This window comes from uncultured Campylobacter sp. (genome assembly GCF_938045205.1).
In the GTDB taxonomy this organism is placed as follows: domain Bacteria; phylum Campylobacterota; class Campylobacteria; order Campylobacterales; family Campylobacteraceae; genus Campylobacter_B.
In genome coordinates, this window is record NZ_CALIMY010000138.1 from 1 (window position 1) to 57,671 (window position 57,671).

Consider the following 57,671-nt stretch of genomic DNA (forward strand, 5'->3'; position numbering starts at 1 on the left):
TGTGTTGGCAGTTGCCGTTGCGCCGGTTGGAGGCGTGGGAAGAGCGGTTAAAATTTCTTCAAATTTAACGATGTCGTCCGCAACCTTGATCGGCTCCCAAGAGCCGGCGCCGTGATAGGCAAAATACACCGGCGAGGCGTCCCCAAGAGCAAAATCTACGAAAAACGGATCGTCCATGCCGTTACGCGCGATGACCCGCCAGCTCTTGCGCCACTGGCCTGGCGTATCGTCTGCTAGCTCCTCGCCCGTTTTGCGGCTAGCAAGCCTATATCCGTCCTGAAAACTCTCAAACCCGCCCTCCTCTGGATAGTAAAACGGCAGCAAAACGGACTCTGAAACGATGCGTTTGCGGATAAAATTTCGGATCAAATTCGGAATTTGCACGGCGCAACCTTTGGGTTAAAATTGAGCGAATTTTAGCAGAATTTTAAATCCGCGCAAAATTTACGCCCAAATTTGTTGAATTGCAAATTTGAGCACAAAAAGACAAGCGGAAGTAATCGCGAGATAATTTTGAGAGTTGTGCAGAAATTTTAAGTCAAGGCTAGACAAGTAGTCTGCCGCAGACTTAAAATTTCAAATCTCTCTCAAAAGCACTCGCGAGACGACGCGTTAAATTCTACAAAGATTGTAGGATTTTAGGTTTTGAAAACGCTGTTATGGGTTTAATCTCTCCCTTAAATTTCTCAATCTGCGCTAGCACGGTGTGAGCCGAGTTGCTCTGCGCGAGACTTGACGTGCCTTTATCAAACGTAAGCACGTTTACGCAGCCGTGCTGGCAGAGGCTCTTCTCGCCCCAAACCTCGGGATCGTACCAAGCGCCCTCGCAGATCGCTGCGACGCGCTCGGGCACGATATCGGTAACGAGTACGCCTGCCAAAATTTCGCCGCGGTCATTGAAAACGCGCACGATGTCGCCGTTCGCAAGCCCGCGCGCTTCGGCGTCTTTTGGATTTATCAGCACCGGCTCTCTGCCGCTAACTTCGGCAAAATTCCTGATGATCGAGTTGTTTAGCTGGCTGTGCAGGCGGTAGCGAGAGTGCGGGCTTACGACGTGAATCGGATACTTCGCCGTCTTTTTCGCGTCCCCCAGCCACTCTTTTGGCTCGATCCAAGTAGGCATCGGCGGGCAGTCGGCATAGCCCATCTTAGCAATGGTCGGCGAGTAAAGCTCGATCTTGCCAGACGGCGTGCCGAGGCGGTTTTTGGCGGGATTTTCGCGAAATGCCGCAAGGCGCGTATATAGCGCGCTACTCTCGTCGTCCTTTTCAAAGCGCACGAAGCCTTTATCGTAAAATTCCTCGAAGCTAGGCATCGTTATATTTAGACCTTTGGCTTGCTCTACGGCATCGGCGTAGAATTCTTTCATCCAGCCTAACTCGTCCTTGCCCTCGCTAAAGACCTCGCCGTATCCCCAGCGCTTGCAGATCTGCTCGCAGATCCAAAAGTCGCTCTTACTCTCGCCCATCGGCTCGATTGCAGGTCTGTAAGCAACTATATATTCGCCCGTAGCGCCCGTTTGGTTGATGTCGTTGCGTTCGATCTCGATCGCGACGGGAAGCACGATGTCGCTAAGCTTCGCCGTGCTCGTCCAGTAAGGCTCGGCGGTGATAACGGTATCAAATTTACGCCACTGCCTCACAATATTATTCACGTCTTGGTGACGCGTAAACATCGACCCGCACGCCATATATGCGACTCTCATATGCGGAAGCTTGATCTTGGTACCGTCGTAGTCGATCTGCTTGCCCGGATGCTCCAGCGCCTCGATGCTGCGAGAGGACGGGATGGTGATGTTTTTCGCGTTTTTCCAAGGCGCAGAACCCGTGTTTTCGTATTTTTCATCTATGCGCGTGCTAAGCCCCTTTAAAATCGGAGCCACTTTATTCGTAGCGCCCGCAGAGCCGTAGCCCAGGCTAAATTCAAAGCCGAGACCCTCCTTACCGATATATCCCAGCATCGCATTGAGCGCCACTAGCGCCCAGAAAGGCTGCTCGCCGTGATCTGCGCGCTGCAAACCGCGACCGATCAGGATCGTGGTCGGCTCCTTTGCGAGTGCCGTAGCAAATTTCGCAATAGCATCCTCGCTAAGCCCGCAAATTTTGCTCGCCCAAGCGGCGTCCTTTACGATTTTATCGCTCTCGCCTAGAAAATACGCTTTAAATTTATTAAATCCGACGGTGTATTTTTTGATAAATTCCTCGTCGTAGAGGTTGTTCGTAAACAGATAATGGCACATGCCGATGATGAGCGCGGTGTCGGTATTTGGGCGCACGATGATATCTTCGCTGCCGAAGTAGCGCGCGGTGTCGTTTCTCATTACGTTTACGCTATAAGTTTTGATGCCCGATTTCTTAAGCTCTTGCATGCCGATATAACCGTCGTGCGTAGGCGGAATGGATGAAATTTGATTGGTTACCGCAGGATCGGTGCCCCAAAATACGACGTTTTTGGCGTTTTTGACGATCGCTTTCCACGTAGTAGGCGCGTCGTAAACGGCGCTTGAGCCAAGCACGTGAGGCATGATGACGAGCCCTGCGCCGGTGGAGTAGTCGCCACTTTCCTCTACGTAGCCGCCTAAAATTTTAAGCATTCGGTGCGCTACGGTGCGTCCCCAGCCTATCTTGCCGCTGCCGCCCCACCAGTAGCACTCGCCGTAGATCGCCTCGGCGCCGTATTTGTCGAAATTTTCTTTCAAAGCTTTCGCCGCTAGATCAAGCGCGATGTCCCAGCTAACGCGCACGAACTCCTCTTTGCCGCGCAGTTCGCTCTTTGCCGCGCCTTTTGCCTTTAGATAGCTTTTGCGCACCATCGGATAGAGCACGCGGTTTTCGTTCTGTACGGAATCGGGCAAGCTGTAATTCATCGTATTTGGAAATTTATCGCCCTCAAATTCACTTACCGAAACGATCTGCGACGAGTTTAAATTTAGCCAAAAGGTGCCGAATCTGTTCGCGCCGAATACCTTTTTGTTATCAAAAATCGTCTGCGTAACACCCTCGATCCTGCTAGCGCTTGCCGCGCTTGCGCCTAAAATCCCTGCCTTTAAAAAGTCTCGCCTTTTCATCTGATCTCCTTTATTATTCAGGTTTTTTTGCGTTGTGTTGTAGGTATTTTATAATCAAATTTAGCTCGTCGCCCTCGAGCGCTACGTAGTTTGCATTGATCATCTCTTGTAAATTTGCAGGCCACTGATTTGCCGTGAAGCTCTTTGGCTCATGCAGGCGGTGACACGCTGAGCAGATCTGTTCGTAGTTCGTCTTTGCCTCCGCATAAAGCGACTTAGCGTCCTTAGCTACGGCATCCGAGCCGATTTCGTAAATCCCCTCGGCTTCGTACCAGATCTCGCCGTAATCGTCCTCTAGCTTTTTGCCCTTTTTAAAATTTGCTTCGGCTTCATTCGTAAAAATCGCGTAAATTTCAGCCTCTTTCATATTTTTTTGGATCTGAAGCTGATAATTTTCGCTCACGACGCCTTTAATTTTAATCTTGGTAACGTTACCCTCGCTGGATATCACCTCGATCGGCGTTAAAATTTCAGCCTCACCGATTGCTTTGCCGTCTTGCGAGATCGTAGCGGTTTTGGAGATTACCTCGCCGCCGAAAAGCGAACACGCACAGATAAATGAGATAAAAATTTTCCTCATAAAGTATCCTTTCTAGGTTGTCTTTAACGCGAATTATAAATCAAAGATAAATTTAAATTTGTCGCGATTGCGACGAATTTATCCTTTTTATGTAAAATTTACGTGAAATTTTATGCAAAGAGCTGCTATGATAGATAGACTAAATAACGATTACAGCGAGAAATTCGACTTTTTAAGCAGGGAGCGGATTGCTAAATTTAGGCGCGAAAGCTACGCTCGCGGCGACGTGATCTACGCGCAGAAGTTTAAATTTATCATTCTGCTGCGTGGCAGGGCGAAGCTAAACTGCTACGAAAACGGCAAGGAATTTATCTTTAGCTTCGTAAAAAGCGGCGCCTACGTCTGCTTGGATAAAAACACGAGCCTTGAAATTTTAAGCGACTGCGAGACGCTGCAGATCAACATCTCGGAGCTTTTCGAGCTGCTAGGAGATGAGTTTGCAAGCTCGATCATAAACGCGCTTATTAAAAACCTCCACTCGCAGCGGATTTTAATAAAAGAGATCGTCTTTGCGAAAATCCAGACGCGGATTTTAAATTTTCTAAATCGCATCGCAAACGCCGATAAGATTGCGGAGCTTCCCTTTAATATAATGACGCTGGCAAGCCTACTCGGCGCGCCTCGCCAAAACGTCTCTCAGGCGATTACGAAGCTAGTAAATGACAAAAAGATCGTGAAATTAAAGGGCAATAGGATTAAAATTTTATAGTCTGAATCTGCGCAGGGGATCTAAATTTAGACGAAAAGGATTATTTTAAGCGGAACCGCCTCATAAGACAAAGGGCTAAAACCAAAATGGGATTAGCCCTAAATTTAGCTTATTTGCAAAGCTTATGTGTGCTACAAAGCTACGTTTAAAAAATCGAGCCTCTGCTTGCGGGTCGCAACGGATCGTCTCCAAAGCGGTTGCCTCCGTTAGTGCCTTGCTGGATAAAAAATACGATCAATACTATCGAGCCTATTATCGGGACAAAAATTAACAGATAAAACCAGCCGCTTCTATCTGTGTCGTGCAGACGCCTTACCGCCACGGCGATAGAAGGTAAAAGTATTGCCAATAAAAAGATTGAGTTAATGAAACCGATCATTCTACCGGAACTCGTAACGGCATAGGTGCCTAAAAAGCCATCCAATACTAACGTTACGATTCCTAAAAGTGCCGCAAATAATGCAAACCACCAGTACTCTGAACGTGGTGCACGCCCCTCAAAATTGCAATAATTCTCTTTGAGACAAGTGCGAACAGACTCTATAAAAGTCATCTCAAACTCCTTTTTAAAAATAAGATAAATTATATAATAATGGCACTTAAATTTGTCCTTTATATTGATTAAATTTTAAAATTTACCTTCGCAGCCGCGCTGTCTGGTAAATACATTAAAATTTATCTCGAATGAACTTAATAGCGAGCTGTTTGATAAGCGGAGGAGGGTAGGTTAGGCGGAAGAAATTTTGCTTTTTCGCTCGCGCTAAATAACAAAGTAGGGCGGCTGCGACTAGCACAATTATAATAGCGATTTTATCTGCTTTGCCATGCCATAGCCGTATAAATTTTAAAATTTAGCCCTTTTGACGGCTTAAAATTTTAGAAATTTTTGCGGCGTCGTAAGTTTTCGCCTGCGCTTTTAGAAACTCGCAAAGCTCTTTCTGCTTGCAAAGGCCGTGAACGAGCAAAAACTCCACCGTGTCTGTATCATCCAGTACTGCGGCTAGCTTAATCAAGCCCGTTAGCTCATTTTGCGGTAGCTCGCGCAAGCTTTGAAATTTTAAAATTTCCTCTACATAGCGTAGCCTTCCGTCGCGGAATTTTTTAAATCTCGCGCTATTTATGAACTCACGAGCGCTTGGGTCAGGCAGATTTTTATATGCCGAAACGATAAAACCTGCATCTCGTAAAAATAGCAGCTCTCCGCCTGCAACCGAGCTTACCACGCCGCTAATATCTGTAGCGCCCAGCTCAAGAAGTAATGAAAACGTCTCAAAATCTCCGCACGATGTGGCTAGATGTAACGACCCGCGTGCATGTATATTTGCACCGTGCTCTACCAAAAATCGCACTAATCGCAACACATCCGCATTTTTTAAAATTGTGCGACGTCCTAACTTTTCGCTTGAAGTTATCAAATTCTTTTCGTCTGCACCCAAATTAGCGCTGCTTGGCGCATCAATACCCGCACCAAAATCAAGCGGACAGCCGTAAGAAATCGTAGTTTGCAACGGCGAGCCGATATATCCTTCATTGTAGTTCAAATCAGGCTTAAACGCAAGTATTCGAGTAATTCGTGTAAAATCAAGCTTTCCGCTTCGCATTAGTTTCATATTTGCAATAAATGGCGTAAAAATTCTATCTTTAAACTCCCCGAAATCCTCGTCGATCCTGCCCCTGTTTTGCGCCGCGAATTCCAAAAGCGCGTCCAAGCCCGCATCTATCTGCGCATCGCTAGCATTTTCATCGTAAAAAATTTCAAAATTTGGCTGCGATAAATTTGACTCTGCTTGCTGTGAAGCAGAAACTCTCGGGTCATCCTTATCGGCGCCGAAAGCGCAGCCCGCAAGTAAAAGCCACAAAAAGATAAAATTTTTCATATCGCCCTTCCCATAAATTTTGCCCGATTATATCAAATCTAAGGCTAAATTTAACGGCGCCTTGAAATTTCATAAAAAGCAAACGGCAAATAAATTTAGCCTAAAAAAGCGCCTTTTGATTTTAATTTCGCTAGAATTAGTCATAAATAACCTAAACAAAGGAGCAGCAAATGAAACTACTTTTTACTTTGATCTTGCTTTGTGCGGGGCTTTTTGCAAACACGCTGCAAGAGATCAGAAATAGCGGCGTCATTAGAGTAGGCGTCAGAGACGGCAGACCGCCTTTTAGCGAGATTAGCGGTGGTAAATTTGAAGGCTTTGAGATCGAGCTTGCCAATGCGATCGCAAAGGCGATTTTCGGTGCCAAACAAGGCGAAGTGCAGTTCGTCTCTCTAAGCGCCGCCGATCGCGTCTCGTATCTAGTCAATAATAAAGTTGATATGGTCGCAGCTACCTTCGTCATCGATTCGGCGCGCAAAAATCATGTAGACTTCTCGATGCCGTATTTTTCGACCAATCTCGGCGTGCTAACTCGCAAAGCGGACGCCATCAAAGATATATCGCGTTTGCGCGATATGAGGCTCATAACCGAAGAGGGCACGACCGTAGATAATTACCTCAAAAAAGAGAAATTTAGCAACGTAAGCTACTGCAAAAGCACTAGCGAATGCTACGCGATGATCCGTGACGGCAAAGCCGATGGATACATCAACCTTAATATCACGGTGCTAGCCTACGCCGTCGTGGACGATACGCTCGAAGTGCCGTTTCAAAACTTCGGCAAGCCCGATTTCATCGGTATTGGCGTGCAAAAAGGGAATAAGGAGCTACTTGATTTTATCAACGCAGAGCTTGTAAAACTAAGCAAAGAGGGCTTTTTCAAAAAGGCTTATCAGGACACTTTCGAGCCTTTTTACCGCGGCACGGCGGATAAAAAATACTTCCTTTTAGATGGAATTTATGATTTGCTATAAAAGCGAGCTAGGAATCAAAATATAAAATTTATCGCAGGTAGCTTGTATAACTAAAATCTTGGGATTTAAAATTTTTCAAATTCATTAAATTTTTAAATCCCCACTTCGCCCCTAAATTTCAAACTTGCATACGCGCGGTGATTGAATTTTAAACCGCTTGCATTTATTTTCTCTAAAATATATAGTGCTATAATTATTCCAAAAACTAAAAAGTAGGGGGCTTTTTATGAGATTACTTTTTATTTTAGCCTTATTTTGCGCTAGCATTTTTGCAAATACACTAGATGAAATCAGGCAGGCAGGTGTTATCAGAGTGGGCGTGCGCGAAGGTCGTCCGCCACTAAGCGAGTCTAATAATGGCAAGTTTGAGGGTTTTGAAATCGAGCTTGCTAGCTCGATCGCCAAAGACATTTTCGGCGATAAAAAGGGCGAAGTGCAGTTCGTAGCCGTAACCGCAGGCGATAGAATCCCGTTTTTGAAAAATAACAAGGTCGATATGGTCATCGGCACCTTTATGATTACGCAAGAGCGTAAGAAGCAGGTGGATTTCTCACTTCCGTATCTATCGGTAAATTTTGGCATCGTAACGCGTAAAGAGGATCAAGTGAAGGACTTCGCACAGGTTCGTGATATGAGAATTTCAATCGAAAAAAATCCCAACGGCTCGATGACCGAGCGCTATCTACGCAAAGAGAAATTTAGCAATTTAGTTTACTGCAAAAATACCTCCGAGTGCTATGCGATGATAAAGGACGGCAGAGCCGACGGTTACGCCAATGACAACATCATCGTCCTAGCCTATGCTGTCGTGGACGATACGCTCGAAGTGCCGTTTAAAAACCTAGGCGCGGCGGAATTCTTAGGCGTCGGCGTGCAAAAAGGCAATCAAAGCCTGCTTGATTTCATCAATGCCGATCTAATCAAGCTAAGCAAAGAGGGCTTTTTCAAAAAGGCTTATGAGGACACTTTCGAGCCGTTTTATCGCGGCACGGCGGATAAAAAATACTTCCTGCTAGACGGAATTTATAATATGCTTTAGACCTTAGAATTCTAAGGCGCGGGATTTTTAAATTTTAAAATTCCGCTTCGCACGCGGCGAGTGGAATTCCGCGATCTGCAAATTTTGGAATTTTAGTAAGCGAGAAATTCCGCAAAATTTCAAAATTTAAAATTTTATCTCACGCTCGGTTTAAAAACATCTATTCCATTCGGAGCAAAATTTCACGCTATGATAGAATTTTAAAATTTTATGCATGACGGAATTTTAGAATTTTACCCGCACCGAGAATTTTAAAATCCCATTCTGCAACATAATTTCGTAGTTCAGGGCTTTTGCACTGCGATAAAATATAAAAATTTATCATGCGGTGTAATTCCACAGATAAGCGCGATAAATTTAAAAGGATAAAATTCTGCGTGAGCTAAATTATGACTCACGGCAAAAGCGCAGTCGCCGCAGATGCTATTTTAAGCTTTCAGCGTTAAATTTTACTCAAACGCCTTGTAGTGCGCCTCGTCGGCGAATTCTAACATCTCGCGATCGCCCCTGCTGTCGCCGTAAGCGATGACACGATCGAAAGCCTGCACGTCGTATGCTGCGCGCACGCGAGCGACCTTTTGCGCGCCGTAGCAGTTCTGCCCCTCGATCTCGCCCGTGATGATGCCTCCTTTGCGCCGTATTTTGGTGCCTAAAAGCTCCAAGCCCTGCGCATCGCACCACGGACGCAGCCAGTCTTCGAGCGAGGCGGTGACGATGACAACCCTATCGCCCGCGGCTTTATAGCTTGCGATCTTATCCATCGCGCTTTGTTTTAGGATATCTTCGATGTGAGTGGTGGAGTATTTTTTGCAAATTTTATCGAATTTATCGGCGCTCATACCCGCAAAAAAGTAGCCTAGAAGCTTTCTGCGCGTAAAATTATTGCTCGCAAGGCCTAGCTTATATGCCGCTAAAATGGGCGATAGCACCAAAATCCCGCGAAAAAATTTCTTAAATCCGACTACGTAGGCGACGAACTCGAGCAGGGAATCATCGCGCGTGATCGTGCCGTCAAAGTCGAATAAAACAAGATTCATTACCTCTCCTAGCAAAATTTTAGAAGCGTAAATTTTAAAATTTGCCTATAAAAAAGGCGTGAAATTTAAAGCTAAATTTCACGCCGAATTTTAAAATTTCATTTTGAAATTCTATTTTTTAGCCATTCGTCTGCGCGTCGTAGGGTCCAGGTATCGCTTGCGCACGCGGATATTTACTGGCGTAACCTCCACAAGCTCGTCCTCCTCGATCCACTCCAGCGCACGCTCTAAATTTAGCGCACGAGGCGGCACGAGCTTGATCGCATCGTCGCTACCGCTCGCGCGGACGTTGGTTAAATTTTTACCCTTGATTGGATTGACGTCCAGATCGTTCGGACGGCTGTGCTCGCCGATGATCATACCCAGATAAACCTTTGCCTGCGGAGCGATAAAAAGCACGCCGCGATCTTGCAGGTTCCACAGGCTGTATCCTAGCGCCACTCCGTTTTCCATACTCACGAGCGCGCCGTTTTGTCGCTTCTCGACCGCGCCGATGAAAGGGCGGAATTCCAAAAAGCTATGGTTCATCACCCCTTCGCCTCGAGTATCGGTCAAAAACTGCGAGCGAAAGCCGATAAGACCGCGCGCCGGGATCTCAAACTCCATACGCGTCTGCCCGTCGCCGGTAGGGTTCATCACCTTCATCTCGGCCTTTTTGCGACCGAGCTTTTCGATGACGGTACCGGTGCAATCATCGGGCGCGTCGATAACTAGATGCTCGAAAGGTTCGCATTTGATGCCGTCGATCTCTTTAATGATGACTTCCGGGCGCCCGAGGCAAAACTCAAAACCCTCGCGGCGCATATTTTCAGCCAAAATCGTGATCTGCAGCTCGCCGCGGCCGCTTACTTTAAATTTACCCTCGCCCGCGTTTTCATAGCGCATCGCGATGTTAGTTTTCATCTCCGCTTCCAAGCGCTCGTCGATCTTGTTTGAGGTTACAAATTTACCCTCTGTGCCAGCTAGCGGTCCGTCATTTACGCTGAAAATTACGCTAAGGGTGGGCTCTTCGATATGTAGCGCATCAAGCGGAATCGGATTATTGGGATCGACGATGCTGTCGCCTACGTCAAGTGCGTCAAAGCCCGCAATCGCCACGATGTCGCCCGTGCCCGCCGCATCAATGTCAGCGCGCTCAAGCCCGCTAAAGCCGATGAGTTTTGAAATTCTACCGTTGATGTGCGTGCCGTCGGCTTTAGCTAGCATAACGCTTTGGTTTTTGTTTATCGTACCGTTAAAAATTCTAGCGATACCGATTTTGCCTACGTAGTTGTCGTAATCGAGCGTGAAAACCTGCAGCTGCAGCGGATTGTCGTCGCTACCGCTCGGAGTAGGGACGTGAGAGATGATCGTCTCAAAAAGCGGCTTCATATCGGCGCTTTCGTCGCTTAGATCGTATTTTGCGTAGCCGTTTTTAGCGGCGGCGTAGATGACGGGGAACTCAAGCTGCTCGTCGTTTGCATCAAGCGCTACGAAAAGATCGAAAATTTCATTTACCACGCGGTCCGGATCGGCTGCGGGCTTGTCGATTTTATTTACGACTACGATAGGTCTGAGCCCTAAAGATAGTGCCTTTTTTACGACAAATTTTGTCTGCGGCATGACGCCTTCTTGCGCATCGACGAGTAAAAGCACGCCGTCTACCATCTTTAGCACGCGCTCGACCTCGCCGCCGAAATCGGCGTGGCCCGGAGTGTCAATTATGTTGATTTTAACGCCGCCGTAGTGGATGGCGGTATTTTTGGATAGTATCGTAATGCCTCGCTCACGCTCGATGTCGTTGCTATCCATCACGCGCTCGCCGACTTCTTGGTGATTACCAAACGTGCCGGACTGTTTTAAAAGCTCATCTACGATAGTGGTCTTGCCGTGATCGACGTGCGCGATAACCGCAATATTTCTGATATTTTCCAAATTTTTCTCCGTTTGCTATTTTAAAGGCTGACGATTATACTAAAAAAATTCTTAAGATAAAAATTTACGAATACTCTTTGACTTCGCAGACAAAAAACTCATAAACGCGCTGTTGGATTAGTGCATCCTCGTCATCATCTCCGATCAGACGGCGCAGATGCGAAAAATCGATCTTTTTGATATATTTTTTGTTGTTTTTGATATCTCTGTCGATCTCTTTTAAAAGCGAGTCTAAATTTAGGCCTTTATAGGTCTTCGCCTTTAAGATATACTCTTTTACAATGGAAACTAGCACGCCGATGCGCTGTTCATCGCCCGGATAAATTTCGCCCGCTATATCTTTGATCACGTCGTAGTCCTCGTCGGTCTGCTTCTTTTTGGCAAGTAGCATCGCGGCAAAAATTTTAGCTCTGAACTCGATAGAGCGATGATGAGGGATAAAAACCTCGCGAAATACGGATAAAAGATGATTTTTAAAATTCATTTATAACCTTACTTTAAGAAACATTTCCATATAATCCCGTTTGCCCTTTCTTAGACCTGTGCAATGCTTTTTTTAGGCACCGCTTCAGGGTAGGAATACAGCAGAGCACTTAGATCTCGCATGTGCCGCAGCCATCTGGGAAGGGGTTTTACAAATCGATCCTATTAAGTCCGAAATGCTCTTTGAAATCCTCGCAAACACTCTGAAAATCGACGCCTTCAATTTTCGGCTTAGCTTTGAAAAACTCTAACATCGAATTATACCCGCTAAGTAGCTCCTTGCTCTTTACGCCGTAGCTTATTGAAATTCCGGCCTCAAAAAACGCCGCGAGTTTGTCGCAATACTTAAGCGCCTTGCCGTCGATTGCGCGAAATTTGTCTTCATTAAACATCTTTAGGCTGCCTTCTGCAAATTTAGGCTCCTTGCCTAGCTCGAAGGTGCGGTTTTCAAACTCGTCTTTTATAAATTTACTGCCCTCTTTACGGATACCCAAAATATAACTAAAATCATCTCGCATATGTTCCGGCACAAAGGGTAAAATTTTATCGTCTATTAGCCGCATCTCATATTCGCTGATGATGTCGCTAAGGCCCTTGACGCCGTATTTTACGGGGCTAATAATGTCGCGAGTGAGGCTTTCGGGTAGATCGTGAAATAACGCGCAGAAAAAATTATACGCCGTGCGCGAGCGGCACGCACCAACTTCAAGCGAGAAAAAGTAGCTTAAAATCGCGACTACCAGCATATGTCCCAGCACCGATGTCTCAGGAATGCGCGGCGTCTGAGCCCAGCGTTTTTGAAAACGAAGTCTGCCACTAAGATCAACTATGCGGGCAAGTTTTTTATTCATCACGATCTTTCGCACGCCGATTAGCTCATAATAATCCTCGAGCTCCTCCTCGACCTTGGATTTTAGCTCCTCGATATCGTTTAAAAACTGGCTAGTTTGATATACGATATTAAATTCCCACCGCGTAGAAAGGTAGCTTGCCGCCTTTAAGATCACCGCTTCTTTCTTATGATCCTTGGAATTTAGATATTTTTTAAATCGCTCGAAAAAGGCGCCGTTTTGAATAGGCAAAAGATCTCTTTCTAGGACGCTTAAGACCCATTCGTTGATCTTTTTTTTCTTGGTTTTTTGTATCTGATGAAAAACGTCCGGACGGATGTCGGTCACGACGATGCGCGCTAAAAACTCGAAAATCCCCGCTTCGATGACGTAGTTGATATCCACGTCGCGCTCAAAGCTAGCGATAAAATAAGCGATAATAAATTTATGCGCCTGCTTGTCGAGCTCGACTAAACTCACCATCTTTGGGTAATCATTCCAGCGACTAATGCTTGCGGATTTAAAAATTTGTTCGACTAAATTTGAGCTTATCATCGGTAAATTTGATCCGAGTTTATTTCGATTACGGTGTGGACGTTGCCGCGCGGATTAAAATCGCCCCTGATTTTCATAAATTTAGGCTTTAACTTACTTTGCAGCGCGCCGTAAATTTCATTTATGCTATCTTCGTGGCTGATGTAGCGGTTCATAAAGGAATTTATGTAAAGTTTGATAGCTTTAAGTTCGACTACTAGCTTATCGGGGATATATTCCAAATAGATCGTCGCAAAGTCCGGATAGCCAGAGCGTGGGCAGCGGCAGCAAAACTCGGGCAGGGTAATTTTTATCAGATAATCGCGCTTCTGTTTATTGGGCCAAACTTCTAAATTTTCAATGTTAAAATTTTTTATCTCCTCTTCGCCGTATCTCACTGCACTCTCCTTAAATTAGATATATCATTCGGTTTTTCGACGCAAAATCCCTGAATATAATCGATACCCATTTTATAAAGTTGCATTTGAAATTCCTCTTTGTCGATGAAACGCATCACGGTTTCAACGCCCGATTTCGCGCAAGCTTCGTTAATGCCTATAAAGATATTTTTAATCTTTTCATCGTCTAAATTTTTATTAAATTCTATATCATAAACTATAAAATCGACGTTTAGAAACTTTAAATACTCAAAGCTAGCGTTTGAGCCGCCAAACTGCGACAGCGCGAAGCTAAATCCGAGTTCGCGGAATTTAATTAAAATTTCGTCAAAGCGCTTGATCTCCGGGTAGATGAGCTTTTCGTTAAACTCAAACACAATCTTTTTCGGATCAATTAGATTATTATCAATGAGTTTTAAAATTTCATTGCGAAACTCGTTATTTCGCAGGGTCTGAGGCATGATCTCGATAAAAATTTTAGCGTCAATATCCTTAAAATAGATGATTCTAGAAATTTGCCTCATCATTGAAATATCGTATTTAATATCGTAATGATTTAGAAGCAAAATATCTAAAATTCTACTTTTCGTGATCTTTTCACCGCTCCGCAGATCAAGCTTCGGGATCAAATTTATATGAAATTTTACTCCGTTTTTATCTGCAACGCGCTGATATTTAAAGCTGAAATTTTCGCTATCGATCGCTTCCATAACGTCGGCGGAAAATACGTCGATTAATACCTTTTCTACGTCAATAGCCTTCTCGCCGTGCTCTTCGTCGTCCAGGTGATTTATCTTATAAAATAGCGCATTTACGATATTATGCAGATTGCGATCATAAGAGCTTGGAAGCATCGTAAATTCGCTTTTTATCTCTACATTTTTGATCGTTTGACTTGAAATTTTATGCTCAAACATCCGCAAAATATGGCTTAAATTTGTAGCTTTTGATTCCACTCCGAATACGAAGTAGCCGTTTATAAAGCGACCGATCGGAAGGTCTTTAAAACCTTGCTCCGCCATAAAATTTGAAAGTTCCTTACAATACTCGTATAAAATTTCATCGCCGTTTTTATAACCGTACCGATCATTTATGTCGATGATATTTTTAATTCGCAAAAGAACGATATTTATTTGACGATTTTTAGCTAAATCGTTACTTAAAATTTTCTCGATCTCCTCTCGCACAAATACGTGAGTAACGGGATCGATCAGAGTCTTTTGAAAGCCAAAGTAAATTTGATAGATGACATAATAAACATAGCAGATTAAAAGTATTAAAAATAAAATTACGTCGTCAAATTTAAACTCGCCGTTTCGAAACAAAATAATTCCAAAAACAATCAAAACGCAGGTAAACGGCACCGAAATTTTAAGCGCCGTTATGAAGCGGTTTTCGCGCTCTTTGGTCTCACTAAATAGAACAGACATTATATATCCAAGTGTTTAACGTCTTTGGCATGGTCTTGAATGTAATTCCTACGCGGTTCAACCTCGTCGCCCATGAAGAGATTAAAGGTATCGCTAGCACTTTGTGCGTCTGCAATGCTAATTTTTAAAAGCCTTCTATTTTCAGGGCTCATAGTGGTTTCCCAAAGCTGCTCCGGATTCATCTCTCCAAGACCTTTATAGCGCTGAATATAAGCGCCTTTTTTCGAGCTTTTTTCGATTTCGTCTAAAATTTCAATAAAATCCTTGCCAAAGCTTACATCCCGCTCTTTGATCTTTGAATAAATTCTGATCGCCTCTTCAAAGATATAATTGCCGAATAAATTCTCATCTATCACAAGCTGTTCTAAGCCGCTTGGCGTCTGGACGTAAATTCTAATCCCTTCATCATTTACGTAGGAATTCAAAATATTAAATCCTTCACTTTCTAGGCGCGGTTTTAAAATTTTAAATAGCTCCTCGTAGCCTAGGCTTCGCGCTTCGTCGTTTTCTATCAAAAATCTGATCGCGCTAAGCACGCTGAAGCGCTTTTTAAGCTCATTAAGAAGCGAGCGGTAGTTTGAGACGATTTTTAGATAATCAATCAGATCCTCGTTGCCGATGCCTTCAAACTCGCCCATATCGATGCCCGTTTCGATCAAAAACTCGCTCAGCGCCTTTTCGTCTTTTAGATAAATTTCTTTTTTGCCCTTTTTATACCTAAAAAGCGGCGGCTGTGCCAGATAAACATAGCCGTTTTCGACAACAGGGCGCAAAAATCTAAAGAAAAAGGTTAGAAGCAGCGTCTGAATGTGGCTGCCGTCAACGTCCGCATCGGTCATAATGATGATTTTGTGATAGCGGAGTTTTTCTTCGTTAAATTCCTCGCCGATGCCGCAGCCAAAGGCCGTGATCATATTTTTAATCTCTTCGGATTGTAAAATTCTATCCAGGCGCGCCTTTTCTACGTTTAAAATTTTACCTCTAAGCGGCAGGATCGCTTGAAACAAGCGGTCTCTTCCCTGCTTCGCCGAACCGCCCGCGCTATCGCCCTCAACCAGATAAATTTCGCTGATGCTTGCATCCTTACTCTGACAATCGGCTAGCTTTCCGGGAAGGGTACCGACGGAATTTATATTATCTTTTTTGCGCGTTAGATCGCGCGCCTTTTTTGCCGCTTCGCGACCGCGCGCGGCTAAAAGAGCCTTATTCATAATGGCGCGCGCTTCGATCGGATTTTCTTCAAAATACTTGCTAAGCACCTCAAACGCCATCTTTTGCACGATCGGCTTAACGTAGCTGGAGCCCAGCTTTCCTTTAGTCTGTCCTTCAAACTGCGGCTCGGGAACTTTTACGCTAATTACCGCGATAAGTCCCTCGCGAACGTCGTCGCCGGTGATCTTCGTATCTTTTTCACGCGCAGCCGCATTTGCCGCGACGTAATTTGTTATCGCGCGCGTAAGACCCGCTCTAAAACCAGCCTCGTGAGTACCGCCGTCCGGAGTTTTGATATTATTTACGAAGCTTAATAAATTTTCGCTATATGTTTCGTTATACATCAGCGCAAAATCCACCATAACATCTTCCGCGCCGTCACTAAACGATACAGCTTTGGATATGGCAGGCGCTTTATTCATATCGTTTACGAAGCTCTCCAAACCGCCTTCAAAGTGAAAGTGCTCGTCCCTGCCCGTGCGATTATCTTTAAAATTTATCGTAATTTTTGGATTTAGATACGCTAGCTCGCGAAATCTTTTTGATAAAATTTCATCGTCAAATTCTAAAATTTCAAAAATTTCGCCGTCGGGCCAAAACTCGATCGTCGTGCCCGTGCGGTTAGTAGTTTTTATCTTTTCAAGCTCTGTAGTAGGAATTCCTTTGGCAAATTCTTGTCTATAAATATTTCCGTCACGTTTGATTGTAGCAACGAGCTTTTTTGAGAGCGCATTTACGACGCTAACGCCTACGCCGTGCAGACCGCCGGAGACTTTATAAGTGTCTTTGTCAAATTTACCGCCTGCGTGAAGCACCGTAAGAACCACCGTCGCGGCAGGAATTTTTTCAGTCGGATGTATATCGACGGGAATCCCACGACCATTATCGCTAACGATACAGCTTCCTTCGCTAGTGATCTCAACATCGATTGTGTCGCAGTAACCTGCCATCGCCTCGTCGATCGAGTTATCCACTACCTCGTAAATCATATGGTGAAGTCCGCCGATATTGGTATCTCCAATATACATTCCGGGGCGCTTTCTAACAGCCTCAAGACCTTTTAAAACTTTAATATTACTAGCGCCGTAATTTTGCTTCATAATTTTCCTTTAAATATTATTTATCGGCATGACGACCGTTTTTAAGCCATCCACGCTAAGCACAAACGCCGTATCGGAGCTGTTAAAATCAAGCTCAAAAATTTCACTCTCGATATTACTTAAAAAATCAAGCAGAAAGCGATTTTTAACGCCAAAAACTATTTCTCCATTTATATCGATTGGCGCTTCGATTTCGGTCTTTGCCTCAGAATTATCCTCATTAATGCTCTCAAAAATCATTCCGTCCTTTTTAATGGTAACCTTCATCTCCTCGCACATCGCGTTTATCGCTCGCACGCCGCTTACCATCTTATCGCGTGGGATTAAAATTTTATACGCCGTATCGCTTGGGATCACGCGCTCGTAGTTTGGAAATTTGCCGTTTATAAGTTTTGTAAAAAACTCAAAATTTTCACTAACTGCTAGCAACACGTTTTCGTCGTAGTAAATTTTAATTTTATCAGAAAATAACTTTTGAATTTCGCCTATTGCCTTTTTAGGGATTAAAATTTTAGTATCTAGCTCGCCCGCTTTTGATTGAGTTATTAGCTTATAAATGCTAAGTCGCTTCGTATCGGTTCCGACTAAATTTATAAAGCCCTCTTTTACGTCGATTAAAGCGCCATTAAGCTCATATTTTGGATTGTTCGTATCAATCGATGGATATATTTTTTTAAGGCTTCTGCCTAAAATTCCTGCATTTACGTCAAAGCTGTTTTTACCATCTATCGTAGGGAAGCTTGGAAAATCCCTCGTCTCAAACATTGGAAGCTTGTACTTAGATTTTTTTTGCTTTACGAATAGCGCTCCGTTGACAGTTTCTAAAGTAACGCTATCGTCGCTTAGACCTTTAATAACGCTAAGGAGCTTGCCTCCATTTGCTGTAGCTTCTCCATCTGTTTCTATTGAGATATTTTGTAGGTTATAGCTTAGTCCTATTTCATGATCGGTAGCTTTTATACTAAAAATTCCATCTTTTGCACTCATTAAAAGATGCGAAGTTATCGAGCTTAGATCTTTTTTATCAAGATAGGAGCTAGTATTTGAAACTATCTCTTCTAGAAGTTTTTTAGTGATTAACACTTTCATATTTTTATCCTTTTAAATTTTTATCGTTGTAGTAGTTGGCAAGTGGTTTTTGTGAAAAACTTATCCTAAAGCTTGTCTTTAGGTAGTTTATCCAGTGAGTAGGTAACCTTGTTTTATTCACTTTCATTCACCCTTTTTGCTTTATTTTCATAAAGTCTAAATTTCATTCTTATCCTTTTTGGTTATTTTGTTTTTTAGTTCTTCGATCTTTATCTTTAACATCTCGTCGGTTTGAATGAGTTCGTTGATTTTTTTGATATTTTTGCTGATGGCGCTGTGATCTTTTAGATTAAAAAATGCGGCGATTTTAGGCATTGAGTTTTGAGTTAACTGTTTGGTTAAATATATGCAAATTTGGCGCGCTTCGACGACGTTTTTAGCTCGCGTTTTGCTTTTTAGCTCGCTAGGTTTTACGTTTAGCTCTTTTGAAATGACTTCGATGACGTGCTCTAGGCTCACGCTTGAATATTTTTGATGGATCTGATCTTGAAGCGTACTTTTGGTAAATTCCAGCGTGATCTTTGTGCGAAGTATTGAGGAGTAGGCGTTTAGTTTGTTTATTGCGCCTTCGATTTCGCGGATATTGTCACCCATATTTGCAGCGATATATTCTACGACATCGTGTGAAATTCTAACGCGATTTTCCTCGCTCTTTTTATTGATAATGGCAATTTTAGTTTCGAGATCTGGCGGGGTAATGTTTGCTATTATGCCGCTTTCAAATCGCGTTGTGAGGCGACTTTCAAAGCCTTTTAGAAATTTTGGCGGCAGGTCGTTGGTTAGCACGATTTGGCAGTTTTTGTCTTTCAGCTCGTTAAACGTATAAAAAAGCTCCTCTTGAGCTTTATCGCGTCCGATTAAAAACTGAATGTCGTCGATAAGCAAAACGTCGCAGTTGCGGTATTTTTGTTTAAATTTATCGATTGAGTTGTTTTTGAGATTAAAGACGAAATCATTAGCAAACTGCTCGCTGGTAACGCAAATGACGGTCTTTCCCTTTTTGATGCAGTAATTTCCGATCGATTGAAGCAGGTGAGTTTTTCCTAGCCCGCTAGGCCCGTAGATAAAGAGCGGATTAAAGCGAATTCCGGGCTCTTTTGCGACGGATATCGAACATTCGAAGGCAAATTTATTTGAATCGCCGATGATAAAATTTTCGAAGTTATAATTTTCGCTTAAAATCGTGCTCTTTGGCTTTTCCGAGATGATTTTTACCTTTTCTTTCGGCGAAATTTTAGCCTTTGAGGTGATTTTAACGATCACGTCATTAAGCCCGAACTGTTTTTTGATAAGCTCTTTTATTTTAGTGCCGTATTTTGTCTGAGCGTATTTAGCGATAAACTCGTTAGTTGCGTTGTATATGAAAAATTCTGGTGTCGAGTTTTTATCGTTAAATTTCAAATTTTTAATGTATCTAGAGTATTCGGTAGGCAAAATTTCCTTCTCTAGGTTTGATAAAATTTCTTGTGCTTGTGACGTCGCCATTGAATTCCCTTATAAATTAAGCCGCTATTTTAGCTAAATTTCACTAAATTTGCGGTAAATTTCAGTTTATTCACCGGTGATTAAGCCGTGAATAAGTGTGAAAGGTGGCTATGAAAATTTTAGGAATTGATCCAGGAACTAGAAATTTAGGCTATGCGATTTTGGAAAAAGATGTGAATAAAATCACTCTCATAGAGGCAGGACTTGTGAAAATGAAGGCCGAAAACGTGCAATTTCAAATGACGCAGATGAGTGAGGCGATCGATCAAATTTTTAGCGCTCATAAGATTGATGAGGTCGCGATAGAATCGATGTTTTACGCCTATAATCCGCAGTCTGTTTTAAAGCTCGCTCAGTTTCGCGGCGCGCTGGCTCTTAAAATTTTACAAATTTTTGGAAATTTTGCCGAATATACGCCGCTTCAGGTAAAAAAATCGGTCACGGGCAAAGCAAAGGCAGCGAAGGAACAGGTCGCCTTCATGGTAAAGCGAATTTTGGGGATTAATAAGGAGATTAAGCCGCTTGATATCACCGATGCCATAGCTATTGCGCTTACGCATGCAAATGTAATGCGGCTAGCGCCTAAATAGGAGGGTTTTATGAAAATTGCTATTTTGCAAATGGACGCGAAAATAGCTCAAAATTTCGCAGATTGTGAGCAAAATTTTATTCGCGCACGTGAGCTGATAGATCGTGCGTTAAAGCGCGGTGCGGACGTAGCGGTGCTGCCCGAGGCATTTAATATCAGCTTTAATACGGCTAAATTTAAAGAGCTTGCCGATACGAACGCTGCTTATACGAAAAAATTTTTAAGCGAAATTTCGCAAAACTGCGGCGCTGTTTTAATAGGCGGATCGATAAGCTCCGAGCGAGATAAAATTTACAATTCCGCTTTTATCTATCAAAACGGAGCCGAAATTTTACGCTACGACAAGATCCACGCTTTCTCACTCGCTCGCGAAAACGAGATCGTAAGCGGCGGCGATAGGTTGGGCCTTTGTGAGATTAAATTTAAAAATCGCGCAGTTAAAATCGGCGTCGCGGTCTGTTATGATCTGCGCTTTTGTGAAATTTTTCGCGCCTTGGCGCTTCGCGGCGCGCAGGTGGTTTTTGTAATCGCGCAGTTCGCGCAAAGCCGCATAGAACATTTTATCACGCTTGCGAAAGCCCGCGCGATCGAAAATCAAATTTTTATCTGCGCGGTAAATGGCTGCGGCGATACGGGGCAGAGCGAGAGTTTCGGCGGAAATTCCATGCTGATTAGTCCCGGCGGCGAGATCGTCGCGCGCCTAGGCAAAAAAGAGGCCGTAAAGATTGCTCGGGCGGATTTAGATGAAATTTTAAAATTTCGCGCTAAAATGGATATTCTAAAAGATATGAAACCTGAAATTTATAAGGAGTTTTGATGAAAACTTTGGTGTTTGTGATCGATATGGTAAACGGCTTCGTAAAATTCGGCGCGATGGCCGATCCTAGCATAGCAAAGATCGCTCCTGCGGTGCTTAAACAGATTGAGGCGGCGAAAAACGTGCATTTTATCTGCGACGCCCACGCCGAGCGGGATTTGGAGATGAAGCGCTACCCGATCCACTGTCTAGTTGGCTCGCCCGAAGCGGAGGTGATCGAGGAGCTCACGCCTTACGTAAGCGAGCAAAACGTCACTTTTAAGCGCAGCACGAACGGCTTTCATAATTTGGATAAGAAAATTTTGGACGGCTTCGATCGCTTTGTGATTACGGGCTGTTGCACCGACATCTGCGTGATGCAGTTTGCGCTTAGCCTGCGCACCTATCTCAACGAAACTGGCGAGGATAAGGACGTCATCGTTCCGCGAGGTGCGGTAGCTACCTACGATGCGCCGAACCATGAGCGCGGCTACTACGACGAATGCGCGCTAAGCCTAATGCAAAATGCGGGAATTTTGGTAATTTAAGCTGCGCTTGGATCAGACAGAATTTTAAGTTAAATTTTCTAGCTTATAAATTTTAAAATTTAGAGCCGCTCTTAAAATTTTGAAATTCTTTGGGCGGTAGAATTTTGAAATTTTAATCTTTTTATAGATTTTAGCTTTGTTTTACCGCGACTGCTTTTGCGACGAAAAATCCCACTACTCCGGAAATTATCGAGCCTAAAAATACCGCGAGCTTGTCTGTGTAATGATACATATCGCTGCCGCCGTATGCGAGGCCATCGACGAAAAGTGCCATCGTAAAGCCGATACCACAGATAATTGCTACTGCGTAAAGCTGCGGCCAGCCTGCGTTTTCGGGCATGTAGGCGATTTTGGCTTTGATTAAGATCCAGCTAAAGGCAAAAATTCCGATCTGTTTACCGAAAAATAGTCCGAGCATTATACCCATAGGCACCGGGCCGAAAAGAAAGCTAGGACTGATGCCTGCTAGCGAAACGCCTGCGTTTGTAAAGGCAAAAATCGGCAAGATGAAGAAATTTACTGGGTAAGCTAGTCCGTGCTCCATATCCTTTAACATCGAGCCCGAGCGGGTCTTAAGCGGGATACAAAAACCCGCAAGCACTCCCGCGATAGTCGCGTGGATGCCGGAGTTTAGTACCATCACCCACAGCACGACGGCTACTATGATAAACGGAAGCTTTTTATCGACGCCAAGTCTGCTCATCGCTAGCATTATTGCGACACAGGCAGCTGCGCCGCCTAGATAGATTGCGTTTATGGTAGAGGAATAAAACAAAGCGATGATTAAAATTGCACACAGATCGTCCATTATCGCAAGCGTCAAAACAAAAATTTTAAGGCTAGCCGGGATTTTTTTACCCAAAAGTGCCATAACGCCCACGGCAAAGGCTATATCTGTCGCCGTAGGGATTGCCCAGCCCTTCATCGCGACGGCATCGCCCCAGTTAATGATCGAAAATATAATCGCGGGCATCATTACTCCGCCCAAAGCCGCGAAGCTAGGAAGTAAAATTTGAGAGAAATGGCGCAGTTGTCCTTCGATCTTTTCGCGCTTTAGCTCAAGTCCGATAGCGAAGAAAAATATCGCCATGAGCACGTCGTTTACTAAAAAATGCATCGATTCATCGAGCTTTGCAGGGCCGACGCCTATGGTGAAGTTTAGATGTAAAAACGCCTCATAGTATTTTGATAAAAAACCTACGTTTTGAGCTACGATTGCAAAGACCGCGGATAAAAGCAGTATAATTCCCGCGCTACTTTCGCTCGATAAAATTTTTCTTATGATCTGCCGCACATGCTTCCTTTAAAATTTTGTCCTAATTTTATGCAAATTTTAATTAAATTTTTATCAAAGCGCTTAGTTGCTCGGTAAATTCGGCATTATTAGCATCGCATAAAGTATTATAAACATTATGATCGTAGGGCCTTCGTTGATCGCACGGAAGTATTTTCCGCTCCTGTGGCACTCATTTTTTTCAAATTTATACATATAATAATACAGCCACAAATGATAACAGATTAGCAAAACCCCGGCTAGTAATTTTATATGAAAATATCCCATTTTCATAAGCCCCGGATTTAAAACGATAAGCATCACGCCGCTAAAAACCGTCACCGCCATTGCTATCCAACCGATCGCGTGATACAGCATCCGCTCCATCTTTTTAACGACCTTTACGAAATCCGGCTTGTCTAAATTTTCAGCGTGATATACATACAAGCGCGGCATGTAAAACAGCATCGCCATCCATGAAATAAAGCCTGCAAAATGGATAAATTTAAACCAATAGTAACTCATTTTAGCCTCCTTAATCTCTCATTAAAATTTCTTTTCGCGCTTCGAATTCCTCTTTGGAAATCGCGCCTTTTTGATACAGCTCATAAAGCGCATTGACCTTTTTCAGACGCCCCTCGTAGTCGTCCTCCTCTGTCTCGCTTGCAAAAGCATTTAAATCTTCTACCCAAATTCCTACGAAAAATATGTCTAGCAAAATCCAAATTCCCCAAATCGCCCAAAACAAAAAGCCCACCAAAAACCATAGTGTAAAGCTCCCTAGCCAAAATAGCGCGATTTGAGCAAATCCGCTGATAAATTTACCGCAATAAATTCTATGCAGTCCGCCTCCGATCGGCATAGCTGCTATCCACGAAAACGCACCTAAAAACCAAAGCGCGTAAGCGATGTAATTATTTCTCTTCATTTTTCTCCTTTTTTGCGGCGCGTAAGCCCTGAAAAATAAAAATCACGACGGCTAGATCTATCATCACATCGGCGAAATTAAACACCGCAAACTCAAACCATTTATGCCACGCGACGTAATCGACCACGCCGCCGCGAATGAAGCGATCGAGCAGGTTCGAACAGCCTCCCGCGAGCATCAGCGCAAACGGCATCCAGTGCTCGTAAAAGAGCTTTTTATGACAAAATACATACGCTGCAAGCGCTGAGATCAGCGCGATCTGGATAAATTTTAAATTTTCACCCAAAAAGGCAAGCATCGAAAACGCAACGCCGCGATTAAGCGTAAGCTCTAGCGAAAAAAACTCCCCCTGCCACGAAAAGCCGTTTAAAAACAGAAGTTTGATCGCTTGATCGATTGCAAAGATCGCCGCGAAAAGCAGGATAAATTTAATACAGGTCTTAGCCATCTCGCAGCCTAAATTTAAATATGTAAAGCCTGCGTTTTTTGCCCGCGCTTTTCGTGTACAGCCGATAGCTTGTCGTGCTATAAAATTTTATCAAATCGCTACTCATTTAGGGCTTTGATGAAAAATTTTTCCACTTCGTCCATTCGCTTTTGCAGCAGTTTTTCGTTTTTGCCCTCGAGCAAGAGGCGGATAACGTTTTCGGTGCCGGAGTAGCGAAAGAGCGAGCGGGTTTTGTCCGCTTTAAGGCTTGCTTCAAGCTCCTTTAGCCCTTTTAATTTTTCAAGCGGTTTTTTATCTGAAATTTTTAAATTCTTTAAAATTTGCGGATAGGGCTTAATCATCCCCGAAAATTCGCTTGCCTTCTTTTTCATATCCAGCATGCAGGCGGCGAATTGCAGCGCGCTTGCGATGCCGTCGCCCGTTTTGGCGTAATCGCCAAAGATCACGTGCCCGCTCTGCTCGCCGCCGAAATTTGCGCCTAGTTCGTGCATCGTCTCAAGTACAAATTTATCGCCGACGTTGCAGCGATGAAGCGCGATGTCGTGTTTAGCTAAAAAATCCTCCAGCGCAGAATTACTCATCACTGTGGCTACCATTTTATTGCCTGCTAAGCGATTTTTTCCTTTCAAATAGACTGCTAAAATTCCAAGTAGCGCGTCGCCATGGATGATCTCGCCGTTTTCGTCCACGACCACGAGTCTGTCGGCGTCGCCATCAAAGGCAAAGCCAACGTCGGCGCGTAGGCGTCTTACCTCCCCGGCCAGACCTTGCGGGCTCAGCGCACCGCAGGCGTCGTTGATGTTTTTTCCGTTAGGTTCGTCGCCGATGACGATAGTTTCGGCTCCCAGCTCATTAAATACGGTAGGTGCGACCCTGTAGCTTGCCCCGTTTGCGCAATCAAGGACGACGCGAAGCCCGTGCAGGGTCTTTTGCTTTGGGAAGGAGTTTTTAATATGCACGATATATCTGCCGATGACGTCGTCTACGCGCTTTGCAGCGCCGATCTGCATCATTTTGGTGCGCGCTTCGGCGATGAGCTCGTCGTTAAAATAAATTTTTTCGATCTGCGCTTCCTCTTTTTCGTCGAGTTTAAAGCCTTCGCTGTTGAAAAATTTAATGCCATTGTCGTAGTATGGATTGTGGCTCGCGCTTATCATGATGCCCGCGTCGCAGCGCATATCCTCCGTAAGAAAGGCAATCGCAGGAGTAGGCATCGGTCCGATCTGGCGGACGTTGTAGCCCACCGAGGTAAGGCCCGCTACGATCGCGGTTTCTATCATATAGCCGCTTCTGCGGGTATCTTTGCCGACTAAGATCATATTCGTAACGGAATTTTTCCTAAAGTAAATCCCCGCCGCCATCGCTACGCGCATCGCAAGCTCGGCGGTCAGAAATTCCCCTGCCTTGCCTCGTACGCCGTCCGTTCCGAAAAGTTTCATTATCAAATCCTTGTATAAAAATCGGGAAATTCTACCAGAAAAAGTTTAATCTTAATAAATTTAAACTATATTTAAATTTTACTTAAATTAAGCGTCGATTAAATATTTTTTACGTATAATCGCAGGTTCAAATTTAACCGAAAAGGAACGTTATGGCAAATCACAAATCCGCCGAAAAACGCGCGAGACAAACCATAAAAAGAACGGAGCGAAATAGATTTTATCGCACCAGAGTAAAAAATATCACAAAAGCCGTAAGAGAGGCGGTCGAGAGCAAGGATCTAGACGCAGCGACTCAGGCTCTAAAAACGGCTAATGAAAGCTTCCATAGCTTCGTAAGCAGGGGCTTTTTGAAAAAACAGACCGCGAGCAGAAAAGTAAGCCGCCTAGCCAAACTCGTAAATTCTTTAAAAACCGCCGCGTAAGCGCTCCTTACGCATAAAATTTAAATGCTAGCCGATAAACTAAAGCCTTTTTTAGATCGCTATGACGAGCTTTCGCGCATGCTTAGCGATCCCGCTGTTACCGCAGATATCGCTAATATGACGGCGCTATCTAAGGAGCAGCGCAATATCGAGCCGATCAAAGAGGCGGCTAGCGAGTATCTTAAAATTTTAAATCAGATCGAAGAAAACAAAGCCTTGCTAAGCGATGCCGATCTCGGCGAGCTAGCCAAAGAGGAGCTTAAAAGCTTAGAGGCGCAAAAGCCGCAGCTCGAAGAAAAAATCAAAATTTTACTGCTTCCGAAAGACCCCAACGACGATAAAAATATCTTTCTTGAGATCCGCGCCGGTACGGGCGGCGACGAAGCGGCGCTGTTCGCGGGCGATCTACTCGGCGCGTATTTGCGCTATGCCGATCTTCGCGGCTATAAATGCGAGATCGTAAGCACTAGCGAAGGCAGCGTCGGCGGCTACAAAGAAGCGATCTTGCTCGTAAAGGGCGCGGGAGCGTATTCGCGGCTGAAATTTGAAGGCGGCACTCACCGCGTGCAGCGCGTCCCCGAAACGGAGAGCCAGGGCAGGGTGCATACCTCTGCAATCACCGTCGCTGTCATGCCCGAGATCGAGGATAGCGAGATACAGATCAACCCAAACGACCTTCGCATCGACGTTATGCGCAGCTCCGGCCACGGCGGGCAATCCGTAAATACCACCGATAGCGCCGTTCGCATCACTCACATCCCGACCGGTTTAGTCGTCACCAACCAAGACGGCAAAGATCAGCACAAAAACAAAGAGGCGGCAATGAAGGTGCTGAAGGCGCGCCTTTACGATATGCAGGAGCAGGAGCGGCTCGAAAAAGAGCGCAAAGATCGCAAGGATCAGGTAGGCACCGGTGACCGCTCGGGGCGAATTCGTACCTACAACTATCCGCAAAACCGCATCAGCGACCACCGCATAAATTTAACGCTCTACCGCCTGGACGCGATAATGGCGGGGGGGTTGTTCGACGAGATCATCGATCCGCTCATCGCGCACTCTCAAGCCGAAGCGATCGCAAACGCGGGCTATTAAGTCTTTTAAAATTTAATTTTAATCCACATATATTTTCAAAATTTCGCCGTAATTTGGCTGCAAAATTTTATTTCAAATTTAGCTGCAAACTCCGCTTGAAATTCCGCCTTTTTAAATTTAAAATATATTCGTTGCGCCGCATCGCCGCGCTGCCTGGCGTTTTAAATTTCGCCGTTTTAAAATGTGTACCTCAAGCGCCGTTTTAAAATTTACGCAGACGCGAGCAGGCAAGAGGGCGCTGTTATAAATCTAAAGCCAAATTTTATTTCTAGCCATTTTTTAATTCGTTTCTTATTTTTAATATATTAAAATCTCATTTCGTTTTATTCATAAATTTGAAATGTATTTTAAAAATGAGGAAAATAAATGAGTGAAAGAAATTTATAAATTTTAGGTTGGGCGGGCACATATCTGTAGGTCATCATGTATGTATCCTATGTGCCGAATATAATGGCAAATTTAGACGGCAACAAAGTCCCGTTTCTCCAGCCGCTAGCAGCTGCGATAAACTGCACGATATAACTTAGCTACGGTCTTTTAAAGCCTAAAAAGGACTATCCGCTCGCCGCAGCGAATTTCCCGGGGATCATCTTTGGGCTACTAACCGCAATAACGGCGCTTTAAACCGTGCTTTTAGCGGCTTGATAAATTTAAAATCGCCCGCGCCGTATCTTGCCTGCCGCGTCCGCAACGCTTTTTAGTCGCCTACTACGCTGCAACTACTCGATCGCTGTCAGCTGAGCCTGAGCTAGCTTACCACAAGCGCGCCCGCACCTCACAAATCCATTACGACGCGGCTTGATAAATTTCAAAATTGCCCGCGCCGCATTCAAATCCGCCGAATTTAAATAACTTTTATACAAAATTTGATAAGCTTATTTTGATTAAAATTTTATCTTTAAAAGGACGAAAAATGAAAAAGGTCATCACTTGCGTCGATCAAAATGCGCTTGCCCCAGCGGTTAGAGATTACGGAATTTACGTCGCTAAAACCTTGGGTGCCGAGCTCGTGTTTATTCACGTGGTTGAAATCCCGGAGCTTGGCGAGAATTTTTATGGGCTAGCCGCAGGCGGAATCGTCCTAGGAGAGAATGATATCCTTGCAAATAGCTACGGAAGTCCCACACTAGGCGGCGTGGATGCGGAGAAAGACCACGAAGAAGCCGAAGCGATGCTGGATGAATATATCTGCGCCGCGACTACTGCGGGCGTAAAGGCGAGTAAGATCATCAAAGATGGCGATTTCATCGACGTTATCGCTGAGTACAAGGAGGAAGCTGAAATTTTTGTACTCGGTATCAAGGGCTCGAATAACGAGGACGTAGGCTTTAACGCAAGCGTGCTAATAAAGGAGCTTCACGTGCCGTCGCTGCTCGTGAATAAGGAATTTTCACCTATTAACTCCGTGCTCATTGCGTTTGACGGCACTGACGCGGCGAAACGCACGCTTGAGTTTATAAAGAGCTCAAAGCTTCTTGCGAGCGCACATAAGCATGTCTTGCACATCAATCTCGATGCCGCAGAGGGTGAGCGGATGCTGGATCTAGCGCGCGAAATTTTAGGCACTCAAAACGCCACTTTCAAATTCATCCAAGCCGAAGTTCCCGCCGATGAGATCATCAAATATCGCCGCGCTAATAACCTCGATCTGATCGCTACCGGTGCCTTTACGAAGGGCTTTTTCAAAAAGCTCTTTTTAGGCAGCGTTTCCGAGGATATATTACACAATGCGCTTGTACCGGTGCTAGTGCTATCGTAATCGCAAGACCAAACACCGATAAACGCTAAATTCCGTCGCTTACGTTATTTTAAAGCGGCGGAATTTTAGAATTTTAAATTTTTCAATCCTACGTTTTTCAAATTCATATACTTTTTAAAATTCATAGAAATTTTGCTTAATAATTCGTCAATAGATCTTATTAAATTCCGTTAAATTAGTAATTGCATATAAAATTTTATGATTTAGTTTATTAAAAATTTTATTATTATTTAAGAGGAATTGTAAGATAATCCCGCCAGTAAATTGATATAGATTATAAAATCTAAAAAGGATTTTTATGAAAAAGGGTAAAATTTTACTCTCTTTGGCGCTACTTTGCTCGCCGTTTTGGCTTACTGCGGCGCAAAATAGCGGCGCTTCTCAAAACTCATCCGCCGCAAGCTCCACCTCTAAAATTTCGTCGTCGCAAAGCTCTGCGCAAAATCCTGGAAGCCCTACCGCTGTAAATTCTGCGCCGCAGGGCAACGCTGTCGTAAGCCCCGCCACTAAAGACATTGCACAAAATTCCGCGCCGCAAAGCGGTAGCGCGGCAAATTCTACGCTGCAGGGTTTGGACGACGATAATCTCGGCACCATAAACGTCACGGGCAAGGCCGATCTGTCCACTACCGAGGGCACCGGCTCTTATACGACGGGCAATATGAGCACCGCGACGGGGCTAAATTTAAGCATAAGAGAGACGCCGCAGTCCATAAGCGTCATCTCCAATCAGCTTTTAAAAGATCTGAGTTTACACAACGCCGAAGAGGCTCTTTCAAAATACGCCACCGGTATTTCGCTAAATAACGACGCGGGCGGCAATCGCATCGTCTCGCGCGGCTTTTATGTCGATAATATCCAAGAAGACGGCATCGCAAGCTCGGTTTCCAGCTCCGTGTTCGGGCCGCTGGGCTCATCGAAGGAATTTACCGATTTGGAATTCTACGATCGCGTCGAGGTTCTGCGCGGCGTAGCAGGCCTTACGCAAAGCAACGGCGAGCCCGGCGGCACGATAAATTTAATCCGAAAGCGCCCGAGCGATCAGTTCGGCTTTAACGCAAGTCTAAGCGGCGGTAGCTGGGATAATTATCGCGGTATGATCGACGTTACGGATGCGATAAATCAAAGCGGTACGGCACGCGCGCGGCTGATCGGAATTTTAAGTAAAACGGGTTCGTTTAAGGACTATCCGCGCAACGGCTATCGCGAAGGTATCGGCGTTTCGACGGAATTTGACGTGGCCGATAAGACGCTTCTTAGCGCGGGATTTTTGTGGCAAAAAACCGTCGGCATCTATGACATTTACGGCGTGCCCGTTTTAGATAATCATGGAAATTTACTGAATTTACCGCGCAGAAGCTACTTCGGCTCAGACTGGGATGAGAGCGAATATAAAAAATTTAACGCCTACAGCGAACTTTCGCACGAATTTAGCGATGATCTAAAAGCCTATGCGAGGCTCAATTATACCGATAGCGACAGCATGTTAAAATTCGGAGCGCTCGGCGGGGCAGATCCTTACAACGGCACTACGTCGCATACGGTGCGATATAGAATTTACGATAACGACTCCAAAGAGATCGGGTTTCAAACGGGGCTAGACGGCAAATTCGAAGCATTTGGGCAGAAGCACGACTTTTTCTTAAACGGCTCGCTTAGCAACGAAAAGCTTAATTGGCGCGAGACTAGGACGAGAGATTCGTCTCTGGCGTCACTGGGGATGAATATTTATAATTGGGACCGCTCAAGGATTGCCCAGCCTGATTGGAGCAGTGCCGCTATGTTTAAAGACCGAAGCTCCACTACCATAAAGCAGCGCGCGATCTCGCTCGGGACTAGATTAAACTTAACCGACGATTTTCACTTTTTGCTCGGCGGGCGCTTTTCGAAGGTAACTTACAGCAGGTATTATTATAATATTTTGCGCGGTACGGCTTCGCATAGAGCGAGCCCGAGCAAATCGGATTTCACGCCGTATGCGGGGGTAGTCTGGGACTTTGCGGATAATTTTTCGTGGTACGCAAGCTATGCCGAAATTTTTAAGCCGCAAGCCGCGCGCGACAAGGATGGTAAAATTTTAGATCCCGTCGTCGGCTATAATTTAGAAACCGGCGTGAAGGGAGAATTTTTTGACGGCGCGCTTAATACGAATGTCGCGCTATTTCAGATCATTCAGAAAAATAGGGCGATGAGCGATCCTCTTAATACGAACTACTCCATCGCCGAGGGCAAAGTGCGAAGCCGCGGCGTGGATGCCGAGGTGCAAGGCTCGCTCACTGAGAATTGGAAATTATTCGCGGGATATACTTTCAACCGCAGCGTATATTTAAAGATGGAAAGAACCTCCGCAGCGGTCGATTATAGCAAGGGCGCAAACGCCAAACGCTACATTCCGAAGCATCTGTTTAAGCTCTATACGAACTATGAAATTCCGCTCGGCGAAAATCGTAAGATCACCCTGGGTACGGGCGTGCGCTATCAGAGCAAAACCGCTTCGATATATCGCGAAAACGTTGCGTACTACGCCGCGCCGCAGAAAGCTTACACGCTGTGGGACGCAAATGTCGGCTATCATTTTGACAAGCACTTTAGCGTAAATTTTGCGGTCAAAAACATCACGGATAAGAAGTATTTTCAAAATACGCAAAATCGCGTCGCAGGGATGAATAATTACTACGGCGAGCCGCGGAATTTTATGTTGACGCTAAATTATACGTATTAGGTGTGGATGGAATTTTGCGCTTATGCGAACTTGGACTGACTGAGCTCGCACGCGGCCTTGGATAAATTCCGCGCTTTATAAGAGCGCGGATAAAGCGAGCGTAGAGGCGAGAGGCAAGCTTTGTCGCAAGTAGCACGTAGCGAGGCGGGTAAAATTTGAACGAAGCCGCGGGATTAAAATTTAACTCGCGATTTGGTTGATTAGCGATTGATTGGCGCAGGCAATGCGGGCGATAAATTTAATCTCGTGATTTAATCCCGCGATCTCGCCGCAACTAGCGCTAAATTTTAAAATTTAAAGAGAAAATTTGAAAACGCTAAAGCATTTTTTTGAAATTCTACGTCCGCACTGGTTCGGCAAGGGCGCGGCGAAGCTATGGGCGCTGCTACTACTAGCGCTCGGTTTTAGTCTCGCTATCATCAAAATCAGCGTGCTGATGAACGCGTGGGATAAGCGCTTTTACGACGCGCTAAGCGAGCTTAAGGGCGAGCTCATTCCTGCGCTCGTGGGCGAGTTTTTGCTCTACACGGCGCTCATCGTGCTTTTCATCGTCTGCGGCAGCTGGCTTCGCAAACTGCTCGTAATCGTCTGGCGCGAGCGGCTAAGCGCGATGATGGAGCGCAAATGGCTACATAACGCAAACTTCTACCGTACGAGCCTTGAGGGGAATTTCAGCGCCAGGGGCGGATCAAATTTAGAAAAACCTGGCGACGTAAATTTAGATAAAAATTTAAACGAGCGTGCAGAGTGTTCCGTAGTCGAAGCGGACAGCGCGGCTTTGCATGGAGACGTAAAGGGGCTTGAAATTTACCGAGCACGGCAGAGTAAAATGCAGCAGGGCAAAGCGGCGCAAGCGAGAATAAAAATTTAAACGATCGTAGCGACGAGAATTTTAAAAATTCAAAAAACGCCGAGAATACTAAAGCATATTTGGAGCAGGATACGGATGGCTTAAACGAATACGTGGACTCTGCGAGCGATCGCGCAGAGTATCTTGCAAGCGAGGCGAGTGGCACCGATGTGAACGAAAATTTAAACCAGCAGCGTGAGGAAGATTTTAAAGAATATTGGGGACGAGATACGGGTAATTTAAACGAACGTGCGGCGTCCGTGAGGGCGCGGGCTGGGTGCCCCGCAACCGAAGCGGATGTCAAAGGTTCGTTTAAAGCTTCCGAAGACCGGGGAATTGCAAAGCTAGACAACCCCGATCAGCGTATCGTCGAGGACAGCTTGCTGCTCGTGCAAAAAAGCGTCGATCTCGTAAAATCGCTCGTCTATAATCTCGCCAAGCTCATCGCCTTCGTCGCGATCTTGTGGCAGGTCTCGAAGGTATTGAAATTTGAAATTTTTAGCATGCACTTTGAGATCGAGGGCTTTTTGCTCTACGTCGCGCTCCTCTATACGCTGCTTTGTTCGCTGATTACGCATCTCATCGGGCGCAGGCTTAGGGGGTTAAATTTTGCTAAGCAGCGCGCCGAAGCCGACTACCGCTCGGATCTGTTGCTCGTGCGCGAAAACGCAGAAGCCGTAGCCTTTATGCGCGGAGAGGATGCCGAGCGCGGCCGCTTCCGCGCGAGCTTCGGCGAGATCGCTAAAAACTGGCGCAGCATCATGAATACGGAATTTCGCCTCGAATGCTTTTCGGCAAGCTACCTAAAAATCACGAATTTAATCCCGATCTTTGCCTACTTGCCGCTGTATTTGTCGCGCGCGATGAGCTTCGGCGATATGATGCAGGCGCGCTCGGCGTTTTACAGCGTGCAGGACGGATTTGCGTGGTTTATGGACTATTATAAGCAGATCATGGAGTGGGCGGCGAGCGTGCAGAGGATCTATGAGTTCATCTCGCGCATGGACGGCGAGAGCGCAAATCTGCGTACTTGCGTCAAACAAAGCGACGAAAATTCCGCTCGCTGCGAGGGCTTGTCGGTCTTCACGCCTGCGGGCGAGCCGCTGATCGAGGATCTACGCTTCGAGCTTGCGCCCGCGCAGTTTATAATGCTGCGAGGCAAGAGCGGTACGGGCAAAAGCACGGCTCTGCGCTACGCGGCGGGGCTTTGGCGATACGGCTGCGGCGAGATCAGTCTGCCGCGCATGGGCGTGATATTTATCCCGCAAAAGCCCTATCTGGCGCCGCTTAGCCTAAAAGAGCTCATTTCCTATCCGCAGCCGCCGCGCGCAGACGACGCGGAATTTTTAGAAATTTTATGCCGCGTAGGGCTTGAGAAATTTGCCCGCATGCTAAACTCGCGCGCCGATTACGTTAAAATTTTAAGCGGCGGGGAGGCACAGCGGCTTAGTTTCGCACGTATTTATTGCCACAAGCCGAGCTTTGTTTTTGCCGACGAGATCACGTCCGCGCTAGATCCCACCTCGGCGCGCGAGCTGCTACTTGGTCTGCGCGCGGATCTGCCGAACCTCGGCATGCTAGCGATCGTGCATCAAACGGGCCTTGAGGACATATTTGAGCGGACTATAGAGCTTTAAATTCGGCCGTTGAAATTTCACGCCGCAGGGATTTCGCCTTTAAATTCATATCTTTTTAAATCCGGATTTATTAAAATTACTCGTTTATATTAAGCGGCGATAAAATTTAGCCGAAGCGCAAGTGTTCGCATATATGGGCATCGGCACCCGCGCGGCTAGGCGCTCGCACACAGTCGGCGGCGGGCAGGCACTACGGCGCGGCGAGCGGCTTGGAGGTCGATAGCCAGCGCGCGATCGTGATTTTGCGCGAAATTAAGTCCGTAGAATTTAAACGCAAAATGATCTGCCAAGAAGACGGCGCCTAGATAAAATTTTAAACCGAGCCGCGATCGGTAGCATAACGGCGTGCTAAATGAACGGGCTACGGCAGCGGCGCGATGCGCGGGCGTCGCGATAAGTCAGTAGCGCGTCGGATGGCGCGTAACACATCGGCGGCGCAGACGGCACGCCGTAGTCGAGAAGCGGAGCGACAATACGTGCCTACTCGGCATCGTATGACATAACCTTCGCTTGGGCAAATCATCATCATAACGGCGCTACGATCGAAGCGAGTAGCGCGGCCGTGACGGCGGATCGGCAGCACAAGGGCGCGGCGTGATTGCGGCGGCGACAGCATAAAATGCCGCAATATGGCAACCGCGATCGACAGCATGCGTATATAGGTAAAGCGCAGTGCAAGTAGCGCAAACGCCGCGATACGACGATGGCGACCTGCAGAGCGTATAAGTGAAGCAGCGGTGCGGGCGGCGCAACAACGCCGAGGCGATACGATAGCGGCGACCGATGGGATGTAGCGCCGCCGTAGCGTTCGCGGGCGCTACGCCTAAGCCGATAAATTTTAAAACGAAGCAAGGAGATTTTATGTTTAAAGCGGGGATTGTCTATAAATTTGCGCTCATCGTGTTGCTAGGCTGCGCGCTTTGCATTTTGGGCTTTTCTGGCGCTAATTTCGCGCGCGGCGAATATGACGAGACGTGGATGAGCCTGCATAAGATCGCGGGATTGGGTCTGCTTTGCGTCGCGATCTTGCATATAATCACAAGGCGAAAGAAGCTCGTAAAGCTCTGGGGCGAGTTTTTAGACGTGGTTTTGAGCCGCAAAAATCCCGGCTTTTGTAATATGGACCGCATCATAGGCGCGATCGAGCACTATAATATCAGAGAAATCGCTGGTAAAATGGGCTTTGAGCCGGACGAGCTCGCTGAGATTTTGAAATCAAACGGTATCAAGCTCATAAGCGCAGATCAAGGCCTGCGCGAGCTTGCGAAGTTTAACGACGAAAAAATTTTCTTCATCTTGGTGCTTTTGATCGAGGCAAAATTCGGCAAAGCGGGCAGCTGCAAGGTCTAAATTTTAAAATTCCGATCCGAATTTACTCCATAAACTTGCCGCTTTAGGAAATAAAAACCGCTAAAGAATCTAAATTTAAAACCGAAATTTTACCGCGCCCAGCGAAACGCTCAAAATCAAAATTTCATCCAATCTCTGCCTAAATTTTAAAAACCTATCTTTAATCTTTGAAATTTATTATTATTTAATCAAGAGAAATTATAATATAGCATTTGCAAATCATTTGCAAAATTATAATTTTGAATAGGGGAGAGTGATGTTTAAGAAATTTTATCTTTCAAATGCCGCGATTGCGCTAAGTTTGTGCGCCGCATTGCAACTAAACGGAGCCGAAAACAACGCTACGTCCGCAAATATCGGCGCGCCTAGCGCGGGGGCGGTAAATCCCGCAGTTCCTAAAAGTGCTTCCGGCACGAACGCCACAAAGCTGGGCACCATCGTAGTTACCGCGACGGGCTTTGAGGATACGCTTAAAAACGAGGTTCGCAACGTCTCGGTCATCACCGCGGAGGATATGGAAAACCGTGGCTACCGCGATCTGCGCGAAATTTTAGAAAAGGCGCCGGGGGTTAGCTTTCACGGCGATACGGTTGATCTGCGCGGACAGGGTCAGAAGGCAAATACCTCCGTAAAGGTCCTTCTTAACGGAGTCGCGCTCAATATGATCGACACGACGCCGACGAGCATTCCGATCGATCTAGTTCCGATCGAAGATATTGAGCGCGTGGAGATCATCCCCGGCGGCGGTAGCGTGCTTTACGGCAGCGGCACCAGCGGCGGCGTGATAAATATCATCACGAAAAAGGGAGCCAGATACCCGTACGCCAATATCTCGACCAAGATCGCATCGTATAATTACAATGATCTAAATTTAGGGCTAGGCGGCGGCGTGAGCGATAATCTGTTTCTAAAAACCGCCGTTAAGGGCTTTAAGCATCGCGGATATCGCAAGGGCGAGAAAAATACCGGCTACTACGGCTCACTCGGGATGCATTATAAAATTTCGGACGATCAAAGCATCTCTTTCGATCCGAGTTTTTATCGCGCCAGAACCTATTCCGTGCCCACTCTTGGCCTTGCCGAGCTTAAAGCGGATCGCCGCCAGCAGGGAGGCGAGAGAACCTTTACCAAAAGTACGCGACTAAATTTTGACTTGGATTATGCGGTAAAATTTGGCGATAGATTTGAAGCAAATTTACAGCCTTATTATCAAGATATTAGAATTTTACAAAAGGGCTTTGTGATGAAAGATCGCAAAGAAGGTGCAAATTTAAAAGGCAAGCTCGACTACGACAGCGGCGAGTTCATAGCGGGATATGATTATCTCAAAAACAAGGGCTTCCGCAGGATAAATTTTGATGCCGCGATGAATCCTATGATGAGCCTTTCGCAGCTTACGATCTTTGATATGCAAAAGCTTACCCACTCGGTCTATGCTTTAGAAAAGCACAATTTCACCGATCTGTTTTCGCTTAGCGCGGGCGGGCGGTTTGAGCGCGCCGAATACAAAGTAAATCGCAGGGTTTCGACTACTATAAAAAGGATGGGAAACATAATCTCGCAGACGCAAGATAGCACCCGAGTAAGCGATCATAAAAACAACTACGCTTTTGAGATCACGCCGAATTTTAATTATTCCAAAGATGGCAATCTATATTTTAAATTTGAGCGCGGCTATATCTCGCCGGGTCCTAATCAGCTCATTGATAAGCTCGGTCGCAACGGGCCCTATGTGCTTAATAACCTCAAATCCGAAACTTTTAAAACCTACGAGATCGGTCTTAAAGATCTGATCTACGGGCAGTACGTAAGCGCTACGATCTTTTGGACCGATACGAAAAACGAGATCATAAACGAAACTTTGGGCAGCTCGATCACCGACGGTTGGCATTTTATAAATATCGACGAGACGCGCCGCAAGGGCGTGGAGCTGTATGCGGAGCAAAGCCTGCTTTCAAATTTAAAGCTCAGCGAGACCTTTTCATATGTCGACGCCAAGATCCAATCCGGCGCGAATAAAGGCAAGCAGGTTCCGCTGGTGGAGCGCTCGAAGTTCGTTTTGGGCGTCGATTACGAGCCGATTAGAAATTTGACGCTGATGAGCGATTTTAAATATTTCTCATCATCGCACGACGCCAACCACGATAGGATCGATTCGCGCACGATCGTGGATCTGGGCGCTGCGTACCGCTTCGCAAGCGGATTTTTGATAAGCGCCGGAGTCAAAAACGTCTTTGACGAGGAGTATAATTACAACCAAAATTTACGCTCGGATGTCTATACTCCGGCTCCCGGGCGCAATTACTACGCGGAGTTTAAATACACCTATTAGCGTGCGTTTAAATTTAAGCGAGGTTTGAGCTGCGAAATTTAAAATTTACGGGCGAAATTTAAAATTTCGCCGCCGCGCGCTTTGCCGCCGCGGGATTAAATTTAATAAAAGGAGCAAAGATGAAACCGGACTATAAAAACTGGGTGCCTAAGGGCATGATCGCGAGCTTTGCCGCAGGTGCGGGCATAGCGTTAGTTTTGTTTTTGATTTTCGGCGTTTGCGGCGCTTTTGTTGGCGGCGTGCTGAGGTGGTTTCTTGCGGGGCTTTTCGGCGCAGCGGCGCTGGTTTTGATCGGCTTTACGATCTACTGCGTCGTGTGGTACCGCGCGTTTGATTACGGCGGCAAGCGTCAGCTCTCTCGCGCGATCGTAGAGGGCACGGCAAAATACGTAGATCTACCTGAGGGCGGGCGCGGGCTAGACGTAGGCTGCGGCAGCGGCGCGCTAACGATCGCCGTGGCTAAGCGCAACCCGCACGCATCGGTGCTAGGCGTCGATCGCTGGGGCTTTGAGTATGCGTCTTTTAAGAAGCAGCTGTGCGAATCCAACGCACGCGCCGAAGGGGTGCAAAATACTAGCTTCGAGCAGGCCGACGCCACGCAGCTGCCCTTTGAGGACGGCAGCTTCGATGCGGTTGCAAGCAACTACGTCTATCACAACATCATGCGCAAGGACCGCCAGGCGCTGCTTTTAGAGACGCTCCGCGTGCTTAAAAAAGGCGGCAGCTTCGCGATCCATGATCTTTTTTCGCGCGGAAACTACGGCGATATGGATGCTTTCATCGCGCGACTTAAGGAGCAGGGCTATGAGCAGCTCGAGCTCATAGATACGACGCAGGGGCTTTTTATGGGCCCGCGCGAAGCCAAATGGCTGATGCTAGGCAGCTCAAAGCTTCTGGTTGGTAGAAAATAGAAAGTCTTTATTCGATTTAAAATCGGTAGCTAACGCGAATAAAATTTTAAAGTTATTAAAAATCTTGAAATTCTAAGATTATGAAATTTTAGAATTTTGCAAAATTTTAAGAAAACACAATGTAGCAAATTTTAGAATTCTGCCTAATTTTAAATTTTGAAATTCCATCTGACGCACTACTGCGTTAGTATCGCGACAAATACCTTGAGCTGCGCTTTAGCCATATTTGCAGTATTGAAGCGGCGCATTTTTGTTCCCGCCGCGTGCCCAATCGGATTTAAATCCCACCGCTTAGAAAATCCGCGAAATTTTTTATAATTCTATAAATCTCAAATTTTATAAATTTTAAAATTACGTATCGTTACGCCACTATCGCGGCAGAGTACTTTAACCGCGCCTACCTCATCTGCCCGCTGAATATCCGCGCCGCTAAATATCGATAATGCCGAGGTGCGAGAGTAAAATTTTAACCCCGATTAGGATCAAAATCACGCCGCCTAAAACTAGCGCCTTTGAGTGCAGATATTCGCCCGTTAGCTTGCCTACGTAGCACGCCGCGACGCACAGCGCGAAGCAGACGAGTCCGATTACGCAACAGGCGTAGAGGATGTTTATTTCGCCGAACGCAAAGGTCACGCCCACGGCCATCGCATCGATGCTGGTAGCGATCGCACCCAGCGCCAGCTCCTTCGTGCTTAGGCGTAGAGCTGGCTCGTCCTGCTCGCGGCAGGATTCTGCGATCATCTTAACGCCTAAAAACGATAAAATTCCAAACGCGACGAAGTGATCAATCTGCGCGATAAATTTGACGAAGTTTATCCCCAAAGCGTAGCCTGCAAGCGGCATTATAAACTGAGCCGCCGCGTAGAAAAATGCGACGCGCGCGATCTGCGCAAATTTGAAATTCGGATATTTCGCGCCGTTTGAGATACTAAGCGCGACGCTGTCCATCGCAAGCGCGAAAGCGATGAGTAAAAGCTCCATATTTAGCCCTTTTGGTATTATAAAAGCGTTGATTATACATTAAAATTTTCGAAATAAAATAATCAATCTTTAATTAGGGAAAAACTTTGCTTAAAAAATTAATCTTTTGTTTATTGCCGCTATTTGCGACTGCTAGCTGGGAAGAGGTCGCCGTAAAGGGGCTGGACGTGATGCTTAGTGCGGGCGCGGGCGATAGCGAAAATTTCAAAAGCTCGCTAAGCACCCTGATAGAGCGTGCCGCAAATGAATACGAACGCACTGGCGTGCAGGATTACGAGCTCGATCTGCCTAGCTACATTACCGAGCGCGCGGGCAAAAAAAGCATCGCCGTGCAGAATATGCAAAGGCTGGCGAGCAAGAAGCTAAGTCTTGCCGTAGAGCCGATCAAAAAGCTCGTACTTGCTAAAATAAAAGATATGTCCGAAGCCGATACTAAGGCGGTAATGAGCGGCGAGGTGCTATTCAGCCACTATCTGCGCACCAACGCCTTTGATGAAATTTACGAAATCATTCGCCCTTTGGCACGCGAACTAGGAGCCGACGCGAGCTTTGCTAAAAGCTTTAAAAGTGCCGTTGGACGCGAGCCTGGAGACGATTTTAGTAGCGAATTCAGTAGCGCCTTCATCAACGAAAGCTTCGATTTTTTAAGCAAAAACGAAAGGGAGTTTCGCAAAAACTCGGGCGCGATTTTAAACGCGATAAAGACGGTCAGATAGGCGCGACCGCACTAAAATCTCGGCGAAATTTTACTTCAAATTATGAAAAATTCTATCTCTGAGCTCGCGGAAAATTTTAATTCAAAATCCGCTTTAAATTTTATCTCAAATCAGACGTGCAAGCGTGTGAAAGACACAGCGCCTGGCGGTGTGATAAATTTCGCTCCAGCTTCCCGCTTCAAAAGAAATTTTAAATTTAAAGATGCGACTGCCGAGTTAAATTTTATCAGCGTGCGAAATTTAAAATTTTATCCCACTTCGGCTGGTTTCGCCGCACGCAATCGTGCCTCGGTCGGTTTTGCCGTGCACAGTCTCGTAGCGCCCTATTCCGCTCCGCGCGTCAGAAATATCGAAAAAAAAGTTACTTTAAATTTTGCGGCTCTTGTGCCAAATTTAAACTCTGCGCAAATTCTGAACTGCGCCGAAAATAAAGCTTTAAATTCCGCAAAAGCCCCCACAATAAATCCTTGCGAAAATTCCGCAAGAAATTTCAAACGAAATTTTATATTAAATTGTGCGGAAAATTTTACTTGCAACGGCGCAAATAGCGCGAGTTCGCTAAGCCGTGCAAGCGTCGTAGACGATCCAAATTTAAGCTCCGCAAAAAGCCATGTCGCCGCTCACATGCGACGCTCAAAGAAAAATTTTACCGATATCATTGCAAAGGGCCACGGCTTCGCTCAAGCGCTGCAGGGGTTTGGATTGAAAAATTTTGAGGCGCGGAATTTCGCGAAGAAATCTAATTCGGCAGAGAATTCTAGCTCTGCTCGAAGCTTAAATTCCGCGCAGAATTTCGATTTCGCGCAAAGCTCGAATTCTACGCAGAGCCCTGCTGCCGCGCAAAATTCTGCCTTTACGCAAAGCTCGAATTCCGCGCAGAGTTTCGGGCAAAATTCTAGTTCCGCGCAAAACCGCGCGCAAAACCCCGTTCCGCCTAGCAGGCTGTGGGATCTGGGGCTGCTTTTCGTAGCGATCGTTTGGGGCTGTACCTTCGTGCCGGTTCAGCGCGCGCTGCATAGCGGCGACGTTTTTAGCTTTTTGTTTTGGCGCTTTTTGGCGGCGAGCATTTTTACCTACCTCGCCTGCCTGCGCTTCGGCATCAAATTTGACCGCGGCACGATAGGGCGGGGCGTGTTTTGCGGGCTGATGCTATTTTGCGATTTTTCGTGCCAGACCATAGCGCTTGATTATGCGCTATCATCGACGGTGGCGTTTATTTTGGGGCTCAACGTCGTCATCGTGCCCTTTTTGATGCTTGTGTTTTTCGGTAAAAAGGTCGGTGCGAGCGCCTTTGGCGGCGCAGTCGTGGCGCTTTTTGGGTTGTATTTTTTAAGCGGAGCAAGCGGCGCGGTGGGATTTGGCATAGGCGAGCGGCTGACGCTAGTTTCGGCGTTTGCATACGCGCTTCACATCGTCTTTACCGGCGTCTGCGCGCGCAAAAGCAATCTCTACGGCTTTGTGATCGTGCAGTTTATCTGCGTCTGCGTCTGCGCGCTGATCGCGGCGGTTTTCACTCCTCACGCGCAGTTTGAAGGCGAGATAAGAGTACTTGGAAATTTGATCTTTTCGCCGAGTTTTGATTTCGTTTTCGCGCTGGTTTTGACCTCGATCTTTGCTACCGTCGCGGCGTTTGTGATCCAAACGATGGCGCAAAACCGCGGCGTAAGCGAGATAAAAACGGTGCTTATTTTCGCGCTGGAGCCCGTAAGCGCTGGCATAATGGGGTATGCTTTCGGCGAAAAGCTAAGCGCGCTTCAAATTTTAGGCGCGACGCTGATACTCGCAGGTATCCTGCTTAGCGAGCTGGGTTGGCTTTTAGGCGCGAAGTTTGCTAAAGATCGAGCTTGCGAAAAAACAGACCGAGGCGACTAGGATTATCGAGGCGCCGCTGGTTAGATTGAGCTTAAAGCTCAAAACAAGCCCCGCCGCGCAGAAAAGCGCCGATAGCGCGCAGCTTATCGCCATCATCGAGCCTAAGTTTTTTGAAATTTTTTCGGCGATGAAAGGCGGGATCGTCATCAGCGAGATCACCAAGATTAGTCCTACGATCTGAATCGATGCGACCACCGCGAGGCTCGCCATCACTACGAGGACGTAGTAAAAGACGCTCGTATTCACTCCGCGCAGCAGGGCGAATTCCTTATCGAAGCTGATCGCCAAAAACTGTCTGTAAAAGCATGCCGTAAGCGCCGCAAATGCCGCGCCGCAAATGCCGATGAAGATTAAATTTTCATGATTTATCGCTAAGATCGAGCCGAATAAAAAGCTCATCAGATCGGATTTGTATCCGGGCGTGAGATCGGCGAAGATTATCCCCAGCGCCATTCCAAACGCCCATATCGCGCCGATTACGGCGTCGAAGCGCTCGGTATTTCGTAGCGTGACGTAGGCGATTAGCAGCCCCAAAAACAGCGCAAATACGCTAGCTCCCAGTACGGGCGAGATGCCTAAAAATAGCGCGATGCCGATGCCGCCGTATGCGCCGTGCGCGATGCCGCCTGCTATGAAGCTCATGCGATTTATCACGACTAAAGAGCCTACGACGCCGCAGACTATACTGACCAAAAGTCCGCCAAGTAGGGCGTTTCGCATGAAATCGTAAGATAAAATTTCAGCCATTTTCGCCCTCCTTGCAGCAGCATTCGTTAAGCGCGAGATCGACGGCGCAGAAGTGTCCGTGCTCGCGTCGCAGGTGATCTAAAAATTCCGCTCTGCCTCCCGGATCGATCTCATGAGTGTGCGCCGAGCCGTTTGCGACGTAAAGCGCGCGGTTTGCGTAGTTTAGCGCAAGCTGCACATCGTGGCTGATTAGAATTATGCCGCAGCCGCTCTCGTTTAGGGATTTTAAAAGCTCGTAAATTTGAACCTGCCCCATCGTATCGATGCTCGCTAACGGCTCATCGAGAAGTAAAATTTTAGCCTTCGCGCACAGCGCCCGCGCGATGTAAACGCGCTGTCTTTGTCCGCCGCTAAGCTCGCTGATACGGCAGCCTGCTAAGCTCTGCATGCCTACGCGCTCCAGGGCTTGCATGGCTTGCTCGCGCTCGGATTTAGAGTAAAAGCCGAAAATTTTCTTATCTATCAGCCCCATTAAAACGACTTCGAGCACGCTTATGGGAAAGCTTTTGTTTATCGCGATGAATTGCGGCACGTAGCCCATTTGCGCCCTGGCAAGCGCGGGCGATCTGCCTAAAATTTCGATCGTGCCCGAGCTTGGTCGCAGCAGCCCCAAAAGCAGCTTCAAAAGGGTGCTTTTGCCGCCGCCGTTGGGCCCGAAAATCGCTAAAAAATCGCGCAGCTCGTAGCTTAGGTTTATATCTTTTAAAATTTCGCGTTTTTCGTAAGCAAAGTTTAAATTTCTTATCGTCACGTCCGCCATGAACGCCCTTTCGCCTAGATTTTGAAAGTATTTATTATAGCCCAAATTCGGAAAAATTGCCAAATTTTGCTATTATTACAAAAAATTTAAAGGCTAGCGGTGGAGAAAATCGGCGAAAAATCAGATGAAAATAACTGGGATAAAAAGTCCGAAAGTTACGCTAAATTTAGCGGCGAGCTAGGGGATTTTGGCAAGCGGGTGTTTGAGATATTGCGCGGCTGGGGCGTGAGCTTTGCTGGCAAAAGCGTGCTAGACGTGGGCGCCGGCACGGGGGTTTACTCGCTGTATCTCGCGTCGCTGGGCGCCAAGGTTACGGCGATCGATAGCTCGGAGGGGATGCTGCGCGAGCTAAGGCGTAGCGCGCAGGAGTTTGGCATTAGCTTGCAAAACGTATTAAATTTAAGCTTTGCGGAGTTTTGCGAGCGGCTTAGCCGCGATGGTTTTGCAGACGCGGTGGGCGAAAATTTTAAAATTTATCCGCGTTCGCAGAGTAAAATTTCAAACGCGCAAACCCAAGAAAGCGCCGCACAGGCTTTAAATTTTAAAAATTCTGCGAGCAAAACCCGCGAGAGCGAAAATTTTAAAATTCCCGCAGTTTTTGATATCGCGTTTCTTACGATGAGCCCTGCACTGAAGAGCACGGAGGATTTTGAGGCGTTTTTGGCTTTAGGCGAGCGAAAAATTTATCTAAACTGGGCGAGCGAGCGCAATTCATCGATGCTTGCGCCGCTTTTTGAGCGCTTTGGCACGGGGCATAAAAGACTTGCTACCGCCGCCGAAAAGTTCGAGGCGCTACTAAAGACGCGCGACATCAAATTTAAAAGCGAAATTTTAACTGAAAAGCGCGAGCAAAAACGCAGCCTGCAAGAAGCTGTGCAAAACGCCGCATGGCACCTACATATGGACGGCGCGAAGGCCAGTGAGCGCGAGATCGAGGAGCTTTTAAAAAAGCGGGCTAAAGGCGGGATGATAAGCGATGAGATCGAAGCGAGTTTTAAGCTGTTTTATATTTAGCCTGGCGCCGCTTTTGGGGCTTTGCGGCAATCTTTTCTCGCCGCTTGAGATGCCTAAATACGACCCGCAAAAGGCGCGGCTGGGCGCAAAAATTTTTACTGACGTAAGATTTAGCAGCAAAGGCCGCTCCTGCGAAAGTTGCCACAACTTCTATCTAAACGATTCGGGTGCTTCGGTGCGCGATGGACGCGTGCCTACGCTCATAAATTCTTATTATTTTGACCGCTACTTAGGCGATTATAATTTCGCGGGCTTTGAAGCGCGGATCGCAGCGTCGGTCTTTGGCACGAACGAGCTTAATGCGAGCGAAGATAAAATTTTAGAGCTTATTAGGAAGAATTTAGCCTACAAGCAGGCTTTTGAAAGTGCTTACGGCGAGGCGAATATGGCGAACTTCATTGATGCGCTGGCGGAATTTTTAAAGTCCAAAACGGCGATAAATTCCAAATTTGACCGATTTTTGCGCGGCGAGGTTAAGCTAAATGATGCCGAATATAACGGATATGTGCTTTTTGTGCGGCTGTGCTCGGCATGTCATAACGGCGTTAGCCTAGGCACCGGCAGCTTTACTAAAATTCGCCCAAGCGTAGAAGAGGAGGATGCGCCTAGACACAGGCTCACTTCCGATGGATTTGAGTTGCGCCGCGTGCCTAGCTTGCGCAATATCACGCAAACCGCGCCTTACGTAAACGGGCAGACGGATTTGCGTCTTGCGGTGCGGCAGATTGCAAAGGATCTGCTAAAATACGATCTTAGCGATGGGGAGCTTGATGCTTTGATGAGCTTTTTAGCTACACTTAAGGGCGAGATGACGGAGGCGCAGGATGAAAGATAAGATAATGTGGACTTTGATGGTGGGGATTATGATATTAGGCATAATCATCGCCGGGAATTATTTCTCGTCGCTAAGAGATGTAGCGAGATTTAGCACGATTTCGCGCGAGCTAGCTTTGATCGATAACGCCGATAACCGCTTAAATATATTATTTGATGCAAAGATCGCAAGAAGGGACTTTTCGATTGCAAATGCCGATATGCGCGGCATCTATCAGGTGCTGCAAGCTCTACAAAAAGACAAAATCATCGATAAAATTGGACTTAGCAGCGATGTGCGCGCGATCGGAAGCGCTTTTAGCGATAAAATTTCACTTTTGGACGAGCTTGGGGCTTTAAATTCGCAGAATTTAATCCTTTTTCAAAGTCTGCAGCAAAAATTTTTATCCAGTGGCGCAAATGCGCAAAGAGCAAATCTCTACTCTCAAATTTTAGGGCTTAACTATAAAAATCGCTCCGAGATCTCTGCTTTAAAAAGTGCGCTAGAAAGCGCAGATGCGTCAAGCCCCGACGAAGCTGCGTTTATAGGAATTGCGCGGCAAATTTTAAGGAATTTCGAGCGGCAAAATATCATTGTAAGCGATAATCTCTCGTTGCTCAACGAGCGCTTCGCAAGCCTGCGCGAGCGATTTTCTTACGCTAGCGAGGAATTTTACGGCTCGTTTATGCAAATGACGATGCTTTACACGGCGGTGTTTTTGTCGTTTTTACTGCTTACTTACATCATAAATTCCGATGCTTTGCGTAGTAAACGCGCCCTCGCGCCCTATCACGCACTATGCGAACAAGCAGGCGAAGCGATAGTTTTAGCAGATCAAAACTTTAAAATTTTATACGCTAATAAAAGCGCGCTTAGCTTAAGCGGCTACGAACAAAGCGAGCTGGAAGGAAGCGATCTTGGAGTTTTGATGCCCAAAGATAAAGGGATCGAACTTCCTGCGATGGTAAATAAAAGCGCCAAAGATACGCGCCTGCTTCGTAAAAACGGCGAACTAGCCGATGTGAGCCTAAGGCTAGCAAATATCGCCGCTGCATCCAAGCCGCCGCTATATGCGCTTTACGCTCATGATATCGGCGAGCGCGAGATTATGAAGCTAGCTCTTGCGAGCGCGAAGGAGAGCTTAAACAATCAAGTCTATATCGATCATCTTACGGGCCAGGGCAACGAAGCAGCGCTATACGAGCTAATAAACGCCGAAAAAACGGGCGTAGCGATCTACATCACTATCGTAAATTTTGCAAATTTACGGCTTTTTTACAAGGCGGAGACGACGAATGAAATTCTGCGCTCCTTTGCGCGTACGCTTGCGATGTGTATCGAATCGCACGAGATCAAAGCCAGTATCTTTCGCATCCAATCGGATGAGTTTTGCCTATTTTACGAGGGACTAAATGTCGCGCGCGACGTGGAGATCATAAACAAATATTTCACCGACAAGGTTTTTAATCTCCATACGACCGAGGGCTTTGCCTCCGCGCCTTTAAATATCACGATGGGCGTAAGCGAGCGTGCCGACGTAGCGGGCGGCGCAAATAGGGTCTTTCAGGCGGTTATGGCGATGTATGAGGCGCAGAGCAAAAACGAGCACGTGGGCTTTTACTCGCGCCCAAATGCGATTGAGGAAAAATATCTGCAAAACCAGATTATGATCAACACCATTCAAAACGCGATCAAGAAAAATCAAGTCTTTGTACTCGTTCAGCCCATATTTGATATTACTCACCGCGATCCTACCGGCAACACATACGGCACCGAGGGCGGTGATTATGTTCCCTTAGTATATGAAATTCTAATCCGCCTAATCGACCGCTCGGGCAAGACGCGCTGCCCGGGTGAGTTTATCGACATCGCAAAGCAAACCTCGCTCTACATCCCGCTAACTCAGGTCGTAATAAACGAAGCCTTTCGCTTGCTAGACCGCTTCGCAGGGACTTGCTTTAGCATAAATCTTTCATATTTTGACATCGCAAACGAAGGTATCAAGGAACTTTTAGAGCGCAAGCTCGCATCCAGCCCAAATGCTTCAAATTTATTTATTGAAATTTTAGAAAGCGAGGAATTCGACGATTACGAGAGTCTACGCAGCTTCATCGCCGTAGCCAAAAACTACGGCTGCAAGGTCGCGATAGACGATTTTGGCAGCGGATACTCCAACTACTATAGAATTTTAACGCTCGACGTGGATTATATAAAGATCGACGGAGCGCTCATCAAAAACATCGCAAACGACAAAAACTCGCGCGCCATCGTCGAAACGATCGCTAACTTCGCGCGCAAGCAGGGCTACGAGCTCATCGCCGAATACGTAGAAAACCACGAAATTTCAATCATCTTAGAAGAGATGGGAATTAAATATATGCAGGGCTACTTCTACAGCAGGCCGATGGAGCCTTCGAGGATAAAATTCTAATCTCATCTCGCCGCAGCCTTATGACCCGCCTTTTTAAATTTACGAGCCAAAGATCGTCTTCGTAAGGCGATAAATTCTGTTTTAGCAAGCCGCCGCTTTAATTCATACGAAATTTATCTTGGCAAATACTACGCGGTTTTATCGCGAACTTATGGTGCGCCTTATAGCTAAATTGCCAAAAAAGCTTACGCGTGGCAAATGAAGTGAGAGCTAAATTTAAAATTTAATAGCGGATTTATGGATGAAATTTTGCGAAGTTCAAAATTTTAAAATTCTAAGCCGTAGAATTTTAAAATTTAAAATGCGCGAACTGCAAATTTAGGGCTAAATTTTAAAATTCCGTAGCGATAAAATTTTAAATTCCGCACCTTAAATCCGCCTGCAAATTTTAAAATTTTACGGCGCAAATTTCGATCTATTCGTTTTATAACATTTCGCGCGAGCTTTACAAAATAAAATTTTAGTGCGCCTCGCTCTAAATAACGATAGAGCTTTCAAATGCAGGCGGAATTTTTAAGTGCAAACTTCCCGCTTCAGCAAAAATGGGTTTAAGCTTTAGGCTTTAGCGCATTAGCTCAAGCAAATTCGCTCCAAGCCTTCATGCTCCCCGTATCCTTAAATCTTTGATGCCACGACAGCGCCTCGCTTAGGATGTGCGGAGTATGCCCAGCACAGGGCTGCGCACATGCCCGCTCGAAATAATCTTTCAGTGCGTCTTGGTAAGTGGGATGTGCGATACTTATCATCGCGCGAGCCCGCTCACGAGGGCATTTACCACGCAGATCGGCGATGCCGTATTCGGTGATGATGACTTGAGTGTCGTGCTCAGTATGATCGACGTGGCTCACGAATGGCACGATAGCGCTGATTGCGCCGCCTTTAGCGAGCGATGGGCTCAAAAATAGCGACAAATATCCGTTGCGAGCGAAGTCACCGCTACCGCCAATACCGTTTTTCATCTGCGAACCCATGACGTTAGTGGAGTTTACGTTGCCGTAGATGTCCGCCTCTAGCATGCCATTCATCGATACGACGCCGAGCTTTCTGATGAGCGCTGGCGAGTTGGAGACATCTTGCGAACGCAGTATAATGTGCTTGCGGTAGAAATCGATGTTTTTTTGAAATTCCTCGACACCTGCGGGGCTAAGCGATAGCGCCGTGGCACTTGCAGTGCCTACGACGCCTCTTTTGATGAGATCTAGCATGCCGTCTTGGATCACCTCGGAGTAGCACTGCAGCCCTTGGTAGCCAGCATTTTGTAGTGAGCTAAGCACGGCGTTAGCGACGTTGCCGATGCCCGATTGTAGCGGCAGTAGCTTCTTTGCGGGAAGTCTGCCGCAAGCTTCCTCGTTTTTTAAGAATTTTACGACGTTGCGCCCGATCGCACTTGAAATTTCATCCACGGCGGTAAAATTATTGACGCGATCATGCGTCCTAGCCTCTATGACAGCGATTACTTTGGCAGGATCTACATGCATATAGAGGCTGCCTACGCGATCGCCTACGTGCTTGATCGGCAGATCCGCAGCGTGCGGAGGTAGGCGCAGATCCGTAACGTCGTGAATACCCTCCAGCTCAAGCGGCTGATAGTAATTCACTTCTAAAATAACGCGATCGGCGATATCGAGCCAGGCTTGGTTGTTGCCTAGCGATGTGGACGGCACGAGCTCGCCGCTTTCTTTAATCGCCACTACTTCGATCACGGCAAAGTTTAGATGTGGAAAAAAGCCAGCTTTAAGCTGCGCGGCAAGGCTTGATAGATGCACGTCCGTGTATCGTACGGCGCCGCTATTTATCGCACGGCGCATATCGGCATCCGTAAAAAACGGCGCGCGAAAGCTCACGGCACCTGCTTTTGCCAAAACTCCGTCTAAAAGCAGATCGGTCGATGCGCCCGTAAAAATTTCGATTTGATAGGGCTCGCCTTTTTTGTGCAGCGTTGTCGCTCGTTGCGCCAGAGCCTGCGGCAGCGCTAGTGCGCAGCCCGCCCCAACAAAGCCGCTAAAGCCCACCGATGCGCCATTTGGGATCAGTTCGCAGGCTTTCTCGGCGCTCATAATTTTTGATTTTAGATATTCGTTTTGCACGCGTGAGTTCATTTTCCGTCCTAGCCGTGATTTGGGCAAAATTATAATATTTTTGCGCTAAATTTCAAAATCTAAAATTTCGTGCACGAGCTAGGCTATAGAGCAAAATATGGGGGGTGCGGTCGGTTGGGATACGCCGCAAACGCTTCCGATTAGGCTTTTTTTGCTTCGGCGGTTTGCAATACCCGCTTGCGCGAGCGCTCGGTAAATAGGATTTTAAGCGTGATTGAAGCTTGGTTAATGATCTAGCTACGATATCATTAAACGCTTATCTCACACCAAATCTTGCGGAATTTAGGCGCAAAATTTACGCATAATTTATGAGCTGCGATATTTAAATTTAAGCTTCCTTTTGCAATTTAATCGCTCGCCGCACTCAAATTTAAATCCCCAACTTGTAATTTTAAAATAGATGTTTTGAAATTTATCGCTCGTGGCGTTCAAATTCCGCGTCTAGCGAGCCTTGAACTCATATTTGAAATTGCATCACTTGCGGTGCACGCCTTTGCACGCCGCGCTTGGATTTTAATTCCGCATTAATTGAAATTCCCCCTGTCTGGAATTCTTGCCTCTTCGCACAAGACGGCGGTTTAAAATTTCAGATTTCGCGCTTTTTTTGGGGGCGACTCGACGTAGATACGCAAAATTTTGATATTTTACGCTTGCAAAATTCTAAAAATTATATCATCGTCACGGATAGATTGCAGATTTTGTTTAAATTCTAGTTCTTAAAATTGTAGCTTCAGCCGTTACACGAGATTTTTAATTCAAAGAGCATTGCCGCGCAAATTCTAATCTCTGCTGAGCCCAAAAATTGACAACGCTTAAGACACAAATTTAAACGCGTTTTAGAATTTAAAATTTAGCCCGCCTTGTTACCATTTTCGGTCGAGCTTTATAAAATTTCGGCAAATTTTATACTTGCAAAATTTTAAACTCTATCGCCGCAAAATAGGGCAAAATTTCATCTCTGCGGCTTGCCGTCGCCGAATTTTGCGACTATCTCATCGCTGCAGCTCTCCTTGGGCGCCCAGCCTTCGCGCTTCATCCGCGCCAGATTGTCGCATGCCTCCTGCGAGCCGCCTTCGCAAAGCTCGTCGTATATCACGAGGCTACGGCACTGCCCGCTCGCAAAGCTCTCCAGCGCCGCGGCGTTGCCTAGACAGGCTCGCTCGCGCAGATCGCTCATCGCGCGCCCGCCTGCGCCGCCCATTTTATCTCCCTGCTTCCGCTCGGCGAGGGTGGCGAGCTCGCACGCATCTGCGAAAAAGCCCTGCGCTTTGAGGCGGTTTCGCACGACGCCGCGACCGCCCAGCTCGTATCTCATCGCCGCTTCGTAGCATGCGGCGGCGTCCTTTTTGCTGCATTTTGCTAAAAGCGCGCTGGTTTTTGCGCCGCTAAATTTAAACTCTTTGGCTTCGCTGCCCGCGCTTGCCAAACTAAGCGCCAGCGCCGCAGCCAGCGCAAGCTTTAAAGCTTTCATCTTTACTCCTTTTTCGTTTATCCGCTCGCACGCTTCGATTTACCGCCTCATCGCGCTGTACCCGTTGCCCGCTAAAATTTAAAAGGCTCACGCGCCTTATTTGCGATCGAAGCTTGGAATTTTATCGCCTCTGCCGCGCTAATTTTTCGGCAGCAGATCGAGCACCGCGCAGGCGCGCTTGTTGTGCATTTTACACGCTTTATCTAGCGCTTTCCCCGAGAGCTCAAAGCTTTGAGGGGTGCCGATTCCTTGTAGATATTTGACCGACAGCTCGTAGCAAGCTTCGCTACTGCCGGCATCGCACTGCTCGCGAAAAAGTTCAAACGACGCCACGACGTCCTTCTCCACGCCCAAGCCCCGCCCTAGCGCATCTGCGTAGAAAAAGCACGACAGCTGATCTTTTCGTTCGCAGCCGCTTTTCAGACCACGCGTGACGCGCTCGCAGGAGCCTTCGTCGCTTTTTACGATGCAGCTTTGCAGATCCGCCCGTGAAATTCCGTCCGTTTGGATGACCGCATCGGCGCTGCTTTGCGAGCCGGCGCTTGCTCCGCCGCTCTTTATAAAGCGCGCGTTTTGCGTGGCAGTTTCGCCGATACTCGTTGTTTTGTCCGTTTTGCCCGCCGCAGAAGCTTTATCCGCTGGCGCGCTCTCGCCGCAGTTTGCCGCAAGTGCGCAAAGTAGCGCCAAAAATAGAAATTTTTTCATACCAGCCTCCGTTAAATTTCGCGCCATTTTAATTAAAAATGCTGAATTTAAGAGAAATACGCTTCGCCTTAAATTTCAGCTCTATGTCGCAACGCGTTTAAAGCGCGAAATTTAAAGTGCGGCGCCGAAGCGATCGATCACAGGCTCTTTAGCGCCGCGAGTACGTTTTGTGCGTCCTGCTCGGGTTCAGCGATGCGGCTAAAGCGCTTTATCTCTTTGCCGCCTCGAAAAATCAGGGTTTGGCGGTGGTAAAATTTCTTCCCATCGCCGGTAGTGAAGGTTTCGAGCCCAAGCGGCGCTTCAAGCTCGAATTTTTTGTCGTTTATGAACTCAAACGAGGCGCCCGTAGCGCGCTTAAACTCGCTCGTGCCCGCCTCGCCCATGCTGCCTACGGCGATAAGCTCAAAGCCGAGGGCTTTTATCTGCGCAAGCGCGCTCTCATAGGCCTTGCATTGAAGCGTGCAGCCCGTAAGCCCCGCCGCATCACGCAACTCTGCGGGCAGAAATTTGCCGCTGTCGCCCATTTTCGGATAGGTAAAAACCACGCAATTTTTCGGTAAATTTATCATCTCTCGCCTTTTGATCGAAATAGGTCGCAAAAATAGCATAAAAAATCTTAAACCCGCTTAACGGATGAAATTTTAATAAAATTTATCCCACATTTCGGGCTTTTACTCGTTGTTTCCCGCGATCGTTTCGATTAGTTTGCGTTTGTTGCGGCGGTTGTAAAGCACCGACGAAAGGAGCGATAGCGCGATGAATAAGATCCCCACGGTGCCCGTTATGATCTCGCTTACTTCAAATTTCAGCTTGGCAAACATTATAAACGCCAAACACGCGATAGCATAGTGCGCGCCGTGCTCCAGATACGCGAAGTGCGACAGCGTGCCGCGAGCGATGAGATACAGCGTGATGGAGCGCACGAACATCGCGCCAGCACCTAGCCCCAGCATAATGATGAAGATATTATCGCTTAGCGCAAACGCGCCGATCACGCCGTCGAAGCTAAAGCTCGCGTCCAGAGTTTCTAAATACAAAAAGCCCGCGAGACCGTTTTTTACGCCGTCCGTGCCGAAAAGGCGGTCGAAGCAGGAGATGAGCAGATAGAGCAGGATCGCGCCGAAATACGCCGCGCCGAGCGTAGCCGAGCCCATTTTAGCAAGCAGCACGAGCCCCGCGGCTAGAGCGATCAGCGTGGGCACGTTTGGAATGCGCTTTAAAAATCGCACGAGCCCGTTATTTTCGATTATGCCCAGCCAGTGTAGCTCGCGCTGCGCATCGAAGAAAAAATCGCAAAAGACCATCAGCAAAAAAGCGCCCCCGAAAACATAAATTTGCGCCTCGTTCTCGCTTAAAATTTCATGGTAGCGGTGCGGCTGCTTAAGCGCTAGCACGAGGGTTTCCCAAAGACCCAGATGCGCGCTAGCCGCGACTATTAGCACGGGGAATAAAAACCTCATGCCAAAAACCGCGATCGGAATGCCCCAGAGGATAAATCTGCTCTGCCACACCGGCGCCATATCTTTTAGCACCTTGGCATTGACTACGGCGTTGTCGAAGCTAAGGCTGATTTCGAGTGCGCACAAAAGTGCGCAGATATAAGCGGCACCCGCACCGCCGATATAAAACGCGATAGCAAGCGCAATTAGGCTTACTACAAAAGAGGAGTAAAAATATTTCATCGCTGTCCTAGCCGATTTTTTGCGCGATTTTAGCAAAATTTAGCCCTAAATTCTATATAATTGCAAAAATTCCAAAAAAGGCAAACGATGCTTACCAATCCCGTATTTATCAGTATCTGTGTGATGTGCGCGCTATGCTTGCTGAGGTGCAACGTAATGCTCGCGATCCTAATCGGCACGATATGCGCCGTGCTCTCAAGCAATATCCCGCTGGGCGATGCCATAAATTTATTCATAAACGGCAACCCTGAAAACGCCGGTAGCCTCGGTATGGGCGGAAATTTAGAAACCGCGCTTTCATATCTGCTGTTAGGCGTCATCGCAAGCGCGATCTCAAAGACGAACTTAACGGCGATCTTGGTGCGCGCGGTGGCAAATTTAATCAGCGACAAAAAATACGTCTTTATCTTTTCGATCGCCTTTTTTGCGTGCTTCTCACAAAATTTAATCCCCGTGCATATCGCCTTTATCCCGATTTTGATCCCGCCGTTAGTCAAGATCATGAACTCGCTAAAGATCGACCGCCGCGCCGTAGCGTGCGCGCTGACGTTCGGCTTGCAGACGCCGTATATGGCGCTGCCGCTGGGATTTGGACTTATCTTTATGGGGCTAATCGAAAAAAATATGAACGCAAACGGCATCGCGGTAAGCCTTGGCGACATATCAAGCGTGATGTGGCTAAGCGCCGTGCCGATGCTCGTGGGCCTCATCCTGGCCGTGATCTACTACCGCAAGCCGAGGGAGTATGCCGAAACCAAACAGAGCCTGGACGCACATTTTAGCGAGCTTAGGATGGGTATGCGCGAATGGGGTGCGCTAGCGGGTATCGCGGTGTGCTTCGCGGTGCAAATTTGGATCAAATCCCTTCCGTTTGCCGCGCTTAGCGGAATTTTAGTAATGCTTGTGAGCAAAGGCATCGAGTGGAAGAAGCTCGATAATGTATTTGACGAGGGCGTGCATATGATGGGCTATATCGCGTTTTTGATGCTGATCGCCGCAGGATACGGCACGATCTTAAAAGAAACCGGCGGCGTGAACGAGCTGGTGCACGTAGCGAGCACTTTAAGCGGCGGCAAGCTAGGCGGTGCGCTGCTGATGATCGGCATCGGACTGCTGGTGACGATGGGTATCGGCTCGAGCTTCGGCACGATCCCTATCATCGCTACGATATATTGCCCGCTAGCCGCGCAGCTTGGCTTTAGCACGGCGGCGACGATCTTTATCATCGGCGTGGCTGCGGGTATCGGCGATGCAGGCTCGCCTGCGAGCGATAGCACGCTCGGGCCTACCGTGGGGCTGAATATCGACGGCGAGCATAGCCATATGTGGGATACCTGCGTGCCGACCTTTATTTTCTTTAATATCCCGCTGATCATATTCGGCATAATCTTTTCGATGATGCTTTGAAATTTTATAAAATTTAGCCGCGCGGCTTTGCTTTTAAATTTGCCTGCGCGATTTTGCCAAAATTTATCTGCGTCGCTCGCACGATCGGCTTAAATTTAACCGCTCGCGGCGCGTTGATGAAAATCATTGCTAAAATTTGAAATTTCGCATAAAATGGGCGAAATTTCATAGCAAGGAGCGGCGGTGGAACGAATTTATCCTTACGTGCAGATCGTGCATCTCATCTGCGCCATTATCTTTTTGGGCTACATATTTTTCGACGTCGTGATTTTTTCACGGCTTAAAGGCACGCTGGGCGCGGATTTTGAGCGCGTTAAAAAGGCGATTGGCTCGCGCGCGATTAAGATCATGCCGGTTTGCCTTTTTACGCTGATAATCACCGGCGGAATGATGATGAGCCGTTGGGTCGGAAGCGCTAACGGCGGGTATTTCGGCACGCCGCTTCAAAAAATCTTTATGCTAAAAGTCACGCTCGCGCTCATCATCGCCGTGTGCGTAGCGATAAATTTGAGCTGCCGCGCGATGGGAAGGCCCGCGCCTGAGTTTTTACGAGCGAACATCCACAAAATCGCCTTTGTATTCGGCTTCATCATCGTGCTTTGCGCTAAGCTTATGTTTGTAGTATGATTTATAGCGCAAAATTTAGCGCTGGCGGCACGCTTTTATCGCGAAATTCTGTAGCGTGGCACAGATTTAATTTTGCTTGCTTTTAAAATACGACGCTTGCTAAAAATTTTAAAATTCCAATTTATCGAGCGGGCATAGGGATTTAAGAATTTTAAATTCCGCCGCGTCTGCACCAAAGCACGAAATTTTAAAATTTCACTCCTTTCTTGTGCTGTTTTGTCAAACGCAATCTGCAAAATTTAATCTCATAAAATTTTAAAATTTCATCGCAAGCTTTAAAGTGCTCGTAAAATTTCTCGCTCAATCCTACGCTGAAAATTTTGTAAAATTCTGTGGCTTTAAAATTTTGCAAAATTTTAAAAATTTTAAATTCTATCGCTAGGATGCGGATGAAAACTCTAAAAAAAGCTCGCGTGGAATCGAAGCAAACAATGAAAAAGCGAATTTATTTAGCGACTTTACTTACTATTTAATAATCATTAAAGATATAAAAAGCTAAAATTGCTTTTCGCCTGCGGGCGAATTTAATGTCTGCTTGCCATTCGGGCGGGATTTTGAGGTTTTCCGTAGCCGTGGCAATGGTTTTGAAATTATTTATGAGAAAGGAAAAAGGATGAAGAAATTTCTCTTAAGTCTGCTCGTCGCAGCTTTGGCTAGTAGCGCGCTTTGCGCTAGGTCGCTCTCCGAGATCAAAAGTAGCGGAGTGCTTAGAATAGGCGTTTATGACGCGCAACCACCATTTAGCAAGATAGAAGACGGCGTGCATCAGGGCTTTGAGGTCGATATGGCAAACGCCATCGCTAAAGATATGCTTCCATCAGGCGGAAAAGTGGAGTTTACCTCCGTGCTTGCAAATCAGCGTATAAAATTCCTACAAGAAGATAAGGTGGATGCGGTTATCGCAACTCTTACCGTAACTCCGGAGCGCGAGAAGCAGGTAGATTTTACGACCCCGTATTTTAGCGTCAATATAGGCATTTTAACCCGCGTCGAAGATAAGATTAAATCTTTAAACGAATTGCAAGATAAAACTATTTTGGTTCTTAGCGGCGGTACTGCAGAAACATACTTTGAAAAGCAAGGCTATAATATCGCCAGATGCGATAACGCAAATGCCTGCTATAAGGCGCTAAAAGCTGGGCAGGGCGACGGGTATGCCGACGATAACCTAGTCGTGCTGGCTTATCCGGTATTAGATAAAAAGGTTGAAGTAAATATCAAAAATTTAGGCACTTCGGATTTCTTAGCCATCGGCGTAAAAAAGGGCAATTCGGAGCTTTTGGATTTTCTAAACGGCGAGCTAATCAAGCTAAGCAAAGAGGGCTTTTTCAAAAATTCGTTCGATAATTTCATCGAGCCTTACTACAAAGGAACTGCAGAGAAAAAGTATTTCTTGCTGGATGATCTTTATAGCTTGCTGTAATTTTAAAAAAGGGGGACGCTATGAAAAAGATAATCTTGGCGTTAATGCTGGCTGCGTGTTCG

The 57,671-nt window shown here is 46.5% G+C and carries 52 protein-coding genes and 1 other RNA gene (1 of these 53 running past the window's edge); 25 read left to right on the forward strand and 28 right to left on the reverse strand.

What is annotated here, in order from left to right; translation table 11 throughout:
• The 3 genes from Q0198_RS08305 to Q0198_RS08315 form a co-directional block, all read right to left on the reverse strand.
• Positions 1 to 384, reverse strand: a 384-nt coding sequence (locus Q0198_RS08305) for a hypothetical protein (protein WP_297896863.1), incomplete at its 3' end; no start/stop codon positions are given.
• A gap of 235 nt (positions 385 to 619) precedes the next feature.
• Complete coding sequence (locus Q0198_RS08310) at positions 620 to 3,067, reverse strand: molybdopterin-dependent oxidoreductase (protein WP_297896865.1); 2,448 nt, start codon at positions 3,065 to 3,067, stop codon at positions 620 to 622.
• Between the two features lie 13 nt (positions 3,068 to 3,080).
• Positions 3,081 to 3,647 (reverse strand): hypothetical protein, encoded by a 567-nt coding sequence (locus tag Q0198_RS08315; RefSeq protein WP_297896868.1) that lies wholly within the window; start codon positions 3,645 to 3,647, stop codon positions 3,081 to 3,083.
• Positions 3,648 to 3,774: 127 nt separating this feature from the next.
• Between Q0198_RS08315 and Q0198_RS08320 the strand changes: the two genes are divergently transcribed.
• Complete coding sequence (locus tag Q0198_RS08320; RefSeq protein ID WP_297896871.1) at positions 3,775 to 4,356, forward strand: Crp/Fnr family transcriptional regulator; 582 nt, start codon at positions 3,775 to 3,777, stop codon at positions 4,354 to 4,356.
• 145 nt (positions 4,357 to 4,501) lie between these two features.
• Here Q0198_RS08320 and Q0198_RS08325 read toward each other — a convergent pair whose 3' ends face one another.
• A complete protein-coding gene (locus Q0198_RS08325) occupies positions 4,502 to 4,909 on the reverse strand; it encodes a DUF805 domain-containing protein (RefSeq protein ID WP_297896874.1) in 408 nt (135 codons plus the stop codon).
• A 298-nt stretch (positions 4,910 to 5,207) separates the two neighbouring features.
• Positions 5,208 to 6,233, reverse strand: a complete 1,026-nt coding sequence (locus tag Q0198_RS08330; RefSeq protein ID WP_297896876.1) for a hypothetical protein — start codon at positions 6,231 to 6,233, stop codon at positions 5,208 to 5,210.
• Between the two features lie 170 nt (positions 6,234 to 6,403).
• On the opposite strand from Q0198_RS08330, the gene Q0198_RS08335 reads away from it, so the two are divergent.
• Positions 6,404 to 7,207 (forward strand): transporter substrate-binding domain-containing protein, encoded by an 804-nt coding sequence (locus Q0198_RS08335; protein ID WP_297896878.1) that lies wholly within the window; start codon positions 6,404 to 6,406, stop codon positions 7,205 to 7,207.
• A 226-nt stretch (positions 7,208 to 7,433) separates the two neighbouring features.
• Positions 7,434 to 8,246 carry a transporter substrate-binding domain-containing protein gene (locus Q0198_RS08340; protein WP_297896881.1) on the forward strand — a complete coding sequence of 271 codons (813 nt, stop codon included), beginning with the start codon at positions 7,434 to 7,436 and terminating at the stop codon, positions 8,244 to 8,246.
• A gap of 449 nt (positions 8,247 to 8,695) precedes the next feature.
• On the opposite strand, the gene Q0198_RS08345 is transcribed toward Q0198_RS08340, so the two are convergent.
• The 3 genes from Q0198_RS08345 to Q0198_RS08355 form a co-directional block, all read right to left on the reverse strand.
• On the reverse strand, positions 8,696 to 9,283 hold the full coding sequence (locus Q0198_RS08345) for an HAD-IB family hydrolase (RefSeq protein WP_297896884.1): 588 nt from the start codon (positions 9,281 to 9,283) through the stop codon (positions 8,696 to 8,698).
• Positions 9,284 to 9,394: 111 nt separating this feature from the next.
• Positions 9,395 to 11,197, reverse strand: a complete 1,803-nt coding sequence (gene typA / locus Q0198_RS08350) for a translational GTPase TypA (RefSeq protein WP_297896887.1) — start codon at positions 11,195 to 11,197, stop codon at positions 9,395 to 9,397.
• Positions 11,198 to 11,261: 64 nt separating this feature from the next.
• On the reverse strand, positions 11,262 to 11,681 hold the full coding sequence (locus Q0198_RS08355) for a hypothetical protein (protein ID WP_297896890.1): 420 nt from the start codon (positions 11,679 to 11,681) through the stop codon (positions 11,262 to 11,264).
• Positions 11,682 to 11,728: 47 nt separating this feature from the next.
• Between Q0198_RS08355 and ffs the strand changes: the two genes are divergently transcribed.
• An RNA gene (gene ffs / locus Q0198_RS08360) (signal recognition particle sRNA small type) lies at positions 11,729 to 11,826 on the forward strand.
• A gap of 3 nt (positions 11,827 to 11,829) precedes the next feature.
• Here ffs and Q0198_RS08365 read toward each other — a convergent pair.
• From Q0198_RS08365 to dnaA, 6 genes are all read right to left on the reverse strand, one after another.
• A complete protein-coding gene (locus tag Q0198_RS08365; RefSeq protein ID WP_297896893.1) occupies positions 11,830 to 13,065 on the reverse strand; it encodes an HD domain-containing protein in 1,236 nt (411 codons plus the stop codon).
• On the reverse strand, positions 13,062 to 13,442 hold the full coding sequence (queF, locus tag Q0198_RS08370) for a preQ(1) synthase (protein WP_297896896.1): 381 nt from the start codon (positions 13,440 to 13,442) through the stop codon (positions 13,062 to 13,064). Before queF ends, Q0198_RS08365 begins: the two co-directional genes overlap by 4 nt.
• Positions 13,439 to 14,872 (reverse strand): EAL domain-containing protein, encoded by a 1,434-nt coding sequence (locus tag Q0198_RS08375; RefSeq protein WP_297896899.1) that lies wholly within the window; start codon positions 14,870 to 14,872, stop codon positions 13,439 to 13,441. The genes queF and Q0198_RS08375 overlap by 4 nt, the downstream gene beginning before the upstream one ends.
• Positions 14,872 to 17,184: a DNA topoisomerase (ATP-hydrolyzing) subunit B gene (gyrB, locus tag Q0198_RS08380; protein ID WP_297896901.1), complete on the reverse strand. Its 2,313-nt coding sequence runs from the start codon at positions 17,182 to 17,184 to the stop codon at positions 14,872 to 14,874. The genes Q0198_RS08375 and gyrB overlap by 1 nt, the downstream gene beginning before the upstream one ends.
• A 9-nt stretch (positions 17,185 to 17,193) precedes the next feature.
• On the reverse strand, positions 17,194 to 18,273 hold the full coding sequence (gene dnaN, locus Q0198_RS08385; protein ID WP_297896904.1) for a DNA polymerase III subunit beta: 1,080 nt from the start codon (positions 18,271 to 18,273) through the stop codon (positions 17,194 to 17,196).
• 156 nt (positions 18,274 to 18,429) lie between these two features.
• Positions 18,430 to 19,758, reverse strand: coding sequence for a chromosomal replication initiator protein DnaA (gene dnaA, locus Q0198_RS08390; protein ID WP_297896906.1), 1,329 nt, complete (start codon positions 19,756 to 19,758; stop codon positions 18,430 to 18,432).
• Between the two features lie 110 nt (positions 19,759 to 19,868).
• Here dnaA and ruvC point away from each other — a divergent pair, with 110 nt between their 5' ends.
• The 3 genes from ruvC to Q0198_RS08405 are packed head-to-tail and all read left to right on the forward strand — an operon-like array spanning position 19,869 to position 21,691.
• Positions 19,869 to 20,348, forward strand: a complete 480-nt coding sequence (gene ruvC / locus Q0198_RS08395; RefSeq protein WP_297896908.1) for a crossover junction endodeoxyribonuclease RuvC — start codon at positions 19,869 to 19,871, stop codon at positions 20,346 to 20,348.
• Between the two features lie 9 nt (positions 20,349 to 20,357).
• Positions 20,358 to 21,164 (forward strand): nitrilase-related carbon-nitrogen hydrolase, encoded by an 807-nt coding sequence (locus tag Q0198_RS08400; RefSeq protein WP_297896909.1) that lies wholly within the window; start codon positions 20,358 to 20,360, stop codon positions 21,162 to 21,164.
• Positions 21,164 to 21,691 (forward strand): isochorismatase family cysteine hydrolase, encoded by a 528-nt coding sequence (locus Q0198_RS08405; RefSeq protein ID WP_297896912.1) that lies wholly within the window; start codon positions 21,164 to 21,166, stop codon positions 21,689 to 21,691. The genes Q0198_RS08400 and Q0198_RS08405 overlap by 1 nt, the downstream gene beginning before the upstream one ends.
• Positions 21,692 to 21,821: 130 nt before the next feature.
• On the opposite strand, the gene nhaA is transcribed toward Q0198_RS08405, so the two are convergent.
• From nhaA to glmM, 5 genes are all read right to left on the reverse strand, one after another.
• A complete protein-coding gene (gene nhaA / locus Q0198_RS08410; RefSeq protein WP_297896914.1) occupies positions 21,822 to 22,985 on the reverse strand; it encodes a Na+/H+ antiporter NhaA in 1,164 nt (387 codons plus the stop codon).
• A gap of 63 nt (positions 22,986 to 23,048) precedes the next feature.
• Positions 23,049 to 23,489, reverse strand: coding sequence for a CopD family protein (locus Q0198_RS08415; protein ID WP_297896921.1), 441 nt, complete (start codon positions 23,487 to 23,489; stop codon positions 23,049 to 23,051).
• A 10-nt stretch (positions 23,490 to 23,499) separates the two neighbouring features.
• The gene (locus Q0198_RS08420; protein WP_297896924.1) at positions 23,500 to 23,892 is read right to left on the reverse strand and encodes an SHOCT domain-containing protein; all 393 of its coding nucleotides are present in this window, start codon (positions 23,890 to 23,892) and stop codon (positions 23,500 to 23,502) included.
• Positions 23,879 to 24,340 carry a signal peptidase II gene (gene lspA / locus Q0198_RS08425; protein ID WP_297896926.1) on the reverse strand — a complete coding sequence of 154 codons (462 nt, stop codon included), beginning with the start codon at positions 24,338 to 24,340 and terminating at the stop codon, positions 23,879 to 23,881. The genes Q0198_RS08420 and lspA overlap by 14 nt, the downstream gene beginning before the upstream one ends.
• A 98-nt stretch (positions 24,341 to 24,438) precedes the next feature.
• Entirely contained in the window at positions 24,439 to 25,779 is a 1,341-nt protein-coding gene (gene glmM / locus Q0198_RS08430; RefSeq protein ID WP_297896929.1) for a phosphoglucosamine mutase, read from the reverse strand.
• Between the two features lie 152 nt (positions 25,780 to 25,931).
• Here glmM and rpsT point away from each other — a divergent pair, with 152 nt between their 5' ends.
• From rpsT to Q0198_RS08475, 9 genes are all read left to right on the forward strand, one after another.
• Entirely contained in the window at positions 25,932 to 26,204 is a 273-nt protein-coding gene (gene rpsT / locus Q0198_RS08435) for a 30S ribosomal protein S20 (RefSeq protein WP_291938896.1), read from the forward strand.
• A gap of 24 nt (positions 26,205 to 26,228) precedes the next feature.
• Positions 26,229 to 27,296, forward strand: coding sequence for a peptide chain release factor 1 (gene prfA, locus Q0198_RS08440; RefSeq protein WP_297896932.1), 1,068 nt, complete (start codon positions 26,229 to 26,231; stop codon positions 27,294 to 27,296).
• Between the two features lie 913 nt (positions 27,297 to 28,209).
• Positions 28,210 to 29,055 (forward strand): universal stress protein, encoded by an 846-nt coding sequence (locus Q0198_RS08445; protein WP_297896935.1) that lies wholly within the window; start codon positions 28,210 to 28,212, stop codon positions 29,053 to 29,055.
• Positions 29,056 to 29,353: 298 nt separating this feature from the next.
• Positions 29,354 to 31,777, forward strand: coding sequence for a TonB-dependent siderophore receptor (locus Q0198_RS08450; protein ID WP_297896937.1), 2,424 nt, complete (start codon positions 29,354 to 29,356; stop codon positions 31,775 to 31,777).
• Positions 31,778 to 32,084: 307 nt separating this feature from the next.
• The gene (locus Q0198_RS08455) at positions 32,085 to 32,648 is read left to right on the forward strand and encodes a hypothetical protein (RefSeq protein WP_297896940.1); all 564 of its coding nucleotides are present in this window, start codon (positions 32,085 to 32,087) and stop codon (positions 32,646 to 32,648) included.
• 59 nt (positions 32,649 to 32,707) lie between these two features.
• Entirely contained in the window at positions 32,708 to 34,264 is a 1,557-nt protein-coding gene (locus Q0198_RS08460; protein ID WP_297896944.1) for an SbmA/BacA-like family transporter, read from the forward strand.
• A 783-nt stretch (positions 34,265 to 35,047) separates the two neighbouring features.
• Complete coding sequence (locus Q0198_RS08465; RefSeq protein ID WP_297896947.1) at positions 35,048 to 35,614, forward strand: chemotaxis protein; 567 nt, start codon at positions 35,048 to 35,050, stop codon at positions 35,612 to 35,614.
• 256 nt (positions 35,615 to 35,870) lie between these two features.
• Positions 35,871 to 37,946 (forward strand): TonB-dependent receptor, encoded by a 2,076-nt coding sequence (locus Q0198_RS08470; protein ID WP_297896950.1) that lies wholly within the window; start codon positions 35,871 to 35,873, stop codon positions 37,944 to 37,946.
• Between the two features lie 119 nt (positions 37,947 to 38,065).
• Complete coding sequence (locus tag Q0198_RS08475; RefSeq protein ID WP_297896953.1) at positions 38,066 to 38,857, forward strand: class I SAM-dependent methyltransferase; 792 nt, start codon at positions 38,066 to 38,068, stop codon at positions 38,855 to 38,857.
• Between the two features lie 429 nt (positions 38,858 to 39,286).
• Here Q0198_RS08475 and Q0198_RS08480 read toward each other — a convergent pair whose 3' ends face one another.
• Positions 39,287 to 39,841 carry a manganese efflux pump MntP family protein gene (locus Q0198_RS08480; protein WP_297896962.1) on the reverse strand — a complete coding sequence of 185 codons (555 nt, stop codon included), beginning with the start codon at positions 39,839 to 39,841 and terminating at the stop codon, positions 39,287 to 39,289.
• An 86-nt stretch (positions 39,842 to 39,927) separates the two neighbouring features.
• On the opposite strand from Q0198_RS08480, the gene Q0198_RS08485 reads away from it, so the two are divergent.
• Both Q0198_RS08485 and Q0198_RS08490 read left to right on the forward strand, forming a co-directional pair.
• Positions 39,928 to 40,557 carry a hypothetical protein gene (locus tag Q0198_RS08485; RefSeq protein WP_297896966.1) on the forward strand — a complete coding sequence of 210 codons (630 nt, stop codon included), beginning with the start codon at positions 39,928 to 39,930 and terminating at the stop codon, positions 40,555 to 40,557.
• A 126-nt stretch (positions 40,558 to 40,683) separates the two neighbouring features.
• Entirely contained in the window at positions 40,684 to 42,429 is a 1,746-nt protein-coding gene (locus Q0198_RS08490; RefSeq protein WP_297896969.1) for a DMT family transporter, read from the forward strand.
• On the opposite strand, the gene Q0198_RS08495 is transcribed toward Q0198_RS08490, so the two are convergent.
• Positions 42,373 to 43,176 carry a metal ABC transporter permease gene (locus Q0198_RS08495; protein ID WP_297880970.1) on the reverse strand — a complete coding sequence of 268 codons (804 nt, stop codon included), beginning with the start codon at positions 43,174 to 43,176 and terminating at the stop codon, positions 42,373 to 42,375. The two genes, Q0198_RS08490 and Q0198_RS08495, sit on opposite strands and share 57 nt — an antisense overlap.
• A complete protein-coding gene (locus Q0198_RS08500) occupies positions 43,169 to 43,936 on the reverse strand; it encodes an ABC transporter ATP-binding protein (protein WP_297897044.1) in 768 nt (255 codons plus the stop codon). The genes Q0198_RS08495 and Q0198_RS08500 overlap by 8 nt, the downstream gene beginning before the upstream one ends.
• A gap of 99 nt (positions 43,937 to 44,035) precedes the next feature.
• Between Q0198_RS08500 and Q0198_RS08505 the strand changes: the two genes are divergently transcribed.
• The 3 genes from Q0198_RS08505 to Q0198_RS08515 are packed head-to-tail and all read left to right on the forward strand — an operon-like array spanning position 44,036 to position 48,195.
• Positions 44,036 to 44,950, forward strand: coding sequence for a class I SAM-dependent methyltransferase (locus Q0198_RS08505; protein WP_297896972.1), 915 nt, complete (start codon positions 44,036 to 44,038; stop codon positions 44,948 to 44,950).
• Positions 44,913 to 45,785 carry a cytochrome c peroxidase gene (locus tag Q0198_RS08510; protein ID WP_297896974.1) on the forward strand — a complete coding sequence of 291 codons (873 nt, stop codon included), beginning with the start codon at positions 44,913 to 44,915 and terminating at the stop codon, positions 45,783 to 45,785. The genes Q0198_RS08505 and Q0198_RS08510 overlap by 38 nt, the downstream gene beginning before the upstream one ends.
• The gene (locus tag Q0198_RS08515) at positions 45,775 to 48,195 is read left to right on the forward strand and encodes a GGDEF domain-containing phosphodiesterase (protein WP_297896975.1); all 2,421 of its coding nucleotides are present in this window, start codon (positions 45,775 to 45,777) and stop codon (positions 48,193 to 48,195) included. The genes Q0198_RS08510 and Q0198_RS08515 overlap by 11 nt, the downstream gene beginning before the upstream one ends.
• Before the next feature lie 575 nt (positions 48,196 to 48,770).
• Here Q0198_RS08515 and Q0198_RS08520 read toward each other — a convergent pair.
• The 5 genes from Q0198_RS08520 to Q0198_RS08540 form a co-directional block, all read right to left on the reverse strand.
• On the reverse strand, positions 48,771 to 50,294 hold the full coding sequence (locus Q0198_RS08520; protein ID WP_297896978.1) for a succinate CoA transferase: 1,524 nt from the start codon (positions 50,292 to 50,294) through the stop codon (positions 48,771 to 48,773).
• Positions 50,295 to 51,246: 952 nt separating this feature from the next.
• Positions 51,247 to 51,765 (reverse strand): hypothetical protein, encoded by a 519-nt coding sequence (locus Q0198_RS08525; RefSeq protein WP_297896981.1) that lies wholly within the window; start codon positions 51,763 to 51,765, stop codon positions 51,247 to 51,249.
• Between the two features lie 138 nt (positions 51,766 to 51,903).
• Entirely contained in the window at positions 51,904 to 52,470 is a 567-nt protein-coding gene (locus Q0198_RS08530; protein ID WP_297896983.1) for a sel1 repeat family protein, read from the reverse strand.
• 137 nt (positions 52,471 to 52,607) lie between these two features.
• The gene (locus Q0198_RS08535; RefSeq protein WP_297896986.1) at positions 52,608 to 53,039 is read right to left on the reverse strand and encodes a redoxin; all 432 of its coding nucleotides are present in this window, start codon (positions 53,037 to 53,039) and stop codon (positions 52,608 to 52,610) included.
• A gap of 102 nt (positions 53,040 to 53,141) precedes the next feature.
• Entirely contained in the window at positions 53,142 to 54,152 is a 1,011-nt protein-coding gene (locus Q0198_RS08540) for a DUF475 domain-containing protein (RefSeq protein WP_297896988.1), read from the reverse strand.
• Between the two features lie 87 nt (positions 54,153 to 54,239).
• On the opposite strand from Q0198_RS08540, the gene Q0198_RS08545 reads away from it, so the two are divergent.
• On the forward strand, positions 54,240 to 55,559 hold the full coding sequence (locus tag Q0198_RS08545; protein ID WP_297896990.1) for a Na+/H+ antiporter NhaC family protein: 1,320 nt from the start codon (positions 54,240 to 54,242) through the stop codon (positions 55,557 to 55,559).
• Between the two features lie 13 nt (positions 55,560 to 55,572).
• Here the strand turns inward: Q0198_RS08545 and Q0198_RS08550 are convergent, their stop codons facing one another.
• Positions 55,573 to 55,728 (reverse strand): hypothetical protein, encoded by a 156-nt coding sequence (locus tag Q0198_RS08550; protein ID WP_297896992.1) that lies wholly within the window; start codon positions 55,726 to 55,728, stop codon positions 55,573 to 55,575.
• Between the two features lie 14 nt (positions 55,729 to 55,742).
• Between Q0198_RS08550 and Q0198_RS08555 the strand changes: the two genes are divergently transcribed.
• From Q0198_RS08555 to Q0198_RS08565, 3 genes are all read left to right on the forward strand, one after another.
• Complete coding sequence (locus Q0198_RS08555; RefSeq protein ID WP_297896994.1) at positions 55,743 to 56,186, forward strand: copper resistance protein CopD; 444 nt, start codon at positions 55,743 to 55,745, stop codon at positions 56,184 to 56,186.
• Positions 56,187 to 56,799: 613 nt separating this feature from the next.
• A complete protein-coding gene (locus Q0198_RS08560) occupies positions 56,800 to 57,609 on the forward strand; it encodes a transporter substrate-binding domain-containing protein (RefSeq protein WP_297896995.1) in 810 nt (269 codons plus the stop codon).
• A 20-nt stretch (positions 57,610 to 57,629) separates the two neighbouring features.
• Positions 57,630 to 57,671, forward strand: the start of a protein-coding gene (locus Q0198_RS08565) for a transporter substrate-binding domain-containing protein (protein WP_297896997.1). 762 nt of this gene lie beyond the right edge of the window; only the first 42 of its 804 coding nucleotides appear in the window; its start codon is at positions 57,630 to 57,632; its stop codon lies off the right edge, out of view.

Bases quoted from the DNA above. Each gene is read 5' to 3' on its own strand.
- Q0198_RS08450 (WP_297896937.1), top strand. From the start codon at position 29,354: ATGAAAAAGGGTAAAATTTTACTCTCTTTGGCGCTACTTTGCTCGCCG.
- prfA (WP_297896932.1), top strand. From the start codon at position 26,229: ATGCTAGCCGATAAACTAAAGCCTTTTTTAGATCGCTATGACGAGCTT.
- Q0198_RS08520 (WP_297896978.1), bottom strand. From the start codon at position 50,294: ATGAACTCACGCGTGCAAAACGAATATCTAAAATCAAAAATTATGAGC.
- Q0198_RS08465 (WP_297896947.1), top strand. From the start codon at position 35,048: ATGGGATGTAGCGCCGCCGTAGCGTTCGCGGGCGCTACGCCTAAGCCG.
- Q0198_RS08445 (WP_297896935.1), top strand. From the start codon at position 28,210: ATGAAAAAGGTCATCACTTGCGTCGATCAAAATGCGCTTGCCCCAGCG.
- Q0198_RS08340 (WP_297896881.1), top strand. From the start codon at position 7,434: ATGAGATTACTTTTTATTTTAGCCTTATTTTGCGCTAGCATTTTTGCA.
- Q0198_RS08495 (WP_297880970.1), bottom strand. From the start codon at position 43,176: ATGGCTGAAATTTTATCTTACGATTTCATGCGAAACGCCCTACTTGGC.
- Q0198_RS08515 (WP_297896975.1), top strand. From the start codon at position 45,775: ATGAAAGATAAGATAATGTGGACTTTGATGGTGGGGATTATGATATTA.
- Q0198_RS08420 (WP_297896924.1), bottom strand. From the start codon at position 23,892: ATGAAGAGAAATAATTACATCGCTTACGCGCTTTGGTTTTTAGGTGCG.
- Q0198_RS08365 (WP_297896893.1), bottom strand. From the start codon at position 13,065: ATGATAAGCTCAAATTTAGTCGAACAAATTTTTAAATCCGCAAGCATT.
- Q0198_RS08355 (WP_297896890.1), bottom strand. From the start codon at position 11,681: ATGAATTTTAAAAATCATCTTTTATCCGTATTTCGCGAGGTTTTTATC.
- Q0198_RS08310 (WP_297896865.1), bottom strand. From the start codon at position 3,067: ATGAAAAGGCGAGACTTTTTAAAGGCAGGGATTTTAGGCGCAAGCGCG.
- Q0198_RS08525 (WP_297896981.1), bottom strand. From the start codon at position 51,765: ATGAAAGCTTTAAAGCTTGCGCTGGCTGCGGCGCTGGCGCTTAGTTTG.
- Q0198_RS08560 (WP_297896995.1), top strand. From the start codon at position 56,800: ATGAAGAAATTTCTCTTAAGTCTGCTCGTCGCAGCTTTGGCTAGTAGC.
- Q0198_RS08330 (WP_297896876.1), bottom strand. From the start codon at position 6,233: ATGAAAAATTTTATCTTTTTGTGGCTTTTACTTGCGGGCTGCGCTTTC.
- Q0198_RS08480 (WP_297896962.1), bottom strand. From the start codon at position 39,841: ATGGAGCTTTTACTCATCGCTTTCGCGCTTGCGATGGACAGCGTCGCG.
- Q0198_RS08345 (WP_297896884.1), bottom strand. From the start codon at position 9,283: ATGAATCTTGTTTTATTCGACTTTGACGGCACGATCACGCGCGATGAT.
- glmM (WP_297896929.1), bottom strand. From the start codon at position 25,779: ATGAAACTTTTCGGAACGGACGGCGTACGAGGCAAGGCAGGGGAATTT.
- dnaN (WP_297896904.1), bottom strand. From the start codon at position 18,273: ATGAAAGTGTTAATCACTAAAAAACTTCTAGAAGAGATAGTTTCAAAT.
- Q0198_RS08510 (WP_297896974.1), top strand. From the start codon at position 44,913: ATGAGATCGAAGCGAGTTTTAAGCTGTTTTATATTTAGCCTGGCGCCG.
- Q0198_RS08500 (WP_297897044.1), bottom strand. From the start codon at position 43,936: ATGGCGGACGTGACGATAAGAAATTTAAACTTTGCTTACGAAAAACGC.
- rpsT (WP_291938896.1), top strand. From the start codon at position 25,932: ATGGCAAATCACAAATCCGCCGAAAAACGCGCGAGACAAACCATAAAA.
- Q0198_RS08415 (WP_297896921.1), bottom strand. From the start codon at position 23,489: ATGAGTTACTATTGGTTTAAATTTATCCATTTTGCAGGCTTTATTTCA.
- Q0198_RS08375 (WP_297896899.1), bottom strand. From the start codon at position 14,872: ATGTCTGTTCTATTTAGTGAGACCAAAGAGCGCGAAAACCGCTTCATA.
- Q0198_RS08315 (WP_297896868.1), bottom strand. From the start codon at position 3,647: ATGAGGAAAATTTTTATCTCATTTATCTGTGCGTGTTCGCTTTTCGGC.
- Q0198_RS08400 (WP_297896909.1), top strand. From the start codon at position 20,358: ATGAAAATTGCTATTTTGCAAATGGACGCGAAAATAGCTCAAAATTTC.
- Q0198_RS08325 (WP_297896874.1), bottom strand. From the start codon at position 4,909: ATGACTTTTATAGAGTCTGTTCGCACTTGTCTCAAAGAGAATTATTGC.
- Q0198_RS08470 (WP_297896950.1), top strand. From the start codon at position 35,871: ATGTTTAAGAAATTTTATCTTTCAAATGCCGCGATTGCGCTAAGTTTG.
- Q0198_RS08320 (WP_297896871.1), top strand. From the start codon at position 3,775: ATGATAGATAGACTAAATAACGATTACAGCGAGAAATTCGACTTTTTA.
- Q0198_RS08545 (WP_297896990.1), top strand. From the start codon at position 54,240: ATGCTTACCAATCCCGTATTTATCAGTATCTGTGTGATGTGCGCGCTA.
- Q0198_RS08535 (WP_297896986.1), bottom strand. From the start codon at position 53,039: ATGATAAATTTACCGAAAAATTGCGTGGTTTTTACCTATCCGAAAATG.
- Q0198_RS08530 (WP_297896983.1), bottom strand. From the start codon at position 52,470: ATGAAAAAATTTCTATTTTTGGCGCTACTTTGCGCACTTGCGGCAAAC.
- Q0198_RS08475 (WP_297896953.1), top strand. From the start codon at position 38,066: ATGAAACCGGACTATAAAAACTGGGTGCCTAAGGGCATGATCGCGAGC.
- Q0198_RS08540 (WP_297896988.1), bottom strand. From the start codon at position 54,152: ATGAAATATTTTTACTCCTCTTTTGTAGTAAGCCTAATTGCGCTTGCT.
- dnaA (WP_297896906.1), bottom strand. From the start codon at position 19,758: ATGGCGACGTCACAAGCACAAGAAATTTTATCAAACCTAGAGAAGGAA.
- gyrB (WP_297896901.1), bottom strand. From the start codon at position 17,184: ATGAAGCAAAATTACGGCGCTAGTAATATTAAAGTTTTAAAAGGTCTT.
- ruvC (WP_297896908.1), top strand. From the start codon at position 19,869: ATGAAAATTTTAGGAATTGATCCAGGAACTAGAAATTTAGGCTATGCG.
- Q0198_RS08335 (WP_297896878.1), top strand. From the start codon at position 6,404: ATGAAACTACTTTTTACTTTGATCTTGCTTTGTGCGGGGCTTTTTGCA.
- lspA (WP_297896926.1), bottom strand. From the start codon at position 24,340: ATGGCTAAGACCTGTATTAAATTTATCCTGCTTTTCGCGGCGATCTTT.
- Q0198_RS08405 (WP_297896912.1), top strand. From the start codon at position 21,164: ATGAAAACTTTGGTGTTTGTGATCGATATGGTAAACGGCTTCGTAAAA.
- Q0198_RS08550 (WP_297896992.1), bottom strand. From the start codon at position 55,728: ATGAAATTTCGCCCATTTTATGCGAAATTTCAAATTTTAGCAATGATT.